Annotated in this window: 55 protein-coding genes and 2 pseudogenes (2 of these 57 only partly in view); 26 read left to right on the forward strand and 31 right to left on the reverse strand. The window is 61.1% G+C overall.

All coding sequences use genetic code 11. The annotated features are described in order from the left end of the window. Positions 1-485, forward strand: partial view of a TfuA-like protein gene (locus GHK62_RS17220; protein WP_234886929.1) — the final stretch only. 490 nt of this gene lie to the left of the window's left edge; the window shows 485 of its 975 coding nt (coding positions 491-975); its start codon lies off the left edge, out of view; it ends in the stop codon at positions 483-485. 161 nt (positions 486-646) lie between these two features. Here the strand turns inward: GHK62_RS17220 and GHK62_RS17225 are convergent, their stop codons facing one another. After that, on the reverse strand, positions 647-1,402 hold the full coding sequence (locus GHK62_RS17225; RefSeq protein ID WP_153440369.1) for an IclR family transcriptional regulator: 756 nt from the start codon (positions 1,400-1,402) through the stop codon (positions 647-649). Positions 1,403-1,586: 184 nt separating this feature from the next. Here GHK62_RS17225 and GHK62_RS17230 point away from each other — a divergent pair, with 184 nt between their 5' ends. The 3 genes from GHK62_RS17230 to pcaF are packed head-to-tail and all read left to right on the forward strand — an operon-like array spanning position 1,587 to position 4,448. Then, positions 1,587-2,444: a CoA transferase subunit A gene (locus GHK62_RS17230; protein ID WP_153440370.1), complete on the forward strand. Its 858-nt coding sequence runs from the start codon at positions 1,587-1,589 to the stop codon at positions 2,442-2,444. Between the two features lie 10 nt (positions 2,445-2,454). Further along, positions 2,455-3,246: a CoA-transferase subunit beta gene (locus GHK62_RS17235; protein WP_153440371.1), complete on the forward strand. Its 792-nt coding sequence runs from the start codon at positions 2,455-2,457 to the stop codon at positions 3,244-3,246. Continuing rightward, the gene (pcaF, locus tag GHK62_RS17240) at positions 3,246-4,448 is read left to right on the forward strand and encodes a 3-oxoadipyl-CoA thiolase (RefSeq protein WP_153440372.1); all 1,203 of its coding nucleotides are present in this window, start codon (positions 3,246-3,248) and stop codon (positions 4,446-4,448) included. Before GHK62_RS17235 ends, pcaF begins: the two co-directional genes overlap by 1 nt. 139 nt (positions 4,449-4,587) lie before the next feature. Here pcaF and GHK62_RS17245 read toward each other — a convergent pair whose 3' ends face one another. After that, on the reverse strand, positions 4,588-4,872 hold the full coding sequence (locus GHK62_RS17245) for an acylphosphatase (protein ID WP_153440373.1): 285 nt from the start codon (positions 4,870-4,872) through the stop codon (positions 4,588-4,590). 448 nt (positions 4,873-5,320) lie between these two features. Between GHK62_RS17245 and GHK62_RS17250 the strand changes: the two genes are divergently transcribed. The 3 genes from GHK62_RS17250 to GHK62_RS17260 all read left to right on the forward strand — a co-directional run bounded on the left by GHK62_RS17250 (position 5,321) and on the right by GHK62_RS17260 (position 6,936). Beyond that, positions 5,321-6,004 (forward strand): RNA polymerase sigma factor, encoded by a 684-nt coding sequence (locus GHK62_RS17250; protein WP_153440374.1) that lies wholly within the window; start codon positions 5,321-5,323, stop codon positions 6,002-6,004. Between the two features lie 81 nt (positions 6,005-6,085). Further along, positions 6,086-6,610: a DUF4142 domain-containing protein gene (locus GHK62_RS17255; protein ID WP_153440375.1), complete on the forward strand. Its 525-nt coding sequence runs from the start codon at positions 6,086-6,088 to the stop codon at positions 6,608-6,610. Beyond that, positions 6,607-6,936 carry a cupredoxin domain-containing protein gene (locus tag GHK62_RS17260; protein ID WP_153440376.1) on the forward strand — a complete coding sequence of 110 codons (330 nt, stop codon included), beginning with the start codon at positions 6,607-6,609 and terminating at the stop codon, positions 6,934-6,936. Before GHK62_RS17255 ends, GHK62_RS17260 begins: the two co-directional genes overlap by 4 nt. 39 nt (positions 6,937-6,975) lie before the next feature. On the opposite strand, the gene GHK62_RS17265 is transcribed toward GHK62_RS17260, so the two are convergent. The 7 genes from GHK62_RS17265 to GHK62_RS17295 all read right to left on the reverse strand — a co-directional run bounded on the left by GHK62_RS17265 (position 6,976) and on the right by GHK62_RS17295 (position 16,158). After that, positions 6,976-8,988 (reverse strand): beta-galactosidase, encoded by a 2,013-nt coding sequence (locus GHK62_RS17265; RefSeq protein ID WP_167528279.1) that lies wholly within the window; start codon positions 8,986-8,988, stop codon positions 6,976-6,978. Between the two features lie 234 nt (positions 8,989-9,222). Beyond that, positions 9,223-10,257: a LacI family DNA-binding transcriptional regulator gene (locus GHK62_RS17270; protein WP_153440377.1), complete on the reverse strand. Its 1,035-nt coding sequence runs from the start codon at positions 10,255-10,257 to the stop codon at positions 9,223-9,225. A 4-nt stretch (positions 10,258-10,261) separates the two neighbouring features. After that, positions 10,262-11,974, reverse strand: coding sequence for an amylo-alpha-1,6-glucosidase (locus GHK62_RS17275; protein WP_153440378.1), 1,713 nt, complete (start codon positions 11,972-11,974; stop codon positions 10,262-10,264). Positions 11,975-11,977: 3 nt separating this feature from the next. Next, positions 11,978-12,790: a carbohydrate ABC transporter permease gene (locus GHK62_RS17280; RefSeq protein WP_153440379.1), complete on the reverse strand. Its 813-nt coding sequence runs from the start codon at positions 12,788-12,790 to the stop codon at positions 11,978-11,980. Next, positions 12,783-13,739 carry a carbohydrate ABC transporter permease gene (locus GHK62_RS17285; protein WP_153440380.1) on the reverse strand — a complete coding sequence of 319 codons (957 nt, stop codon included), beginning with the start codon at positions 13,737-13,739 and terminating at the stop codon, positions 12,783-12,785. The genes GHK62_RS17280 and GHK62_RS17285 overlap by 8 nt, the downstream gene beginning before the upstream one ends. Before the next feature lie 18 nt (positions 13,740-13,757). Continuing rightward, on the reverse strand, positions 13,758-14,990 hold the full coding sequence (locus tag GHK62_RS17290) for an ABC transporter substrate-binding protein (protein ID WP_153440381.1): 1,233 nt from the start codon (positions 14,988-14,990) through the stop codon (positions 13,758-13,760). Then, positions 14,983-16,158 (reverse strand): ABC transporter ATP-binding protein, encoded by a 1,176-nt coding sequence (locus tag GHK62_RS17295; protein ID WP_153440382.1) that lies wholly within the window; start codon positions 16,156-16,158, stop codon positions 14,983-14,985. Before GHK62_RS17295 ends, GHK62_RS17290 begins: the two co-directional genes overlap by 8 nt. A 174-nt stretch (positions 16,159-16,332) precedes the next feature. Here GHK62_RS17295 and GHK62_RS17300 point away from each other — a divergent pair. The 3 genes and pseudogenes from GHK62_RS17300 to GHK62_RS17310 form a co-directional block, all read left to right on the forward strand. Next, positions 16,333-16,660: pseudogene (locus tag GHK62_RS17300) on the forward strand (sugar phosphate isomerase/epimerase family protein); the annotation flags it as partial. 318 nt (positions 16,661-16,978) lie between these two features. Then, positions 16,979-17,470, forward strand: a complete 492-nt coding sequence (locus GHK62_RS17305) for a YciE/YciF ferroxidase family protein (RefSeq protein ID WP_153440383.1) — start codon at positions 16,979-16,981, stop codon at positions 17,468-17,470. 562 nt (positions 17,471-18,032) lie between these two features. Beyond that, the gene (locus GHK62_RS17310) at positions 18,033-18,236 is read left to right on the forward strand and encodes a CsbD family protein (protein ID WP_153440384.1); all 204 of its coding nucleotides are present in this window, start codon (positions 18,033-18,035) and stop codon (positions 18,234-18,236) included. 158 nt (positions 18,237-18,394) lie between these two features. On the opposite strand, the gene GHK62_RS17315 is transcribed toward GHK62_RS17310, so the two are convergent. Next, positions 18,395-18,754, reverse strand: coding sequence for a low affinity iron permease family protein (locus tag GHK62_RS17315; RefSeq protein WP_184108474.1), 360 nt, complete (start codon positions 18,752-18,754; stop codon positions 18,395-18,397). A 300-nt stretch (positions 18,755-19,054) separates the two neighbouring features. Here GHK62_RS17315 and GHK62_RS17320 point away from each other — a divergent pair. Beyond that, positions 19,055-20,648, forward strand: a pseudogene (locus tag GHK62_RS17320) (phospholipase D-like domain-containing protein). On the opposite strand, the gene GHK62_RS17325 reads toward GHK62_RS17320, so the two are convergent. Further along, on the reverse strand, positions 20,543-21,484 hold the full coding sequence (locus GHK62_RS17325; RefSeq protein WP_153440387.1) for a lysylphosphatidylglycerol synthase domain-containing protein: 942 nt from the start codon (positions 21,482-21,484) through the stop codon (positions 20,543-20,545). The pseudogene GHK62_RS17320 and the gene GHK62_RS17325 sit on opposite strands and share 106 nt — an antisense overlap. A gap of 79 nt (positions 21,485-21,563) precedes the next feature. Between GHK62_RS17325 and GHK62_RS17330 the strand changes: the two genes are divergently transcribed. Next, positions 21,564-22,307: an endonuclease/exonuclease/phosphatase family protein gene (locus tag GHK62_RS17330; protein WP_153440388.1), complete on the forward strand. Its 744-nt coding sequence runs from the start codon at positions 21,564-21,566 to the stop codon at positions 22,305-22,307. A 124-nt stretch (positions 22,308-22,431) separates the two neighbouring features. Further along, positions 22,432-23,511, forward strand: a complete 1,080-nt coding sequence (locus tag GHK62_RS17335) for an AI-2E family transporter (RefSeq protein ID WP_327791001.1) — start codon at positions 22,432-22,434, stop codon at positions 23,509-23,511. 298 nt (positions 23,512-23,809) lie between these two features. Here GHK62_RS17335 and GHK62_RS17340 read toward each other — a convergent pair whose 3' ends face one another. Continuing rightward, the gene (locus GHK62_RS17340) at positions 23,810-24,412 is read right to left on the reverse strand and encodes a cysteine hydrolase family protein (protein WP_153440390.1); all 603 of its coding nucleotides are present in this window, start codon (positions 24,410-24,412) and stop codon (positions 23,810-23,812) included. A 13-nt stretch (positions 24,413-24,425) separates the two neighbouring features. Then, positions 24,426-24,686 carry a hypothetical protein gene (locus tag GHK62_RS17345; protein ID WP_153440391.1) on the reverse strand — a complete coding sequence of 87 codons (261 nt, stop codon included), beginning with the start codon at positions 24,684-24,686 and terminating at the stop codon, positions 24,426-24,428. Between the two features lie 200 nt (positions 24,687-24,886). Between GHK62_RS17345 and GHK62_RS17350 the strand changes: the two genes are divergently transcribed. Continuing rightward, the gene (locus GHK62_RS17350; RefSeq protein ID WP_153440392.1) at positions 24,887-25,093 is read left to right on the forward strand and encodes a CsbD family protein; all 207 of its coding nucleotides are present in this window, start codon (positions 24,887-24,889) and stop codon (positions 25,091-25,093) included. A gap of 356 nt (positions 25,094-25,449) precedes the next feature. Here the strand turns inward: GHK62_RS17350 and GHK62_RS17355 are convergent, their stop codons facing one another. Then, a complete protein-coding gene (locus GHK62_RS17355) occupies positions 25,450-25,977 on the reverse strand; it encodes a DUF4142 domain-containing protein (protein WP_153440393.1) in 528 nt (175 codons plus the stop codon). A gap of 186 nt (positions 25,978-26,163) precedes the next feature. Then, positions 26,164-26,487 (reverse strand): hypothetical protein, encoded by a 324-nt coding sequence (locus tag GHK62_RS17360; protein WP_153440394.1) that lies wholly within the window; start codon positions 26,485-26,487, stop codon positions 26,164-26,166. A 633-nt stretch (positions 26,488-27,120) separates the two neighbouring features. Between GHK62_RS17360 and GHK62_RS17365 the strand changes: the two genes are divergently transcribed. Both GHK62_RS17365 and GHK62_RS17370 read left to right on the forward strand, forming a co-directional pair. Then, positions 27,121-27,456, forward strand: coding sequence for a hypothetical protein (locus tag GHK62_RS17365; protein ID WP_153440395.1), 336 nt, complete (start codon positions 27,121-27,123; stop codon positions 27,454-27,456). Positions 27,457-27,535: 79 nt separating this feature from the next. After that, positions 27,536-27,727 carry a hypothetical protein gene (locus tag GHK62_RS17370; protein ID WP_153440396.1) on the forward strand — a complete coding sequence of 64 codons (192 nt, stop codon included), beginning with the start codon at positions 27,536-27,538 and terminating at the stop codon, positions 27,725-27,727. A gap of 110 nt (positions 27,728-27,837) precedes the next feature. On the opposite strand, the gene GHK62_RS17375 is transcribed toward GHK62_RS17370, so the two are convergent. From GHK62_RS17375 to GHK62_RS17410, 8 genes are read right to left on the reverse strand one after another with little or no spacing between them, the layout of a single operon-like run. Next, entirely contained in the window at positions 27,838-28,596 is a 759-nt protein-coding gene (locus tag GHK62_RS17375; RefSeq protein WP_153440397.1) for a TIGR04290 family methyltransferase, read from the reverse strand. 2 nt (positions 28,597-28,598) lie between these two features. Next, the gene (locus tag GHK62_RS17380; RefSeq protein WP_153440398.1) at positions 28,599-29,639 is read right to left on the reverse strand and encodes a UDP-glucuronic acid decarboxylase family protein; all 1,041 of its coding nucleotides are present in this window, start codon (positions 29,637-29,639) and stop codon (positions 28,599-28,601) included. A 20-nt stretch (positions 29,640-29,659) separates the two neighbouring features. Next, positions 29,660-30,778, reverse strand: coding sequence for a CgeB family protein (locus GHK62_RS17385; RefSeq protein WP_153440399.1), 1,119 nt, complete (start codon positions 30,776-30,778; stop codon positions 29,660-29,662). Beyond that, positions 30,775-31,863, reverse strand: a complete 1,089-nt coding sequence (locus GHK62_RS17390; protein WP_153440400.1) for a CgeB family protein — start codon at positions 31,861-31,863, stop codon at positions 30,775-30,777. The genes GHK62_RS17385 and GHK62_RS17390 overlap by 4 nt, the downstream gene beginning before the upstream one ends. Beyond that, complete coding sequence (locus GHK62_RS17395; protein ID WP_153440401.1) at positions 31,860-32,993, reverse strand: CgeB family protein; 1,134 nt, start codon at positions 32,991-32,993, stop codon at positions 31,860-31,862. Before GHK62_RS17395 ends, GHK62_RS17390 begins: the two co-directional genes overlap by 4 nt. A 3-nt stretch (positions 32,994-32,996) precedes the next feature. Continuing rightward, positions 32,997-34,148: a glycosyltransferase family 4 protein gene (locus tag GHK62_RS17400; protein WP_234886930.1), complete on the reverse strand. Its 1,152-nt coding sequence runs from the start codon at positions 34,146-34,148 to the stop codon at positions 32,997-32,999. After that, positions 34,145-35,266 (reverse strand): NAD-dependent epimerase/dehydratase family protein, encoded by a 1,122-nt coding sequence (locus GHK62_RS17405; protein ID WP_327791002.1) that lies wholly within the window; start codon positions 35,264-35,266, stop codon positions 34,145-34,147. The genes GHK62_RS17400 and GHK62_RS17405 overlap by 4 nt, the downstream gene beginning before the upstream one ends. After that, complete coding sequence (locus GHK62_RS17410) at positions 35,263-36,369, reverse strand: NAD-dependent epimerase/dehydratase family protein (protein ID WP_153440403.1); 1,107 nt, start codon at positions 36,367-36,369, stop codon at positions 35,263-35,265. The genes GHK62_RS17405 and GHK62_RS17410 overlap by 4 nt, the downstream gene beginning before the upstream one ends. 333 nt (positions 36,370-36,702) lie before the next feature. Here GHK62_RS17410 and GHK62_RS17415 point away from each other — a divergent pair, with 333 nt between their 5' ends. Beyond that, the gene (locus GHK62_RS17415) at positions 36,703-37,695 is read left to right on the forward strand and encodes an MDR/zinc-dependent alcohol dehydrogenase-like family protein (RefSeq protein WP_153440404.1); all 993 of its coding nucleotides are present in this window, start codon (positions 36,703-36,705) and stop codon (positions 37,693-37,695) included. Then, complete coding sequence (locus tag GHK62_RS17420) at positions 37,688-38,713, forward strand: Gfo/Idh/MocA family protein (RefSeq protein WP_153440405.1); 1,026 nt, start codon at positions 37,688-37,690, stop codon at positions 38,711-38,713. Before GHK62_RS17415 ends, GHK62_RS17420 begins: the two co-directional genes overlap by 8 nt. 36 nt (positions 38,714-38,749) lie before the next feature. Here GHK62_RS17420 and GHK62_RS17425 read toward each other — a convergent pair whose 3' ends face one another. Continuing rightward, positions 38,750-40,501, reverse strand: coding sequence for a hypothetical protein (locus tag GHK62_RS17425; protein ID WP_153440406.1), 1,752 nt, complete (start codon positions 40,499-40,501; stop codon positions 38,750-38,752). A 141-nt stretch (positions 40,502-40,642) separates the two neighbouring features. Between GHK62_RS17425 and GHK62_RS17430 the strand changes: the two genes are divergently transcribed. From GHK62_RS17430 to GHK62_RS17440, 3 genes are read left to right on the forward strand one after another with little or no spacing between them, the layout of a single operon-like run. After that, positions 40,643-41,746, forward strand: coding sequence for an inositol-3-phosphate synthase (locus tag GHK62_RS17430; protein WP_153440407.1), 1,104 nt, complete (start codon positions 40,643-40,645; stop codon positions 41,744-41,746). After that, the gene (locus GHK62_RS17435) at positions 41,743-42,351 is read left to right on the forward strand and encodes a histidine phosphatase family protein (protein ID WP_184108475.1); all 609 of its coding nucleotides are present in this window, start codon (positions 41,743-41,745) and stop codon (positions 42,349-42,351) included. Before GHK62_RS17430 ends, GHK62_RS17435 begins: the two co-directional genes overlap by 4 nt. A gap of 28 nt (positions 42,352-42,379) precedes the next feature. After that, a complete protein-coding gene (locus GHK62_RS17440) occupies positions 42,380-43,351 on the forward strand; it encodes a glycoside hydrolase 5 family protein (protein WP_153440408.1) in 972 nt (323 codons plus the stop codon). Here GHK62_RS17440 and GHK62_RS17445 read toward each other — a convergent pair. The 4 genes from GHK62_RS17445 to katE all read right to left on the reverse strand — a co-directional run bounded on the left by GHK62_RS17445 (position 43,255) and on the right by katE (position 48,293). After that, positions 43,255-44,688, reverse strand: a complete 1,434-nt coding sequence (locus tag GHK62_RS17445) for a Coenzyme F420 hydrogenase/dehydrogenase, beta subunit C-terminal domain (protein WP_167528278.1) — start codon at positions 44,686-44,688, stop codon at positions 43,255-43,257. The genes GHK62_RS17440 and GHK62_RS17445 overlap by 97 nt on opposite strands. Further along, positions 44,675-45,739 carry a polysaccharide pyruvyl transferase family protein gene (locus GHK62_RS17450; RefSeq protein WP_153440409.1) on the reverse strand — a complete coding sequence of 355 codons (1,065 nt, stop codon included), beginning with the start codon at positions 45,737-45,739 and terminating at the stop codon, positions 44,675-44,677. Before GHK62_RS17450 ends, GHK62_RS17445 begins: the two co-directional genes overlap by 14 nt. 80 nt (positions 45,740-45,819) lie before the next feature. Further along, the gene (locus GHK62_RS17455; protein ID WP_153440410.1) at positions 45,820-46,095 is read right to left on the reverse strand and encodes a hypothetical protein; all 276 of its coding nucleotides are present in this window, start codon (positions 46,093-46,095) and stop codon (positions 45,820-45,822) included. Between the two features lie 80 nt (positions 46,096-46,175). Beyond that, positions 46,176-48,293 (reverse strand): catalase, encoded by a 2,118-nt coding sequence (katE, locus tag GHK62_RS17460; RefSeq protein ID WP_153440411.1) that lies wholly within the window; start codon positions 48,291-48,293, stop codon positions 46,176-46,178. Positions 48,294-48,539: 246 nt separating this feature from the next. On the opposite strand from katE, the gene coxB reads away from it, so the two are divergent. From coxB to GHK62_RS17480, 4 genes are all read left to right on the forward strand, one after another. Further along, positions 48,540-49,538 (forward strand): cytochrome c oxidase subunit II, encoded by a 999-nt coding sequence (gene coxB / locus GHK62_RS35010; RefSeq protein WP_184108476.1) that lies wholly within the window; start codon positions 48,540-48,542, stop codon positions 49,536-49,538. Next, entirely contained in the window at positions 49,535-52,057 is a 2,523-nt protein-coding gene (gene ctaD, locus GHK62_RS17470) for a cytochrome c oxidase subunit I (RefSeq protein ID WP_153440412.1), read from the forward strand. The genes coxB and ctaD overlap by 4 nt, the downstream gene beginning before the upstream one ends. A 2-nt stretch (positions 52,058-52,059) precedes the next feature. Next, entirely contained in the window at positions 52,060-52,449 is a 390-nt protein-coding gene (locus GHK62_RS17475; protein WP_184108477.1) for a hypothetical protein, read from the forward strand. 112 nt (positions 52,450-52,561) lie between these two features. Beyond that, complete coding sequence (locus tag GHK62_RS17480) at positions 52,562-53,656, forward strand: c-type cytochrome (RefSeq protein ID WP_234886931.1); 1,095 nt, start codon at positions 52,562-52,564, stop codon at positions 53,654-53,656. 213 nt (positions 53,657-53,869) lie between these two features. Here GHK62_RS17480 and GHK62_RS17485 read toward each other — a convergent pair whose 3' ends face one another. Continuing rightward, positions 53,870-54,310 (reverse strand): DUF2267 domain-containing protein, encoded by a 441-nt coding sequence (locus GHK62_RS17485; protein WP_153440414.1) that lies wholly within the window; start codon positions 54,308-54,310, stop codon positions 53,870-53,872. A 147-nt stretch (positions 54,311-54,457) separates the two neighbouring features. Here GHK62_RS17485 and GHK62_RS17490 point away from each other — a divergent pair, with 147 nt between their 5' ends. Beyond that, the gene (locus GHK62_RS17490) at positions 54,458-54,733 is read left to right on the forward strand and encodes a hypothetical protein (RefSeq protein WP_153440415.1); all 276 of its coding nucleotides are present in this window, start codon (positions 54,458-54,460) and stop codon (positions 54,731-54,733) included. A gap of 48 nt (positions 54,734-54,781) precedes the next feature. On the opposite strand, the gene GHK62_RS17495 is transcribed toward GHK62_RS17490, so the two are convergent. Both GHK62_RS17495 and GHK62_RS17500 read right to left on the reverse strand, forming a co-directional pair. Beyond that, positions 54,782-55,951, reverse strand: a complete 1,170-nt coding sequence (locus GHK62_RS17495) for a zinc-dependent alcohol dehydrogenase (RefSeq protein ID WP_153440416.1) — start codon at positions 55,949-55,951, stop codon at positions 54,782-54,784. Continuing rightward, positions 55,948-56,054, reverse strand: partial view of an SDR family oxidoreductase gene (locus GHK62_RS17500; RefSeq protein WP_153440417.1) — the end only. Its footprint extends 883 nt past the window's final position; only the last 107 of its 990 coding nucleotides appear in the window; its start codon lies off the right edge, out of view — the gene reads right to left on this strand; the stop codon is at positions 55,948-55,950. Before GHK62_RS17500 ends, GHK62_RS17495 begins: the two co-directional genes overlap by 4 nt.

Genomic DNA, 56,054 nt, shown 5'->3' on the forward strand with positions numbered 1-56,054 from the left:
ACCAGAAGCGCATGGATGCAGTGGCTTGCCTTGCCCGAGCGACCGCCGATATCCTGCAGCCGCCCGGTGAACATGGGCACTCGAGCATCGGATTCGTCTTCACCGACGCATTCGCTCAGCTGGTACGATGCACCGCGGCAGGATTGCCGCTGGGAAGCCAGGTTGCCCACAGGCTGATTCGATTGGGCTCCGATACGAAAGCGGGTTTATCGTCCGTATACGCATCCGGAGCCACGAGCGCGGCCGCCTTGGCAATAGACCGGGCCACTCAAGGCCCAGTTCCGGTTCGTTCGCTCGGTGAGACCGTCCAATTCTTCCTGGAACAGGTGCCGGGAGGAGACGTCGGTACCTGGATGAAGACGAGGAATCTGGATCTTGATACGCTGTCCCGAATATTGGAGGAGTTGGCCCGAATGGATCGGTCCTTCGAAGCGGCAGACGAGTTGGTTCAAAGAGTAGTTCATTCCAAGCTGAAAATAAGCTGATGACAATTCGACATGGTCAACTTTCCTTGCTTGCTCGCTTCACCTGGAACTACGCAGTGAAGCAACCCGCAACTTGTGCGTCCATCAAGACGGGTCACCAGCACGGTGGCGCCCGGCTTCCTAACGGACAGGCCTGAAAGCGCCAGATTTTTCACCCGCGCCTACTGCACAAGCGGCCGCAATGCACCTTGCGTCTCCTTGAGCATGGAGAGGTAGCGCTCTGCGAGTTCCGAGGCCGCGACGTGTGCGGCCGGCGCGCCGATATTGAGCGCCGCGACCACCTGCCCGCGCGCGTTCATCACGGGCACCGCGATCGAGCAAAGTCCGAGCTCGAGCTCCTGGTCGATGACCGCATAGCCCTGCTCGCGAACCCGGCGCAGTTCCTCGATCAACTCTTGCGGATCGGTCTTCGTGCGCGGCGTGTTGGCCTTGAGCTCCGTGCGGTTCAGGATCTCGCGCGCTTCCGCTTCAGGAAGTGCTGCCAGCAGCACGCGGCCCATCGAGGCGCAATAGGCGGGAAGGCGGGACCCGGGCATGAGGTTGATCGACATCACCCGCCGCTGCGAGGCGCGCGCCACATAGACGACCTCGGTGCCGTCGAGCACTGAGGCCGACGCGCTCTGGCCGGCCTTTTCCGAAAGCTGGTCGAGATATGGCTGGACAAGCGCCGGCAAGGGTGTCGCCGACAGATAGGCGTGGCCGAGCCGCAGGATTTTCGGCGTCAGCGTAAAGAATTTGCCGTCGTAGTCGGCATAGCCGAGCTCGGAAAGCGTGAGCAGCGAGCGCCGCACCGTCGCACGGTCAAGATCGGTGATTTTCGCAGCCTCCGCAATCGTCAGCCGCGGCTGCGCCTCCCCGAATGCCTCGATGACCTTCAGCCCCCGCGCGAAACCGCTGACGAAATCCGTTTCCCGCATGATTCGCTCCTCATCTATTTTGGCCATTTTGTGCGATATGCGAACAAAAGTCAAATATCGCACAAAAATGTTTGACGAGCGGCTCAAACGAGCGCTTATTCCCGCCATCGCCGATAACGAAAGCCAGGCGGGACCGCGTGTCCCCTGATCGACAGTTCGGCAACATCAACGGAGGAGGGCCAGGATGGCTCGCATATTGTCGCTCGCCGAGGCGGTCGCCGAAAACGTGAAGGATGGCGACACCGTCGCCATGGAAGGATTCACCCATCTCATTCCCTATGCCGCTGGCCATGAGGTGATCCGCCAGGGCAGGAAGGATCTCTTCCTCGTCCGCATGACGCCGGACATCCTCTATGACCAGTTGATCGGCGTCGGCGCCGCACGAGGCATGAAATTCTCCTGGGGCGGCAATCCCGGCGTCGGCTCGCTGCACCGCTTCCGCGATGCGGTGGAAAATCAATGGCCGCGGCCGCTGGAAATCGAGGAACACTCCCACGCGGCGATGGCGAACGCCTATGAGGCGGGCGCCGCAAACCTGCCCTTCGCAACGCTCAGGGGCTATATCGGCGCCGACCTGCCCAAGGTGAACGCCAACATCAGGCAAGTTACCTGCCCCTTCACCGGTGAGGTGCTTGCCGCCGTGCCGGCGATCCGTCCGGACGTGACGATCATCCACGCGCAGCGCGCCGACCGGAAGGGCAATGTACTCCTCGAAGGCATCGTCGGCGTGCAGAAGGAAGCGGTGCTTGCCGCCAAGCGCTCGATCGTGACCGTCGAGGAGATCGTCGACGAGCTTAACCCTCCCTCTCCGAATTCGGTCGTGCTGCCGACCTGGGCGGTGACGGCAGTCGTCCACGTGCCGGGCGGCGCCTTCCCCTCTTATGCGCATGGCTATTATCCGCGCTCAAACGCCTTCTATATCGCCTGGGACGAGATCGCCCGCGACAGGGAAACGTTCACCGCCTGGATCAAGGAAAACGTGCTCGACGCGAAGCCCGAGGACTTCGCCAGACATGCCGCAAAGTCGGCAAAGGCCGCGTAAGGAGGCGACGATGACGGATTTCACCCCCACGGAAATGATGACGATCGCGGCAGCGCGCGCGCTTTCCAACGACGACGTCTGCTTCGTCGGCATCGGCGCGCCCTCGGCCGCCTGCAACGTCGCGCGGCTGACGCATGCGCCGGACATAACGCTGATCTACGAGAGCGGCACCGTCGGCACCAAGCCGGACGTGCTGCCGCTGTCGATCGGCGACGGCGAGCTTTGCGACACCGCGCTCTTCACCGTCTCCGTCCCGGAAATGTTCCGCTACTGGCTGCAGGGCGGGCGCATCACGACCGGCTTTCTCGGCGGCGCGCAGATTGACCGCTTCGCCAACCTCAACACGACCGTCGTCGGCCCCTATGACCACCCGAAGGTCCGCCTGCCGGGCGGCGGCGGCGCGCCGGAGATCGCCTCGAATTGCGGCCGCATCTTCATCACCATGGCGCTCTCGAAACGCGGCTTCGTCGAGAAGCTGCCTTTCATCACCTCCATGGGCCACGGCGAAGGCGGCAACCACCGCGAACGCCTCGGCATGAAGACGAAGGGTCCGACCCGTGTCATCACCGATCTCTGCATCCTCGAGCCCGATCCCGAGACGAAGGAGTTGACCGTCGTCTCCATCCACCACGGTGTCACGCGCGAACAAATCGTCGAAAACTGCGGCTGGGCGATCAAGTTCGCCGATACGGTCATCGAGACTCCGGTGCCGACGGAAACGGAACTTGCGGTGCTGCGCGACATCAACGCCCGCACCAAGAAGGCCCATCAGGGCACCGAAAAGGGTAAGGAGGCGGCCTGATGCGCGACGTTTTCATCTGCGATTATATCCGCACGCCGATCGGCCGCTTCGGCGGCTCGCTGTCCTCGGTGCGCGCAGACGATCTTGGTGCGATCCCGCTTAAGAGTCTCCTGGAGCGCAACGCCTCGGTCGACTGGGAAGCGATCGACGACGTGATCTTCGGCTGCGCCAATCAGGCGGGTGAAGACAACCGCAACGTCGCTCGCATGTCGCTGCTGCTCGCCGGATTTCCGCTTTCCGTTCCCGGCACGACGATCAACCGCCTTTGCGGCTCGGGCATGGACGCGGTCATCACGGCGGCCCGTGCCGTCAAGTCGGGCGAAGCCGAACTGATGATCGCCGGCGGCGTCGAGTCGATGTCGCGCGCGCCCTTCGTGCTGCCGAAGGCCGAAAGTGCCTTCTCGCGTCATGCCGAGATCCACGACACCACGATCGGCTGGCGCTTCGTCAATCCCCTGATGAAGAAGCAATACGGCGTCGATTCCATGCCGGAGACCGGAGAGAACGTCGCCGAGGACTACAAGATTTCCCGCGAGGACCAGGATGCCTTTGCCGTGCGCAGCCAGGCGAAGGCCGCAGCAGCACAGGCGAACGGCCGCCTTGCCAAGGAGATCGTCTCGGTCACCATTCCGCAGAGGAAGGGCGAGGCCATTATTGTCGACAGGGACGAGCATCCCCGGGCAACAACGATGGAAGCCCTTGCCAAGCTGAAGGCGCCGTTCCGCGAAGGCGGCACGGTCACCGCCGGCAACGCCTCGGGCGTCAACGACGGTGCAGCGGCGCTCATCATCGCCTCGGAGGAAGCCGCGAGAAAGCACGGATTGACTCCGATCGCCCGTATCCTCGGCGGCGCCAGTGCGGCCGTGCCGCCGCGGGTCATGGGCATCGGCCCGATCCCCACTTCCCGCAAGCTCATGGCGCGGCTCGGCATGAGGCAGGAGCAGTTCGACGTGATCGAACTCAACGAGGCTTTCGCGAGCCAGGGATTGGCCGTACTCCGCGAACTCGGCATCGCCGACGACGACGCCCGGGTCAACCGCAATGGCGGCGCGATCGCGCTCGGTCATCCGCTCGGCATGTCGGGTGCGCGCATCACCGGTACAGCAGCGCTGGAACTTGCCGAAACCGGCGGGCGCTATTCGCTCTCGACCATGTGCATCGGCGTCGGCCAAGGCATCGCCGTCGCGCTGGAGCGGGTATGACCCGCGCCGGCGCCTACGGCTGCGTGCGTCTTTTCAGACGAACGGAGTGCGCTGTAGCACTTTGATTTGCTGCATGTTTTCCATAAATCGAGCTCCGACCTAGGGAAACATGCAGTGGGCCGATATTAAGGCCGCTGCGTCAATCGGTGATGTGAAACCCCACCGGCTCATGCACGGACGAGGCATCTTCGCTCTCGACGTTTGAAACCCGTGCCGCGGGCGGACCTTTCCAGAACCGGCTCAGCATCGCCGAAATCGCCGCCGCGGGTCCTGCAATGAGGGCGGTGACGGAGCCGTCGCGCTCGTTGCGGACCCAGCCCGCCAAGCCGAGCCGTACCGCTTCGTCGCGGGTCCAGACGCGGAAGGCGACGCCCTGCACCCTTCCAGTGATCCGGACCAGAGCCGCTTTGCGATCCTCCGCCATGGTCGCCTCCTTCCTTGTTCGGTCCTCTGAATCTGGCGCAGACGGCGGCGAATGCAAGCGGATCGCTTGGGGTGAACGGTGGCCATGCGCGTGCGCGCCGTCATGCCCGACACCGTTGCCGTTCAGAAAATCTGCCCCCTCGGACTTGAAGGCGCTGCATCGCAATACCATTGTATGAATCATCGACAGGGCCTCCTCCTCCCGGCCCTGTCGTGGGATCGGCAACCATCCTCCTCCCAGTTGCCGATCAGATTCGGAAGCCCGGCGCCCCTCCCCCCGCGCCGGGCTTTCTTTTTGCTGGCTCCTGGATGCGTGCTTTGCGCGTCTGAGACGGCGCCCGGCGCTGTGGGGTCGAAGCGCGCGGGCGATCGCGATAAGATGGCTCTGCTGCACATCTGGGAACGTTTCAGCGGGTCCGGCATCCAATGTGCGACAAGGAGGCCTGACCATGCCCATCACTAAGAAGATCCCATCCCGAAAACGCGAGGCATCGCCGCAAGACATTGACGCCTTCCGCGCCATTATGCGGACGCACAATCGCAAGCTCTACCGCATTGCCCGCAGCATTGTGCAGAACAACAGTGATGCCGAGGACGTTCTCCAGGAGGCCTATGTCCGCGCTTTCACGCATTTTTCCGACTTCCGCGGCGACTCGGCGATCACCACATGGCTCTCGCGCATCGTGATCAACGAGGCCTTGGGGCGGCTGCGCCAGGGGCGGCGACGGAGGCGGCTTGCCGAAGACATGTTGCAGACCCATCAGGCGGAGATCATCGCCTTCCCGCGCAACGCAGACACGGACGATCCGGAAAAGACAATGGCACAGCGACAGATTCTCGACCTTGTCGAAAAGGCGACCGATCAGCTTCCGGACATCTACCGCACCGTCTTCGTCATGCGGGTGATCGAGGGTCTCAGCAACGAAGACACCGCCGAGTTGCTGGCGCTTCGCCCCGAAACCGTCCGAACACGGCTCTTTCGCGCGCGACACCTCATCAAAGAGCAACTGGAGAAACAGATCGGTCCGCTTCTGCTCGACGCCTTCCCCTTCGCGGGTAAACGTTGTGAACGTCTGACGGAGGCCGTGCTCGTTCGCATCTCGCAACAGGAACCGAAGGGCGGCGGCAAGTAATCGGGAACGTTTCGATCCGCGAAGCATCCAAAGCACGTCAATTGCACATCACGCTTTGATCTTCGAGGAAAGGAACATCCGATGACCATCCGCCTAACCACCGCAGCCGCTGCGATCGCCCTGTTGATCGGGGGCAATTGGGCGCTCGCCGCCGACAAGCCGACGGATCCACAGATCGCGCATATCGCCTACACCGCAGGTGTGATCGATATCGAAGCGGCAAAACAGGCCATTGCGACGTCGAAAAACAAGGCCGTCGTAGAATTCGCCGAGAGCATGGTGCGCGACCACGAGTCGGTGAACAAGCAGGCACTCGATCTCGTCAAGAAGCTCAATGTTACGCCCGAGGACAACGACACCAGCAAGGCCCTGTCGCAGGCGGCCGAAACCAAGCGTTCGGAGCTGGCGAAGCTGACGGGCGCTGACTTCGACAAGGCCTATGTCGAGAACGAAGTCGCCTATCACAAGCAGGTCAATGGCGCGCTGGAAACCCTGCTGATCCCGTCTGCGCAAAATGCCGAGCTCAAGTCTCTGCTCGAGACCGGGCTGAAGCTGTTCCAGGGCCATCAGCAGCATGCCGAGCATATCGCGACGGAGCTGAAATGAACGCGGCAACGAACGCGGTGAGACCGGCTTTTCTCGCCCTGTTGTTGGGAACTGCGGCCATCGCCGTTCCCGCGCAGGCAGAAACCATCGAGGTGACGATCGACCGCCTCGCCTACGCGCCTGCGGCGATCGAGGCCAAGGTGGGAGATGAAGTCGAGTGGATCAACAAGGATGCGCTCGTTCACACCGCCACGGTGACGGGAGGCGCGGAAGTGCTCGTCCCCGCGAAGAAATCAGGTCGCCTCCGGCTGCAGGAGCCGGGCAGCTTCGACTATATCTGCCGCTACCACCCCAACATGAAGGGGCACATCACCGTACGCCCTTGAAAACCACACGCCAGGAGTGCCGGGCCGCCCGGCCTCCTCTCACTCCGTCCAAATGGCCACGCCGACCGGCGCAAGCCTTCGTCCGCCGACATGGAACGTGGCCGCCTCTGGCGCCGGAACCTCTGCCGTCGTCTTGCCGAAATTGAAGGCAAAGCGGAGCCGTCCGCGGCGTGTCACCCGCAGATCGCCGAGGTCGCTCAGGCTTTCCACCCCGGCCCAGCCGAGCGCGTCGTCGATTACCTTCTGGAGCAGGGCACCACGCGCGGCGGTCGCGAGATAGCGCGCCTTGTCGTTGCCGACAAGCGCCGGCGCGCCGTTGCGGTATTCGCCGTCGAACGTGGCAAGCACCATCTCGCTGGTTCGGATGGTCTCGCGCCAGACGCCGGCCTCGAAGGTCTCGTTGCCATAGAGCACGGTTTCCTTGTGGAAATCCGGCAGGGATTCGACGCGGGCGATGCTGACATCGATCAGTGCTGAAAGCGGCCCCGGCGGCAGCCCCTCGGGAATGTGCATATCCTCGGTCTTGCTGCCGCTGCGCGCGCCGAAGAGAACTTTTGCACCCGATTTCGCCAGCCGCTCGACAAAGGCCGCATCCGCAATGACCAGATCGGGCGCCAGCACCAGTTGGTAGCCGTCGAGGTCGGAATGCTGGCCGATGAAATCGACATCGACGCCCAGCCTCGAGACGGTTGAATACCAGTCGAGCGCCGTGGCGGCTGCGGAATAGCTGCGGCCCTGCGGCAGTGCCCGCGTCGCCCAGCGGGAATTGTAGTCGAGCAGGATCGCGACCTGTGCCTTGTCGCGCCTCTCGCCCTTCGGCAGCCCCTTCATCTCTTCGGCGACTTGCGCCACTTCGAGATAACCCTGGTCCGCTTCGCTGTTCGGCAACAAAAGCCCCGCGTGGAACTGCTCCTGCGCGAAGGGCACCTGCCGCCAGCGGAAATAGGACACCATGTCGACGCCGTGGGCATAGGCGAGCCAGGTCCAGAGCCGCACCATGCCGTCGGCCGGCGACTGGTTGTGCGCGGCCCAGTTCACCGGCCCCGGCTGCTGCTCCATCACCCAGACGCGGCCGCGGCCGACGGAGCGGTAGAGGTCGTGGTTGAACGCCGGCTGGTCGGGATCGCCGACGCGCATGTAGTGCGCCTTGTCTTCCACCGCGAGCCGGCCGTTCAACAGCCCGCCCATCGGATAAACATCCCAGGAGGCGATGTCGATGTCCTCGCCGACCTTGTGGTGGTCGAAATCTGTGTTCTGCGACATGAAGTTGTGCGTCACCGGGCGACCCGGCGAATGCGCCCGGATGATATCGACCTGCGCCCTGTTGAAGCTCTTCACCTGGTCGGAGGAAAAGCGAATGAAATCGACGATGTGCGTCGGGCTCGGCTCCTCGACGAGATTGTTCGGCAGTTCCACCTCGTCGAAGCTGTTGTAATGCATGGCCCAGAACGAGGTACCCCAGGCGCGATTCAGCTCGTCGACGGTTTCATAGCGTTCGGCGAGCCACAGGCGGAAGGCACGCAGCGCCTCATCGGAATAGCTGTAGATCGTGTCGTGATCGCCGTATTCGTTGTCCGTCTGCCAGGCATGCACGTAGGCGTTTTCACCGTAGCGCGCAGCCATCGCTTCGGTGATGCGGGTCGCCTCCTCGCGGTAGCGCCGGCTCGAAAAGCAATAGTGCCGGCGCGCGCCGAACTTGCGCACGACGCCGCGGGCATCGACCGGCAGAATATCCGGGTGACGGTCGACCAGCCATTTCGGCGGCGCCGCGGTCGGCGTACCGAGAATAACCTTGAGCCCCGCGCCGCCAAGCACGTCGATCGCCTCGTCCAGCCATTCCCAGTGGAATTCGCCCGGGCTCGGCTCGATTCGCGCCCAGGCAAATTCGCCGATGCGAACCCAGGCGAGCCCCAGTTCCACCATGCGGTTCGCATCTTGCTCCCATTTCTCGCGCGGCCATTGCTCCGGATAGTAGCAGACGCCGAGTTCGAGCATGTCGGAAGTCTGATGGTCCGGATTGAAGCGGTTGGGTTTGGACAGCGGCAGATGCAAGGTGAGTTCCTTTGTCACTTCTCTGAATAGGGCGACATCAGGCAGGACCCTCGCCGCAGTACGGACCGGCCGAAGCCGGAATAAAAACGTTTACATTTCTGGTCGGGAAAACGGCTGCTCGCTTCTCTCCCTAAAGCGCGTCGCGTTCAATCGGACTCATGCGACGCGCTTCAGGTCATTGCTTTTATGCATGTCGTTCTCCCAAAACCGCTGCACACTTTTCGGCGACCTGAATCAGCGCTCCGGCCTCAGGCGATCGTCGCAGCGCTCGATGAGATCGGGCATCAGCAAGGTTTGCAGCGCCTCCGGCGGCTCCCCCTCCATGCGGCGCAGGATGAATTTGCCAAGCAGCGCACTCGGCTCGCCGATCGGCAGGTAAAAGGTGGTGATCGGCGGCGCGAAATACTGACTGACGTTCAAGTCGTCGGTGGCGTTGATCACGGCGTCGCGCCCATGGACGAGGCCGCGCGCGTGAAAGCCCGAAAAAGCGCCAAGCGCCGTTGCTTCGTTGGCGCAGATATAGGCGGTAGGCGGGTCGGCCAGACCGGACATCGCGATCACGTTCTCCCGACCGAAAGCGGGCGTCAGCCGACCATGCGCGACAAGGACCGGATCGAAGGGCAGGCCGGCGGTCTCGAGCGCCTCCCGGTAACTCTTCAGCCGGACGATGCCGTAAGTCAGTTGCTCCATCGGATTGAGCAGAGCGATCCGCCGGTGGCCGCGCGCGATCAGCCGTGCCATCGACACCCGGATCATCTGCTCGTTGTCGGCATCGACATAGGCGTGCGGCTCGTTGTCGATGCTCATGCCATAGGTGACGAAGGGAAAGTCCGCCTCCTGCATCACACGAATGCGCGGATCGTCGGCGCGCGTGCCGGAAATGATGATGCCGTCCGCCTTTTTCAGCGAAACGATCTGTTTCAGCGTCGCAAGACTTTCCTCGAAGTCGCGCACCGCGTAGAGCGAGACGCGATAGGGGCTTTCCTCCAGCGCCCAGGAGATGCCGCTCAAAAGCTGGGCGTATTCGACACCCTCCCATTCGTCCTGCTTCGGCCCCGGTGCCGTCATGATCGCCGCGACCTGAAAGGTCTTGCCGGTACGCAACTGCACGCCGTGAAGGTTGAGCTCGTAGCCGATCCGTTCGGCGGCATCGAAGACGATCGCGCGCGTTTCCGGGCGAACCTGCGGCGAATGTTTCAGCGCCTTGGATACGGTGGCGATCGACAGTCCCGTTTCCTGCGCAATGGTCTTGATCGTCGGTCGCGACATGCGTTCAGCTCTTGATCCGATTTTCGTCGTGGAGGGATTGCGCCAGCAGCAAATAGACCGCCGACGTCCAGGCAAACGCCCGGTCGCGCAAGCCCCTCCCCGACCGTGCGTCGAAGTTTTCGGCCATACCGCTTTTGTTGGCAAGTGCACAGAACTTTTGCGCGATTTCCCGCGCCAATGCACCCTCGCCCTGCCGGCGCAAACCGTCCCACAGGAGATAAGTCGTCGGCGCCCAGATCGGCCCGCGCCAATAGCCATCATCCTCGTAGAAGCGACTTTGCGGGCTCTCCGTCGCCGGCCCCCATTCCGTAATGAACCCGCCCTTCCTGAGCCTCGCGACAAGCTTGTCGCGTATCGCAGCCGGAAGACGCTTGCCGAGTAGCAGCGGCATGAACTGGATCAGGCTTTCCCCGCCAAGAACGCGTCCCGGCTCGCGGGCAAGCCGCGCGCCGAATGTCTCACCGGTCCAAAGCTTCTCGATCAGCAATGCCTGCAGCCTGTCCGCCGTCTCGGACCAAATGGCGGCTCGGCTGGGATTGCCCTCGAGCAGCGTGGCGAGAGCCTCGCAGGCAAGGATCAGGAATACCGGCAGGTCGGGAGAAAGAACCGGACCGCCTTCGGCGAAGAAACTCGCATTGTCCCAGCCGCTGTCGTTGCCATGGAAATAGCCCGGCAGTTCGTGCTGTGCGGCTCGAGCATAGGTGAGCCAATAGGCGACCTGCCGGCCGATCGCATTTGAGAGATAGGCTTTGCGCTCGGGCGTCAGGAAATTCGGCTGCGTCGCGGCAATACAGGACACGGCCCAACCGTGCACCGGCGGTTTGGTAAAGGCGAAGAGCACGTCGCGGTCGTTCACATAGTCGGGTAGCAGGCCGGAGGGATGCTGGTGATCGAAGATCGCGGCGAACTGGTCGAAAGCAAGATTTTCGTCGAAGGCTGCAACGCCCAACGCCGAGAAGGCGTTGTCCCAGCTCCAGATGTTGATCATGTGGTTCTTCGACATGTAAATCGCCGGGCACGTCAGCGCACCGCCGACGGGCACGCCGTTCGTCCAGAGCAGATAGGCGGCAAGCCGATGCGCCTCCTCCCCGCCCGGCACACCGGCGGGAACGGACCGATGCCAGGCGACAAACTCCGCCGTCGCACCCGCATGCGCCTCGTCGAAGCTGCCTGGCGTTTCCGCCGGCGGCAAGGCGCGGAAGAAATCCACATTACCCTCGAACCCGCCATCACCAGAGAAAGTGAAGGAGACTTCGCTCGAATGATCGCGTTGCCATTCACCGCAGATCGCGAGGCCTCCCGAGACTGCCCGGGGGATGAATTTTACGTTCTCAGCGGCCGCCACGAGGCAATCCTCGCCGGCGGGCGTGCGATAGACGTAGTCGTAGCGCGAACCTTCGAGATGGAAGCGAACGCCTGCGCGCGCGCCCTTGAGATGCAGCCGCTCCCCCTCGCCAATGACGAAGCGAACGCAACCTTCGCCGATCCGCGCGACGAGCTGGTCCGGCGAGAGATCGAAGCGCGCTTCGGCGATCTCGCCCGCTAAATCCAGGAATTCGACGCGGCAGAGCCGGCCGAGCGAGGCACGCTCGTCGCCGCCGCTGACATGCCTCAGATAGAGCGCCCGGTTACCCTCGCGGCCCGGCACCCGCATCATCGAAAGCGTCAGGAAGCGTCCCCTCCGGCTGAAGGGAATATGCTCGATGTCGAAAAGCATGGCTTATCCCTTCACCGACGAACCGACTGCGCCATCCATGATATAGCGCTGCGCCAGGAAGAAGAGGACGAGCGGCGGCAGGCAGAGGATCACCGTGATCGCCGCGATCGAGGTCACGTCCACCTCATGCAGGCCCTTGAACATCGAAAGCCCGAGCGTCAGCGTGTATTTCGATTGGTCGTTGAGGTAGATCAGCGGGCCGAGATAGTCGTTCCAGGCATTCATGAAGTGGAAGGTCCCGACCAGTACCAGTGCCGGCATCATGAGCGGCAGATGGATGCGCCCGTAGATGTCAAAACTGTTCGCTCCGTCCATGCGTGCCGCCTCGTCGATCTCCATCGGCACCGTCATGATGTACTGCCGGAGCAGGAAGACGAAGAAGGCGTCGGCAAAATAGGCGGGCACGATCAAGGGTTTGAGTGTGTTGATCCAGCCCAGCATGTTGAACTCCATGTAGAGCGGGATCATCTTCACGTCCCACGGGATCATCATCGTCGCGAGCAGCAGGATGAAGAGCGCATCGCGCGCCGGGAAACGGAAGCGGGCAAAGCCGAAGGCGACGAGCGAACTCGAGAAGAGTTGCCCGACCGTCGAGAAGACGACAACGATTACCGAATTCGAGAGATAGGTACCGAAAGGCTGCTTATTCCAGGCGGCGGCAAAATTCTCGAAGTGCCACTCGGACGGCCAGAAGACCGGCGGAAACTGGTAGAGTTCAGCCGAACTTTTGATCGCCGTCATGAAGGTCCAGTAGAACGGCGCGATGAAGAGCGCCGAGGCAAGGATCAGCGCCGAATAGAGGAAGGTCTTACGCATTGCGCTCTCCGTCGGTCTGGCGGATCTCGCCTTCGTAGTAGACCCAGGCGGCCGACCAGCGCATGACCAGGAGGCTCAAGGCAAGCACGATGACGAACATCACCCAGGAGCCGGCCGCGGCATAACCCATGTCGAAATACTTGAAGGCGTTGTCGTAGATGTACATGGCGAAGAAATAAGTGGAGCCGAGCGGGCCGCCCTTCGTCAGAAGCAGCGCGATCGTCAGTTGCTGGAATGCGGAGATGATCGACGTGATGAAGGTGAAGATGAGCATCGGCCCGAGCATCGGCAGGGTGATGAACAGCATCTGCGCCCAGCCGGGAACACCCGAAACGGTCGCCGCCTCATAAAGCTCCTTCGGGATCGCCTTGAGGCCGGTCAGGAGGATAAGCATCGTGCCGCCGAGGCCCCAGAGGCTGGCGATGATGATCGCGACGATCGCGAGGTTTGGGTCGCCGAGCCAGTTCGGGCCGTTGATGCCGACGAGCGACAGCATGAAGTTCAAGAGACCGTATTCCTTGCTGTAGATCCAGCTCCAGATCGTCACCAGTGCGACGCCGGATATGACGCTCGGCAGGTAGAAGGCGGTGCGGAAGAAGCCGCTGGCAAAGGTCACGTGGTGCAACATCAACGCCAGCAGGAACGACATCACGATATTGAAGGGCACGTAGATCGCCGCGAACTTCACCGTGATCCAGAGGCTTTCCCAGAACTGCGGATCCTCCGTAAACATCGAACGGTAGTTGTCGAGGCCGACAAAAGTGCGCTCGCCGACCACCGGCCAGTCGTAGAAGCTCATCGTCAGCGAAAACAGGAGCGGCCCGAGCGTGAAGAACAGAAAGCCGAGGATCCACGGGGAAATGAAGAGATAAGGCGCCATATGACGCCCGACGGTCGCTCGCTTACGGCGCGCCACTCCTGCCTTCGTTCCGGCATAGGCCATGTCCATTTCCCCGAGCTCCTCAGCTTATTTCAACAGACGCTTCGAGCGAGCCACGGCATCGTCCAGATGCGCCTTGGCGTTGCCCTGGTCGATCATCGTCGCCTCGATGGCGCGCGCCAAATTGTCCTGGATCTTGCCCCAATTGGCGTTCTTCAAATAGGCATGGGTCTCCGTGTTCGACGTCGCGAGGATGTCGAAGAACGGCTTGTAGATCGGATCCTTGGTCATGCCCTTCTCTTCGGCAACGCTGGTGCGAACCGGCAGGTCGTTGGTGCGCATGGCGACCGCTTCCGGAGACGAGAAGAACTTTACGAATTCCCAGGCGAGATCCGGATGGGCGGCGTCCTTGGCGATCGAGATCGCCGATACCCCGAGCGCCGAATGAGCGACACGATCGCCGAACTTCGGCAGCGGCGCCACGCCATAGCTGAAGCCGGCCGCATCGATGCCCGCCTTCGACCACATGGCGCTCTGGAACATGGCGATCTTGCCGCCCTTGAAGAGCGTCGCGCCCGAAGTATCGTCGCCGAGATTGAGAGTCACCGCCTCCTGCGTCCTGGCCATATCGGCAAACATGTCGAGCACTTGCGCGGCCGCGTCGCTGTTCATGTAGCCGTCGATTTCCTTGCCGTCGTCGGAGATGTATTTGGTACCGTTCGACCACAGGAACTGCTCGAAGTCGTAGGGATCGGGCTTGGCGTCGACGGCAAAGCCGTAAACCTTGTTCGCCTCATCGCGGAATTCTGCCGCCTTGGCGCGCAGATCGTCCCAGGTCCAGCCGTCCTTCGGCTCCTCGACGCCTGCCTTCGCGAACATCTCCTTGTTGTAGAAAACGACCTGCGTGGTGAAGCCCGAGGGCATGCCATAGGTCTTGCCCTCGACGCGCGTCGTGTTCATCAATCCTTGGGGAAAATCGTCCGGCTTGATCTCGGCGGCGTCGCGCGCGATCAGGTCGTCGAGCGGCATCAACGACGTGTAATATTGCGGGAAATTCCACATGTACATGACGTCCGGCGGGTTGCCGGCACCGAAGGCGGCGACGAGTTTCTGGTCGTAGCCGTCAGCATAGGGCTCGACCTGGACCTTCACGCCCGGATGCTTCTCCTCGAACTTCTTGGCGATCGCCTGCTGGATGGCAAGGCTCTCGTCCGTGTCCCAGGTCGCAAACCGCAGGGTCTCCTCCGCCTGCGCGGCCGCAGCACCGGTCAGCGACAGCGCCAAAAGCGAGCCGATCATCGACTTCGTCACGTTATGCATGTCTCTCCTCCAAAACCGGGCCACGCGGGCCCCTTCCCTTTTCTTGATTGATGAGCGCCTCAGTCTCGGCATCGAGCCGCCGCGCGACCGCATTCCCGTCGGCATCGAACAGATGGCAATGCTCGGAAGGAATGCGGATATGGACCCGCTCGCGGGCCGAAACCGGATGCGTGCCGCGCACGACCGCGGTGAGCTCGCCGCCGCCGTCGAGGCTGATGTGCACGTGGCTTTCGGTGCCGAGCCGCTCCACGAGGCGGACGTTGCCGGCAAGGTGCGCCTCCTCGCGTGAAGTCAGCTCCAGCTTGTCCGGACGGATTCCGAGCGTCACCGGGCGATCGCGGCCGATCGACCGGGGTGAAAGCGCATCGAGCGAAAGCTCGCGCGCGAGCCCGCCACCGGCAAGCCCGATGCCCGCCGCGCTTTCGCCCACGACATTGGCGGCAATGAAATTCATCCGGGGGGAGCCGATGAAGCCGGCGACGAAAAGATTTGCCGGCTGGTAGAACAGTTCCAGCGGCGTGCCGAACTGGCTGACCTTGCCCTTGTCGAGCACGACGACGCGGTCGGAGAGCGTCATAGCCTCGACCTGGTCATGCGTCACATAGATCATTGTCACGCCGAGGCGCTCGTGCAGCGCTGAGAGCTCGACGCGCATCGTCACACGCAGCCCCGCATCGAGATTGGAGAGCGGTTCATCGAGCAGAAAAAGCTTCGGCTCGCGTACGATGGCGCGCCCGATCGCGACCCGCTGGCGCTGACCGCCGGAGAGCTGACGGGGCTTGCGGTTGAGGAGCTCAGCGATCCGGAGAATCTCGGCCGCGTTATTGACGCGCCGATCGATCTCCTCGCGCCTCATGCCGTTCAGCGCCAGGCCGAAGGAGAGGTTCTTTCGGACGTTCATGTGCGGGTAGAGCGCGTAGTTCTGAAACACCATCGCGATGTCGCGCTTGGCCGACGGCAGGTCGGTGATGTCGCGTTCGCCGAGACGGATCGAGCCGTCATCGAGATTTTCGAGCCCGGCGATCGAGCGCAACAGCGTGCTCTTGCCGCAGCCCGACGGCCCGAGGAAGCAGACAAACTCGCCATCGGCAATCTCGAGGTCGATGCCTTTCAACACTTCCAGCGAGCCGAAGCCCTTGCGAAGATTTTCGATGCGGATTGCTGCCAAATAAGTCTCTCCCCGAACGCATGAGGCAGATCGACGCCCCAAATGCTTTGTTAAACGTTTTTATTCACGATAAAAACGTTTAATTTCCTTGTAAAGCGAAAACTAAGTTATCTTAGAAATTGCTGTGAACGGCCGGTGAAGTCGCAGCCAAGGCCCGACACCCCCCACTGCCCTGCCTTCCCGCTTTGGCACCACCTGGTGGGAGTCGAGACATAGGCGCTCGAAAACTTCTCGGCGATGCTTGTGTGGAATCCCGAGACTCTTTTCCGCCTGCGCAATGAGGTCGGCCCGACGGTCGGGATGAACCTCGACCCCTCGCATCTGATGTGGATGGGGCGGATCCGATCGCCTCCGCCCGCGCGCTGGTTCGGCAATACACCATTGCCACGGCAAGGACACCCGCATCGAACGCGGCCTCGCGGATGTGAACGGCCTGCTCGAGCTGAAGGAGGTCACCGACGTCGCCAACTGTAGCTGGAACTATATTGCCGTCGGCGCCGGCCGCGCAGCGTAGTTATCGGTAAGCCTATCGAATTTTACCGGCGTCGCCCGGCTATGACACACGGCTGACTACGTGATCGGTAAGATCGCGGTTCGTTCAAGTCTTGGCATCACGGATTCCTTTCTCGATCGCGACAAAGGAATCCCAGATCCGGCGCCACGCGGCCACCCGATTTCCGAGGCTTGGACAGGGCCGGTCCCTCCGGATATTCGAGGTGAGGAGTGCAGCTACGCGACAAACTGCCCGCCCGGAACAAACACCGTTCGACGGTGTTTCCTTGGCGCTACCGCAAATCACGACCCGAAAGGACGCCGAAAAATGGCCAAGGAAAAAACCCTGAACGACCTCTTCCACGATACCCTGAAAGACATCTATTACGCCGAACGAAAGATCCTAAGGGCCTTGCCGAAGATGGCACGCGGCGCACAGACACCGGAACTCAAGGCCGCTTTCGAGAAGCACAGGGAACAGACGGAAACCCATGTCGAGCGGCTGCAGCAGGTCTTCGACATGATCGGCAAACGCGCACAGGGTAAAACCTGCGAGGCGATCGAAGGCATTATTGCCGAAGGTGAGGAGATCATGGAGGAGTTCAAGGGCACTCCCGCACTCGACGCCGGCCTGATCTCCGCCGCGCAATCCGTCGAGCATTACGAAATCGCTCGCTACGGCACCTTGAAGACCTGGGCACAAACGATCGGTCTGAAGGACGCCGTATCGCTTCTCGACAAGACGCTGAAGGAAGAATTCGCGACCGACGAGAACCTGACGAAACTCGCCATGGCGCAAGCGAACAAGAAGGCCGCATGATCGTTCGCGGCGGCCGGCGCTATTGCATGTTTCCGTAAATCGTAGCCGATTTAAGGATAAAAACATGCAGCGGCTCGAAGTGCTACAGCGTCATTTGTGCGTCTGACAAGACGCGCGGCGCTGCAGACGCCGGTCGCCGTCACTCCCCTGCCGGAAGAAATCGATGAAGGCCTGGCGCGCGGCGCGCGTCTGGCGACGGCGCGGATAATGGAGGTAGGGGCGCACCATTCTCGAGCGCACGCTCCTGTCTGCCCGCGGCGACGTACTCGCCCCCCACCCCGTCCGCCGCTTCCCTGATCCGCTTGAACGATGGATGCCGTAGCTCCCCGGCGTGTCGGTTCTGATCTCGTCGTTCCCTTCTGCACGTTCATGTCGAACGCTCGCGTTCTTTGAACGGTCAACCGGCGTTGGCCCGAGAGCCGGTCTCCGAGCGAAAAAAGTTTCCAAAGGCATGCCGGGTGGCCGGATTGAGCACTCTGGGCGCCGGCTTAAGAGCTATGGAGAACAAAATCGTCTGTTGCTGGTTGGGCTCTACGGTTTAGTGAGTTCAGGAGGATCCACGATGGATTGGAACCGAGTAGAAGGCAACTGGAAGCAGGCCAAAGGCAAGCTCAAGGAGCAGTGGGGCAAGCTCACTGATGACGATCTGGATCAAATCGCTGGCAACCGCGATCAGCTCGAAGGCAAGATCCAGGAACGCTACGGCATCGAACGCGACCGGGTGCGCCAGGACGTCAATGATTGGTGCAACCGCCAGTCCTGGTAAATGCCGTTCGCTTGCAAGAGTATCCTCGCTTCGTAGTGCTGGTGAGAGTCACAAGACCCTCCACTGACATTAGCGCAGCGATCAAAGCAGTTGTCGTCGCCACGAGCTGTGGCGCGATTACGGTGAACGTCGCCAGCCGTGGGCACACACAAACTCCCCTATGGAGTTGTTGTCTCTCGATCGGCCTCTGCACGGTTTTCAGCTTCCCCTTCGAGCCGCGCGATTGTCGCCTCGATGTACTCTGGATGTTCGTGCTCGAGGCCGACCGCCTCGTTCCGGGTCTCACGCATCGATACGATGATTTCGTCAAGCTTGGCGTGGATTGCCGCCGTGTCACGGTAGTCTTGGATTAAAACGACGCTGGTGATCACTATTGCTGCGACTGACAATGCATAGGTGACGACGTTAGTGAAGCCGAAGGGCACCAAAGCGGTGCTGACAACCATTGCGGCAATTACGAAATAGAAGCCGGGGGGGCGAGAAAGAAAATCGGCCGTTCGGAAAAGGAAGCGATCCACTATCAATTCTCCCATACATAGGTGCTCTCATTAACGCGCGAAGGCAGATCTAGTCCGGACTAGGTATTCTTCTGACGCATGCTCGCACCATCAGCCGCCTCCCCTATCCCCTCGAACGAGGGGTGACGCAGTTTTCCGTCATTCGTCCAGGACTCGACTTCCCAGTTGTTTCTGAAGCCCCGCCACATCGCTCCGATAACATCTTGCGACGTTTGGCTTTGCTATTGAGCGCCCCTTGTTCCGCCGCCGCAGGAACAAATCGCGGTTGAAATCAATTCCTTTGCAGGCGCAACCGACGGGATGCAAAATCTTGGTTTGGAAAAGCGTATTTAGCGGAAGGAAAACTGACCGAGAGGGTCGGGCGGGCGAACCAATTGTCAAGGAGGCGGAAAATGCCTGGCGCAGCGTGCCGGCAAGACGCATATCCTTTCTCATCGATGCCGCTGCCTACTACGCTTGTCTCGAACGCACATTCGAGGACGCGGAAGAGCAAATCTGGATAACCGGGTGGGATTTTGATCCACGCATCAAGTTGCGCCCAGACGATCCGCATGCGGAATCGCTCGGCAATCTGCTGGAGCGCTTGGCCGCTCAAAAGCCGAACCTCAAGATTCGCATTCTCGTCTGGGCGATGGGGCCGATCTATTCTGGAAAGTCGCTGCGGCTGTTTCGCAAGCAGAAATGGGCCGACCATTCCCAGATCGAACTTCGCTTCGCGAGCCATCGTGCGCTCCGCGGTTCGCATCACCAGAAGCTCATCTCCATCGACGACGGCATCGCCTTCGTCGGGGGCATCGACCTGACTGCGCGGCGCTGGGATACACCAGCTCACCTGGCGGATAATGAGATCCGCCGCGATCCCGACGGTCAATCCTACGATCCCGTACATGACATCGAAGTGGTGCTGGATGGAGACGCCAGCCGCGCGATTGGAGACCTCTGCCGCTCCCGCTGGAAGGCGTCAACCGGCGCTGAAATTGAAGCGCCACGCGCAGCGAGAGGTGCGTGGCCCGCCGGCGAAATCCCGATGCTGAAGAACTGTCCGGTTGCGATTGCACGCACCGAGCCTGCGATCAGAAAGGGAAAAGGTCGGCGAGAAGCGCTGCGCCTCACACTCGACGCTCTACGCAGCGCGCGACGCCACATCTACATCGAGAACCAATATTTTGCCTCGCGGAAGATCGGCGCATTGCTGTGCCGACGACTGAAGGAGCCGGATGGTCCTGAAATCGTCATTGTCACCACCCGCAATTCGCATGGCTTCCTCGAGAAGATTTTCATGGGGGGAAATCGCGACCGCCTCATTCGACGGCTGAAGCAGGCTGACCGTTATGGCAGGCTGCGGGTCGGCTACCCGGTCGTGCCTGCGGGCGATGGTTCGGAACAGGAGGTCTTGATCCATTCCAAGGTGGTCGCGATCGACGACCGGTTTCTCCGCGTCGGTTCATCGAATTTCAATCATCGCTCCGAAAGCCTCGACACGGAATGCGACGTCGCGGTGGAAGCCACGAACGAAGAGCACAGTGCCGCAATCGTCAGTGTTCGCAACGGGCTTTTGGCGGAACATCTCGGCGTTGACACGAGCGACATCGAGAGCACGTTAAGGGACACTGGCTCTCTGGTCGCGGCTGTCGACAGATTAAACACGCGCCGTCGTGGCATACGGGCGTTCGATGGCGTCGACAACGGTGGAGCGACCAACCTTGTCTGGGGTACAGACCTTGTCGATCCGCGCAGGCCGATACGACCGTTTTACCGCATGCATAAATTGATAAGACGCTGGGGAGGTCAGGTCTTCGCCTTGCTCGCCAGGTTTCTCCCGTCGTCCCGACGAACGACGAGCTCGGCAATCGAAAGCGAAAGCAACCCGAGCGGCAGCGGCAGGAAGAAATAGATTGCCCGAAAGGCGATCAAAGCACCGATGCTCGCCGAACCGCCGAGCAGGAATGCCACCGTTGCCTCGATCACACCAATGCCTCCCGGAACATGGCTGACGAGTGCAGCCGCATTGGCGCTTACATACGCTGTCGCCGTATCGAAGAAGCTTGGATCTCCGAAAGCGAGCAACAACTGATGCAGGCACGCACTGACAAAAAGGAAATTGACTGTGCCAACGATTAGCTGGCAGACCGCGATCGGCACCGACGGCATTTCGAAGCTCCAGCGAAATACCCGAACCGACCCTTTGAGAAAGCATGCAAGAAGCAAGTAACCGCTCGAGGCGGCAATGCAGGTCGCGCCGAGGATGAGGACGCCGGTTTGGGACAATCCGATGATCCGCGCGGGACCCGCCGGCATGACCAGACAACAAAGACCAGCCAATGTGATAAGACCCAGACCCACGGTGACTCCGCAGAAGAGAATGATTTTTGCGACTTCTTCGGCATTCAGCCCCCAGCGCGAATAGAAGCGATATCGGACCGCTCCACTGCTTAAAGCCGCGCCTCCGACATTGTGGCCGATCGCAAGGCTGGTGAACGAGGCGACGGCGACTTGTGTGTAGGCAAGCTCTCGCCCGACATAACGCACGGCAAGCGCATCGAAAAACGTCAGACAAAAATAAGACAGAAAGACAAAGCCGACAGCGGTGAGCAGATGTCCCGAAGGAATTTGCATGATCGAGGTCGTGATCTCGTCAACGCTATACCTGCTGAGGGTGCGATAGATCAACCAGCCCGCAAGCATGATGGCGGCAACGACAATCAATCTTGCAAAAAGCTTCATGGTCATCCGTGCTGTTCCTACACCTCCACCGGAACGAAAAGCAGCTCCCGCGTGTTCCAAAACGCGAGACCACCGAAGTGAGATCATGCGACGGCGGATACGTTTCCTCACCTATAACGTGCACAGTTGCTTCGGCACCGACCGCAAGCTCGACCCCGCCCGTATCGCTGCAGTCATCAACGAATGCCGGCCGGATATTATCGCCCTGCAGGAAGTGGATGTCGGCCGTGCACGCAGCGGCGGAATTGACCAGGCACACATGATTTCCGCGCATCTGCAGATGCAGGCGGAATTTCATCCGGCTCTCCACCTGAAGGACGAAAAGTACGGAGATGCGGTGTTGACTGCCTTGCCCATGCGCCTGGTCAAAGCCGCCGCCCTGCCGTCCGTCGGCGAGCCACGAGGGGCGCTCTGGGTGGAAGTCGATCTGGCTGACGTCAAGCTTCAAGTCTTCGTCACGCACCTCGGACTGCGTGGTTCCGAGCGCGTGCGCCAGGCAACGACGCTTTTGGGACCAGGTTGGCTCGGCGGAATAAATCAGCGGGAGGCGCCCGTGGTCCTGGCCGGCGATCTCAACGCCACGGCGAGGTCGGCGTCCTACAGGCTCGTGGCTCGACAGCTTAGGGACGTGCAACTCCAGGTCAATGCAAGGCCGCGACCGACCTTTCCCTCGAGATTGCCGCTCTTGCGGATAGACCACGTCTTCGTCGGTGAAGAAATAGACGTGACGCATTGCAAGGTGCACAATACCGCCTTGGCGCGCGTCGCCTCCGATCATCTACCTCTCGTCGCAGAACTGGAGATCGATCTCTCCAAGACACACGACTGATGCACAAAGGTATAAAGAATGGGCTTCGGGTCATCAAAGCGGGCCAGCGGCTATAACAAGTGCAAAGTCCCGACCGTCCCGAAGGCGCGGTCATGAGGCGGCCAAGAGCGTCGGAACGCTGATCGTGCGGCAAGTCGAATACAAGACCTTTATCTTGCTGACCGCCGCGGTATCGTTGGCCTTCGCGTCGGTGCTGTGGACATTTTCGGGCGCCATCCTCTGGGCGATCGTACTCGCCGTGCTGTTCGCGCCCCTGAACCGCGGCATCCTTCGGCAAATTCCTGGCCGGCGCAACATCGCTGCGCTCATCACTTTGGTGATCATTCTGGTGATGGTGATCCTGCCCTTTCTGCTCATCGCGAACCTCATCTTCCGCGAGGCGGTCTCCGTTTATCAAGCCGTCGCAGCGGGTCAGATCGTTATCGACATCGACGTCCAAGCGCTACGCGACATGTTGCCAGACTGGCTGGACGGCCTCCTCAACCGCATAGAGCTGCCTGACGCTGCCGCGCTGCGCGCGCGGCTGCTGAATGCGCTTGTGGAGAGCGGTCAATTCGTGGCGGGTAAGGCGATCAACATTGGACAGTCAACGTTCCACCTCATCGCGAGTTTCTTCGTGATGCTCTACCTGCTCTTTTTCCTGCTGCGTGATGGGCGCGAACTGCTGCGGCTGGTCGGCGAAGCGATGCCGCTCAGTGGCGGAGTCCGCCAAGCGCTGTTCAGCCGCTTCGCGTTGACAATCAACGCCATCGTCAAAGGCAGCATCGTGGTGGCGCTCGTGCAGGGGACGCTCGGCGCACTGATCCTTTGGATGCTCGATATCAGAGCCCCCGTTCTTTGGGGCACGGTGATGGTCATTTTCGCACTTCTGCCGGTGGTGGGGACCAGTCTTGTATGGGGACCCATTGCTATCTACCTGCTGGCCGCGGGGGCGATATGGCAGGGCGTTGTTCTGCTCGTCTACGGAATGCTGGTTATTGGGCTTGTGGACAACCTGTTACGGCCGACGCTCATCGGCAAGGAGACCAGGATCCCCGACTACCTGGTGCTGATCTCGACGCTCGGAGGCATCGCCACGTTTGGTCCCAACGGCTTTGTCGTCGGTCCGGTGATCGCCGCGCTGTTCCTGGCGGCGTGGTCGGTGTTTCCCACGCTTGCGGGCGAACAAGCGGCCGAGGACAACGGCGACAGACATCAAGAGTGACAACCCGCGCTTTAGCAAGCGGGCGGCTCCGTTATGAGCGCCGCTCCCCAGCAGGCCGACAACTCGACCTCAACAGTAGGACCATCCGGCATGATTGGAAAAGGTTGCTTGTGAGATGCCGGTTCACACGCTACCTCTCTTGACAGGGCAGTTTACGGCAATGCTGGCGAGCATTGCTCACTTTCGGGGATAGTGACCGCTTCGTGCGACGTCAGGAGGCAAGATCGTGGCCGCATCCATCGCTAACGGATCTCAGCCGATCGTCGGCATACAGTGGCGGCGGCAATCAAGCCGCGCATTAGCTCGCCTCGGCGAGAAACGTCTCGGTTGTCATGAGTTGCAGTTGCACCGAAAAGCGCTCGCCCAATAGCTCCAACGAGGCGTCATGTGTGTCATCCGCGCTGCTGCAAACGGCGTCCTTTAGGAGAATTACCTGGTAGCCGAGGTCGATTGCGCCGAGGGTAGCGGCGAGAACGCAGACGTCGGTTTCACCGCCACTGATAACGAGCGTCGAGACCCGATTGCGTTGAAGCCTCAAGTGGAGAGTGCCGTCAACCCACGGTGAATAGGTGCGCTTGTCGTGTATTTCGGCTGGCGGAACAAGCGCCGCGAGCGGTTCAATCAACTCGACCATGCCGGCGGGCAGATGCTCGCCGGTCATCATCCACCATTTCGTGTAATATGCCCCCCACGTTCCAGGCATTCCAGCGGCGTTCACGGGGGGAATAAAACGGGTGAAGATTGTTTGCTGGGAATGACGCCCGGCCACCTCAACAACCTCCGGAGATACCCTTTCCATCCACGGAACGTGCCAGGGCGTGTCTTCAGCGAACATCTTCTGCATATCAACACAGAGATGTCGCCAGTTGCCAAGAGAACCCGTTTGGAACCGCTTTTCCATGTGTTGTGCGCGCTCAGGATGGATCGAATGATTGCGCGCCGATAGCTGACGAGCCGTCGTCTCTCCGGAGCCTGCGAAGCTGGTCGATAAGCTGAAAGTGGTTAGACGCGCGAGCGGCCGAGGCGTCGCAGCTCTTCGCTATCACCTTCAGCATCCCTTCAGCCTCGTCTGCGCTGACCACGCCGCGCAAAGCCAACCGTTCGATGAGAATTAGCAATGCTTCCTCAATCCCAGGCGAACGCCGGGCCACTTCTGTCTCGGATGCATTTTCCATCAGTTGCCTCCAGCTTTTTCTGGCTAACCACCGACCAAAATGATTGTTCCGGGATCAGGTGCAGGCAGGATCGCAACACGCGGCCTGTCGCAGGCGACCGTCCCCTCTCCAGCAGGAAGGCAGCTCTCACTGGCCGCAGGAACCCAAATGCGCCGTAGCGAGTTCCAGCATTGGGCAAACAAAACGACTAGGAGATAGTCATGGATTGGAATCGTGTTGAAGGTAACTGGAAGCAAGTCAAGGGGAAAATCAAGGAACAATGGGGACGGCTTAGTGATGACGATCTCGATGAGATCGCGGGCAAGCGCGAGCAACTGGAGGGCAAGATCCAGGAACGTTACGGCATCGAAAAGGACCTTGTAAGACGAGATATTGACGATTGGTATCGCCGCCAGACATGGAATTGACGATGCCCTCAATGGAGATCGTCGGAAACCCCGCCTCGGCGGGGTTTCCTTTTTATGGTTGGCGTTTGGCCGGTCGCAGCGGCGCATTCAGTTGCGACGATTGCCGCCGAATGCCGCAAATCACATCGTGCGATTCCGTCGGCGCAAGTTCGATCTGTCCACTGTGTATGCTCCGCGGCGTCGCCAAAGTACATCCACGCCTCCTTGTGGAGGCGCGGCGCAGCATAGCGGGACCGATCCAATCTGATTTCGGCAGGATTACAAGAAGCCCAGGCTCCAGCAATGGCCCCGGCCGCGGCCCATGCCGGAAGGCAGGCTGCCGTTTGTCGGACAGCGAAGGACGACGCGGTCCGAACTTACTTGGCCAAGTCACGCGCCATCTGAAGATGATGCTCGAGGGCCGGAAGCGTCTTCCCCGCCCACGCCTTTAGGTCGGGGTTATCCCCTTCCTCGGCGTAGCGTTTGAAGACATCCACAGCATCCTCATGCGCTTCAACCTGGTCATCACGGTATTGCTCGTTGAACTCGTCCCCTTGCAGGCCTTTAAGCTCATTGAGCGTCTCCTGCTGATCTTCAGACATAGCTGTGGCCGGCGCAGCTTTGATCTTTCCGCCATCGATGAGCTGCTTAAGCTCCGTCGTCGTTTTCTGGTGATCCTGCACCATCTGCTCAGCGAATGTCTTTGTCGGACCGGCGGCTCGCTCAGCGGCGATCTTGCTGGACTCGACTTCGAACATGTCACTCATGGAGACTTCCTTTACGAAGTCCTCCGTTTTGGGGGGCACTCCAACCAAGGTGTTTACGCCCGACTTCTCGGCCGCAGACTGCGCCAGGGCAGATGTCGCCACCATCATAACGGCGGCCATTAGAGCAATCTCTCGCATTGGTTTTTCTCCTTTATGCGACCATTCGAACAAAGGAGAATCGAAGTTGTTCCCTGATGCCAATCCGGCTCTGCGCGGCCGCAGCAGCAGCCGAGGCTTTGTAACGGCGTGGTAGGACGGTACGGTCTGACGCCGGTAAGCCGCTGCCGAAAATACTATGCCCGCAACGCCACCGATGGCTGATGCTCAGAGCTGCGTCGAAATGATGTTGTCAACTCGTACCTTACCGCCGATCACTCCGCGCTTCGTCCCCGCAGGTGCCGGCCCCTCCTCGACAACCGTATAGAGCTTTTCGTTTCGGAAGGCGCTTGCCATGTCGGTCGTAACACCTTCTGCGGGCTTCGCGTCGATTTCGCGGAAATCGAGTTCTGCCTCAGCGGCAACAATTCGGGCATCCCCACTCGACCTTGCAACTACGATTAATTCGCCTTGATACGTGGCGTTCTGCCAGTTCGGATCGTCGGGTTTCGCCAGGGGCGACAGGCGATATGTTTTCAGTTCTTCCTTCATGAGCTGCCTCCGCACCACGCGGTGCCAATTCAGATAACCTGCAAAGCCGCGGTTTGGCTAATCGCCAAGCGTCGGAATTGTTCCGGTTTCAGGCGATCGGTATTCACGATCCACCACGCGCGAACACAGCGCAGATGAAATGCGGTCTGCGCTGGAACCTTCGGTGGTCACATCGGTTCGCCTATTGAGGAGGCGTAGCAATGGTGATGGACTATCTTTGGCTAGTGGTAACAGCGGGCGGGGCTTTTGCTCTTGGGGCCGCTCTCGTCTACGTGGTCATGCGGCAGAGGCCGCTTCCACCGGCTGTTAAGGAAGCACAGGATCGGAAGGTCCGTAAGCTCTACGAGGAATCGCAGGAAGATCGGTCCCAATGAGCCCTCTCTCGATTGGCTGTCTCGTCGCAGCGGTTCGAGATGAACGCGTAACCTTCGCGAAGCAGCGCCAGCGTGCTGTCGAGCGATGATGTCTGCGGGATGGGCTTCACTTTCTGCCAGCCGCCTTCTGTGGCCGAACTTTTCGGCGTTGCCGATGTTCCCTGCCTGAGATTGGCTACTGTTGCAGAGTGCGCCGCCGACACTGTCGGAACAAACGAAGTGCAAGCCGGTTGTTCTGCTGCGGTAGAAAGGAGCGATCATGTCCAAACTGCCTGAGAGCAATCCTGCGCAGGTGCGCGGCGATATCCAGCACGGGCGGACAGGAGACAAGAAGCGCGGCTTCGATCCTTCGGCGGCACCGTTGGAAACGGACGACGAGGCAGCCGGCATGCCCCTGACGCCGGACGCGGCGGGAACAGCGAGAACCGGACAGCGGCCGAACGGGCGGCCTGACACTTCCACGGAGTACGGAGACGCCATGCGTCCCCTGCCCGCTGCCGAGCGAGGCCAATTGCCGAACTATCGTCTGGTCCTCCTGATAGCAGGCATTGTCGTCATAGCCGGTGTGCTTGCTCTCGCGATCGGCGCCGGGTGACGGCAAGGTCGAACGGCCGCGCGGAGAAAATGCTCCCGTTGCCGCACAACCAACTCAAGGCAAGCGGAGGAGTTTTCGAATGCCTGATCGCCACAACGACAGAAGCAATCCGCTATCGAGGCTGGCAGCCCAGGAAGAAGCCCTCTATCTGCGCCGTTCGTCGACCCGTTTTCTCGAGTGCGCCATTCACCTCTGCGTGACCCACATGACGCTCAGCGAAGTGGCCGAACTGCTTGAGCAGGAGGCCAAACAGCTTCGGCAGCACGGGTGAGTTCGCTTCGAAGAATCCGCCAGCCGGGAGTAATTCAGCATAAGTATGCAGGTTTCCCGTCCGCCTTGCGCTATGTCCCGGATCTTCGCTGTTCCAGCGTGTGAAACAATCTAAAGAGCGCCGACGCGTGGAACGGTTTCGTTCATGTACGGACGCTGCCCTCGCCGCACGAGATAGACCTCCCGTTCGGGATTGGCTTCGATGAGGAAGCCGGAACTGCGAAGCATCGCTTCCACACCAGCCCTGTTCGGAATGAACCAATTTGTAGGATCGTTCGAGAAACGGTGTTCGACAAAGAACAGCTTGGGATAGTCGGGGCGATTGAAGACCTGCCACTCCTGAAAATTGTAGTCTTCCTCCACCGGCCCCACAGCATCCGCGCCGCGCTGCATGCACTGGAAGAGCATCTCCTCGCCGACGACGTGCTCGTAGAGAAGGTCGAGAGCCAGCAGCGGATAGCGGAGATGGTAGAGAACACCCATAAAGAGAACCAGATCGAATTTCTCGCGCAATTGAGCGACGTCGTAGACCGACATCAGCCTGTATTCGATGTCGATCCCGTTCTGTGTGGCCGCGAATTTCGCTTGCCGCAAATAGTGAGGATCCGAATCGATGCCGACCACGCGGCCGGCATTGCGGCGCTTCATTTCCTGCGCGTAGAACCCCGCATTGCAACCGATGTCGAGGACACTCCTGCCTTCGAGATCATCCGGAACGATATGTTTGAAAGCCTTCCATTTGATCGCGGGATAATCTCCGAGAAAGTGGTCGGGCGATGTCTCGACGCCCCTGATCCGCATGTTGTGAAACCAGGGCCCCAACGCTGCGATCTGATCCTCGATGGTCATGCAGTCTTGCATCTGGGCCATGATCAAAGATCCTGTGAGAGGACAGGTTGTTGCGGACGGCGGCGAGTGCGACCTGGACGGCGCGCGGCGCGCTGCTTCGCGAGCGTCGTCTGGAACCAGGCAATCGTATGTGACAGCCCGTCGTGCAGCGCCACTTTCGGTTGCCAGCCAAGCAGCGTTCTGGCCCTCGCGATATCCGGTCGGCGGCGCTGCGGGTCGTCCGGAGGCAAGGGCGCATGGACGATTGTCGAGGCGCTCGCGACCTTAGACAACACCAGTTCGGCCAGCTCGCTGACCGTAAACTCCCCTGGATTTCCAAGGTTTATCGGAACACCCGGATTAGGCTGGCAATTCATCAGCTTGATCAATCCTTCGACGAGGTCGGATACATAGCAGAACGAGCGCGTCTGCTCACCGCTGCCATATACCGTGAGCGGCTCGTTTTTCAGCGCCTGGACTATGAAGTTCGAGACGATCCGGCCGTCATTGGGCTGCATATACGGACCGTAGGTATTGAAGATCCGAGCAACACGCACGTCCACGCTTCCGACCCTCAGATTGTCGAAGCACAAAGCCTCCGCCGCGCGCTTGCCTTCGTCATAGCATGCCCGCGGCCCGGTGCAGTTGACGTGCCCCCAGTAGTCCTCCTGCTGCGGGTGCTCCTCGGGATCGCCGTAGATCTCGCTCGTGGACGCCTGAAGGAAGACGGCTGCATGCCGCTCGGCGAGCCGTAGGAGGTTGCCCGTTCCCGTCACGCTGGTCATCATCGTGTGGATCGGATCAGCCTGATATGACGGCGGCGAGGCGGGGCATGCCAGGTTATAGATTTGGTCGAGCGGCTCATCGACCGCGATATCGTCGCAGATATCCTGCTCGATTACCGTGAAATAGGGATTTCCGTTGAGACTGCGCACATTGGCAGGGGAACCAGTGAGATAGTTGTCGAGGCAGATCACCCGATTGCCGGCGTCCAGAAGCGCTGAACAGAGATGGGATCCGACAAAACCGGCCCCGCCGGCGACGAGGATGACCTTTCCTCGACGTGCTCGGTTTCTTCTTGCCATGGGCCGTTCTCCTTTCGGTGTTAGACAGGAAATCTCCGTTCGGAGTGTCTCGTGGCGAGATTGGTTTTGGGTGCGACGGTTTCTATTGCTTCCACAAAGGTCGTGGCGCGAGCCGCTGCGCTGTGCGCCTGCACGACGCGCTGATGAGCACAATCGGCATACGCCTGGCGCTGTTGTTCTGTGAGGTGCGTCAGTGCCACGACGACATCGCGGCTGTCCTGTGCGATGACGACAGCCTCTCCTGGCGGATAGAAGCTGTCGATGCCTTCCCACCAATCGCTGATCAAGGGCGTCCGGCACGCGGCCGCCTCGAAGAGCCGGACGCTCGGGGACCAACCGGCCACCACCATGTCGGCACGTGTTATGTTCAGGGTGAACCGCTGGCGGCTGTAGAATTCAGCGTGCTCGGAAGGCGCCAGGTGCTCGATACGCACCACATTCTCCGGCCAGCGGGTGTCAGCGGGATAGCTTGGTCCTGCAACGACAAAGCGCATCTCCGGCAATTGCCGCGCGGGTTCGAACAACAGACGTTCGAGAGTCGGCTGCCTATCACGGCTGAACGTGCCGAGGTAGCCAAGGTCCCATTCCCTTGGCGCGCCGGTGTTGCGATAGAGGTCGAGATCGACGGCGCAGTAGAGTGCCACCGGGCGTCTCGCGGCAAACTCGCCTCGCAGCCGATCGAGCGTCCTGCCACCGGAAAAGGAAAAGTAGAGATCGAAGCGCGGAACCTGCCGACGGGCGAGATATTCCTCGTCGCCGCCGGCGAGCTTGGAGAGCGTCACGGGCGTGTCGATGTCGTAGAAACACAATCGCTTGGGGGCGAGATCGACAACGGCGTCGATGAGTTCCACCCCTTCCGGCACATAAGACCCGATGACGACGGCATCAGCCCCGGCCAGCGTGCCAGCATGCCGCGCGAGCAGTTCGTCGATGCTCCTATAGAGGACGAGGTCGCAAAAGTCCGGCGCAACCAGGTCGCGATGGCGGGCGTACCACGGTACGTCCCGTTCCAGGAAGGTCACTTTGTGCCCGGCTGCGTGGACACCGCGAAGCAATGCCCGATAGGTGGTCGCATGACCGTTGCCCCAGGACGAGGACAGCGAGAGGCCGAGGACGACGATATCGAGCGGACGGTTCATTCGGCTGCCTCCATCTGGCGTGCCCGATTCCGCAAAACACGGTCCACTTCCTCGGCGCGATGCGCATAGGTGTGCTCGGCGAGCACGCGACCAAGCGCCCGCTTGCCGATCTCTTTGGCGCCGGCGGGCGTAAGCATGCGCATCAGTTCGGCGACGTCCTGTCCGTCTCTGGCGACCAGCACTTCCTCTCCGGGTGTAAGGAAGAGTTCGATGCCTTCCCATGCGTCGGTGATCAGGCAGGCGCCCGCCCCTGCCGCCTCGAAGACGCGGGTCGCCGGCGAGAAGCCATTCTCTGCCATGCTTGCGCGCGAAATGTTCAGGACGGCAGTCGGCGTCGCGTTGAACGCGTTGTGATCGGCGGTAGGAACGTGGCCTATGTAACTGACATTCTGAGGCAAGGGCTTGTCGTCCCAGCCGGCTCCGCCTAGCAGGAACCGCCGATCTCCGACCTTGCCAGCGGGATCGAGGAAGAAGGCTTCCACCCGCGTCTCCCGATCCGGCAAGCGGTTGCCGAGGAAGGCAAGATCAGCAGCAAAACGCGGATCCGCGGGTACGGGGTGATGAGTCTCGGGATCGACGGCATTGTAGATGGGGACGCAGTCCCTGGCACCGATGGCACGATAGGACTCGACCACAGGATCGCCGCCGCCATAGGTCAGCACGAGATCCAGCGACGAAAGCGCGCGCCGGAGAGGATGATCGGGCGCGACCCTCAACTCCGCAAGTGTGGCGGGTGCATCGACGTCCCAGAAAATCTTCAGCGCAGCCGAATTTGCCGACCCCATAATCTCCGCGAGCAGCAGGTCGTCCTCGAAGCCGACACCGCTTGCCTTGACAACGACATCGGCATCGACGGCTTCCGCCGCGACACGCTTCAATGCCGCGACGGTTCCCTGATAAACCACAACCCTGCACCAGTCCGGCACCTCGATATCGCGGTATTTCTGCCTGTCGTAGACGTCCGGCTCATAAAAAGTGATTTCATACCCGCGCGCCGCAAGCGCACGAAGCAACCCGCGATAGTAAGTTGCCGCACCGTTCCAATAGGCCGAAAGGAGGCTCGATCCATAAAAAGCGACCCTCATATCGCGACCTCCCTTGATGTGATGCGATCGTCCTCGGCCTTTTTCGGCCGGTACAAAGCAACGATGTCGAGAAGTTCGTCGACGCGATGGCCGCAGGTATGGCGTGCCCGGATCGTTGCCAAGCCGGAGGCGGCCAGTTCCTGTGCGAAGGCTGGCTCTGAGAGCACCTGGCGCAGCAGGCGGGTCATTTCCTTGCCGTTGCCGGCAAAAAGGAAATCGGTGCCGGGGCGGAAGAGACCTTCGACATCGTTCCATGGCGCCGAGATCAGCGGAATGCCGCAGGCAAGCGCTTCGAAGACCCGGATGGTCGGTATGCCCGGCAAGGCTTCGACATAGGGCCGCCGGGGAATATGCACTGTCGCCCGATGCTGTGCGAAAGCCCAGGGAACGGCAGCGTTCGCGAGCCAGCCGCCATAGTCTATTCGGGCCGCACGTAACGCCTTGCGCGCGGCGTCGGGATATCTCACGCCCCGCACGGTTGCCGTAAGCTTCAGTTGTCGCGCAGGCTCGATGAGGAAGGACGAGAGCTCGGCGCTGCGCTCATCATCGCCCCAATTACCGATCCAGACGAGATCGCCTTTCTTGTCGGCGTGCGGAATTGGATGGAACAGTGACGTGTCGGCGGCTTCATGCCAGGTGAAGACGTGTCTTCCCCAGCCCGCGCTGAGATACCGTTCGCGGAGCGCCTCGCCGAAGGCCAGGACAAAGTCGTATCCGGAAAGGTCGAGCCGGGCGACAGCGTGCTTGGCGGTGACCGCGCGATGATGTGTATCGTGAAAGGCGAGCGTGAAGCTGCCGCCCGCGTGACGGATGCGGCCGAGCCCGGCGATCAGCTCGGGATCTGACCATTCATGCACGACGACCAGATCGGCCTCGCTGACAACAGACTCGTGGTCGAAATCGGCGCCATAGATCTCGACGCGCAGATCGGGAAAGTGCTTGCGGAACGCTACAATCGGCCCGACACCCTGATCCGCGATCAGGTTGAGGCGGCTCCAGGAATCGCGCGGTTCGAGCGCCAGCGCCTCGTGACCCCGTTGCAGCAGTTCCCGCATGACACCACGCAGGAAGTGGGCGTTGCCGTGGTTCCAATCGGAAACAAGTGAATGGGTGTAGAAGACAAATCGCATCGGTCACTCCGCAGCCGTCAATCGAGGAGATCCGCGCATGGCTTGCCGGTAGGCGGCAAGCACCGCGTCGCGATGGGCTTCGATGGAGAAGTCGCTCGACCGCAGTCGTGCCCGCTGCCCGAGCTCGGCCCTCAGTACCGCATCCTCCGCCAAAGCGTTTACCGTATTCGCGATGGCAACCGGATCACCAGGATCGGCAAACATGGCAGCGCCGTCCCAAAGCTCGCGATAGGTGTCGATGTCTGCAAGCACCAAGGCTGCGCCGGCGCACGCCGCCTCCAGCGCAACAAGTCCGAACGGTTCGTAAATCGACGGTGAGACGACGATCGCGGCTTTCGACATCAATGCCAAGGTCTGATCGTGACTGAGTTCTCCGCGATAATCGGCGTGTTGAATCGCCAAACGCTCGCGGTTTGGGCCATCGCATGCCCCGGCCATCAGTACCGGCCAGCGGATATACGCAGCCGCCTGGTCCAGCACCGCGCCATTTTTGCCCTCGTCCCACCACCGGCCTGCGGCAAAAACAAAATTCTGCTTGGGCATGACAGGATACGAGTTTCGGCTGCCATTATGGACGACCTTGAGATTGTCGATCTGGCCATAGCAGCGCACGAGGCCCGCAGCATGGCTGGAACTCGGGGCCAGAACCACGTCGGCGCGGTCGAAGCCCACCCGGTTCAGCCGTTTTTGCCAAAACCACTCCCGCGGCAAACCGGAAGCACGCACGGTATCGAACCAGGTGGCGACGCATGAATGCGAGACCACAACGACAGGCGTTTGCGCCGGAAGACCGGCCGCCTGCGAAGGCAGATTCAGATGCAGCAGATCGACCGAATGCCGGAGCGAAAGTTCGGTCAGTAGGTCCGCCACCACATCGAGCTCACTTTCTTCGCCGGCCATCCAATCGAGCGGCGCAGCAAACCATTCGAGCGTGCCGATGCGCGTAGCCTCGCGCCGCTGATGCGTGGAAGGCTCTGGGCCGAAGCCTATGAAAAGCGTTTCCACCCCAGCAGCTCGAATGGCATCGGAGAGGTCCATGGCGTAGCGCCACACGCCGCCCACCGCATCGACGCTCATGATGATCCGCCGCGGCAGCCGACCGCCGGTGCCGTCATGACCGAGAGTGCGGAGGGCGGAACCGGCGCGATCGCTCATGCGGTGATCCTCTTTGTTTGATCGCGGGCGCTGCGAACCCCGCCCCAATCTTCCAGAAGCCAGTCATGCAGATCGCGCAGTCCCGCGCGCCACGGCGTGCGAGCCTTCCAGCCGACCGCATCGGCAAGCGCGCGCGTATCGGCGACAAAAAACAGTTGGTCGCCAGCCCGCCAGTCGTGCTTCTCTGTCGAGAGCGGGCGGCCCACCAGGAGTTCGATCTCGCTGAGGACCTGGGAGATGCTGACGGCATTCTCCGGCCCGCCGCCGAGATTGAAGGGCCGCCCACTGAGACGATCGATCGAGTTGAGAAGTGCTCGGTAGGCGGCGACCGCATCTCTGACATGGAGGATGTCACGGACCTGCTTTCCGTCGCCATAGATCGATATCGACTCACCCGCGAGCGCGCGAATGAGGAAATGCGCGACCCATCCCTGATCCTCGGTGCCGAACTGCCTTGGACCGTAGATGCAACTCATCCGTAGCACGGCCGTCGGAAGCCCGAACGACCTCGCGTAGTCCAGCACGTATTGGTCCGCCACACCTTTCGAGCAGCCATAGGGAGTGCAGAAATCGAGCGGCTGCGCCTCGCTGACGCCTTGGTTGCGCAACGCCCGGTCAGTGGGCAGATGTCGTGCCCCGATCTCGTTCAACTGCAGGTGCGCCAGCGCGCCGTATACCTTGTTGCTGCTGGCGAAAATGACAGGCGCCCGGCACCCGGCCATACGCGCGGCTTCGAGCACATTGAGCGTGCCGCGCGCATTCGTCTCGAAATCGTCGATCGGCTGCTGCAGGCTGGTCGTCACGGCTGTCTGTGCCGCGAGATGAAAGACCGCCTTGGCATCCTTGAAGACCGGCTCTATTGCGGTGAACTCGCGCACATCGGCGAGTACGGGGTGAACGGCGCCGCGGTAAGTGTCCACCAACCATTCAAGGTTTCGCTCGACGCCGGCGCGACTGAGGTTGTCGAGAACGATCACTTCCTCGCCGTCCCGGAGGAAACTATCGGCGAGATTGCAGCCGACAAAGCCGCTGCCGCCCACCACGACGATTACTGTCGTCTTTCTGGAAAGGCTGGGTGTGGCCAGGCGAGCACGCCTGCCCTGAGAACCGGCGCTCACAGTACCAACCCCCGGGCTTCCAGGTGCCGCTTCATCTCGGGTCCGCGGTCGATCGCGCCGACGCTGGCGACCCATTGCGCGAAATCGGTGAGCGAATTTTGGAGTTGATGCGCGGGTTCGAAGCCGAGCAGATCCCGTGCCGCGGTAATGTCGGCGAAACAATTGCGGATATCGCCAGAGCGAGCCTTATTCATGATCTCCGGCATAAGCTCGGGTACTCCCATTGCATCGGCGAGCAGCAAAGCAACATCGGCGATAGCATAGGCCTGACCGCTGCCGACATTGATGACGTGGCCGGCGGCTGCCGGCTGTTCGAGCGCCAGACGGAAGGCTCGCGCCACATCGCGGACGTGAACGAAATCCCGTCTTTGTCTGCCATCTTCGAACACCATCGGCGATTGTCCGTTGGCAAGCCGCGAGGCAAAGTTGGCAAGCACGCCGGTATAGGGATTGGAAAGCGCCTGACCGGCGCCGTACACGTTGAACAGGCGCAGGGCCACTGCCTCCACGCCATAGGCTTCCCCGAAAATCAGCACCTGGCGTTCCTGCGCAAACTTCGTGAGCGCGTAGATGGACGCGAGATCGACCGACTTCTGCTCATCCGTCGGAACCGGCCTGAGACGCTCCCCGTCGGGTCCGGTTGGGTCCCATGAACCTGCCCTGATAGCGGCCGGGAAACGGCGGACGTGGGCACAGTGCTCGCCCGTTATCGTTGCGTAGAGCCCTTCGCCATAGACGCTCATCGACGATGCGACGACGATGCGCCGGATCGGCATTCCGATGATCGCCTCAAGCAGGACGGCGGTCCCGAAGTCGTTGACGCCCACGTAGCGGGCGATTTCATACATCGACTGACCGACCCCGACCTCAGCTGCAAGATGGACGACGCAGTCGACGTCCATAAGCGCGCTTTTTACCGCAACCGCATCGCGAACGTCTGCCCGTCGTACGTCCACGTCCGATGGCAACGTGACCTGTGCATCCGCGTGAACCTGCTCACTGAGAACGTCCAACACGCGCACGCTGTAGTTCGCTGAGAGGAGTTCCTCGACCACATGCTGGCCTATGAAGCCGCATCCGCCGGTAACAAGAATCTTTGTCATGACGTACCTGACGACGTTCCATGGGAGACAGTGACAAAGCTCCAACAAGCCTCGGTAGCAAATGTTCCTTCATCCATGACTTCTTCTTCTTTGTTGTTCTTCATTGATCCCTTGCAGCGGGACGTTGTCCGTCCGAAGGTACAAACCTCTCACTTGCGTGAGTGTTCCACGCGAACCGAGAGCAGCAGGAACAAAAGCTGCAACATCAAGTTAAGGGCGCGATGGCTGCTGAGCGTGGATCAAGGCTGCTTTGCCGGGGCTTTCGCGGGGTCCGCGGTATCTGAAACGCGATGCTCGGCGGCCGGATAGGTCTTCACCACGGGAGGGAACAGAATGAACATCAGCGTATCTGGGGAGACGGACACGATGTCCGCCGCGATAATCACGGCACCCGGCGAGGTGCGCATCGAAACTCTTCCGCTGCCACGACCGGGCCGCGGCGAGGTTCGCATCCGCCTTGAAGGCTGCGGTGTTTGCGCCTCCAACCTCGTTCCCTGGGCGGGGCCGGAATGGATGCGCTTTCCGACAGAACCCGGTGGACTGGGCCATGAAGGGTGGGGAATTATCGATGCGATCGGTGAGGACGTGCAGGGTTTCGCGCCGGGCGACCGTGTCGCCGCACTTTCCTACCATGCATATGCCACCCACGACATCGCTGACCAGACGGCGATCGCACCCTTACCTCCGGCACTTGCGCATCAGCCGTTTCCCGGCGAACCGCTCGGCTGCGCCTTCAACATCTTCCGGCGCAGCGCGATCAAGCCGGGGGAGACAGTGGCGATCGTCGGCATCGGCTTTCTCGGAATCCTTCTGACCGAGCTTGCGAGCGCTGCGGGCGCGCAAGTCATCGCCATCTCGCGCAGACCTTCATCGCTTGCTTCGGCAGAGCGCGCCGGCGCGAGCCATGTGGTTGCCATGGACGATCATTGGCGAATTATCGAAGAAGTGAAGGACCTGACCTCTGGCAGTTTCTGCGACTGCGTTATCGAAGCCGTCGGCAAGCAATGGCCACTCGACCTTGCAGGCGAACTGGCAAAGGAGCGGGGGCGGCTTATCATTGCAGGCTATCACCAGGACGGCCCGCGGCAGGTGAACATGCAGCTGTGGAACTGGCGCGGCCTCGATGTGATCAATGCACACGAGCGTGATCCCGCCGTATACATACGCGGCATCCATGAGGCGATCGCGGCGACCGCCGCGGGGCGGATGTCGCCCTCACCGCTCTACACGCACAGATTTCCGCTCGAGCAGCTCGGCGCGGCGCTGAACATGACCCGCGACCGGCCGGAAGGTTTCATCAAAGCGCTGGTGATCTACGATGAGTGACGCGACGCCGCTTGCAACGACCCGAAATGCCGTCAGCCGGCCCCGCGTCGGCTTCCTCGGAGTCGGAAGGATCGGCCTCCATCGCATGAGAGCGATCGTCGACACCGGAGCCGTCGAAACCGCCGCGATCTTCGATCCCTCACCGGAAATGGCCGCTGCGGCCCGTGAATTGACGCCCGAAGCCTCGGTCGTAAGTTCCTTCGAGACCTTGCTCGACCAGCAGCTGGAAGGCATCGTGATCGCTTCGCCAAGCGCACTCCACGCTGCCCAATCGATCGTGGCTCTCGAGCAAGGCGTGGCAGTTTTTTGCCAGAAGCCGCTCGGCCGCACGCGAGATGAGGCCGCAGCCGTGGTCGACGCGGCCCGGCGCGTTGACCGGCTATTGGATGTGGACCTCTCCTACCGTCACACCGATGGGATGCAACAGATCCGCGATCTGATCGCTTCCGGTGAACTCGGCACCGTTTTCGCGGCGGACCTCACCTTTCACAACGCCTATGGCCCGAGCAAGCCGTGGTTCTATGACAAGGCGCTTTCAGGTGGCGGCTGCGTGATCGACCTGGGCGTGCACCTTGTTGACCTCCTCCTTTGGGCCCTGGAATTTCCGGAGATCGTTCGAGTCGAGAGCAGGTTGTTTGCCAAGGGCAGCCGCATCCGCCGCGACGGCGATGACGTGGAGGACTATGCCGTTGCGACGCTCGAGCTGGCGAATGGTATCGTCGCCCGACTGGCATGCTCGTGGCATTTGCAGGCTGGATGCGATGCGGTGATTACCGCTGACTTTCACGGCACCGGAGGCGGCGCCAGCTTCAGGAACGTGAACGGGTCCTTTCTCGATTTTTCGGCCGAACGGTATCGCGGGACACAACGGGAGGTGCTGACGCTTCCTCCTGATGCCTGGGGCGGACGCGCGGCAGCCGCCTGGGCGAAGCGCCTTGCCGCAGGCGAGCGTTTCGATCCGGACAACGACCGCCTGGTCGCGGTGGCAGATGTCCTCGACCGAATTTATGGGCGATAGACGCACGCGTCCCAGCAAGGCCTGTGTCTGGGCTAATCACGCTCCCTCGTCTTCTATGCGGCGCAGCAGAAGTTTCGCGTATCGTGAAGCGGTCGCCTCTAGCCGAGGAACTTCCTCTGCGGCCGCTGCCGGCTTTGCCGAAATCCAAAGGCCAAGCTGAAAAGCCAGATAGCAGAGCTCGAGGACTGCCTGGAGGTCCGGGTTCAAGGCGCGGGAACATCCTTCGGATACGACCGCGCGCAAATGGGCCGATTGCTGCATCGAAAGCCCGAACTCGACGCCCGCCCCTGCAAGGTCCCAAGCGATGTCCTGGCGGCCGATCAGGTCATGGGCGGCGCTGTGATCAAGCGCATCGGTCTTGAGGAAGCCCTGTTCGCCTCCGGCAAACCATTCCCAGCGATGCAGCCGATTGTCGGTATCAACTGGCTGCATGAAGCCCTCGTAGCGCTCAGCGTTGCCGATCAGACCCTTCAGCCGCAACGCCGCCGCCATGCCTAGAGCCTCCTTGGTATTCACCGTCGCCATCTCGCACAGCTTCGATAGCGACGCTCCAGATGTCGCCGGCGGCGGCAGGCAGCGTGCCCGAAAGGCGAGGTACCGGCCGAGATGCTCTACGAATTTCGTCTGACGAAACTCGCTCGGCGCGACCGGCCGCCCCCCTATCCATTTCTCGACGAGGAAGCCGTGACACATTCCTGCGACGGGAGGCGTGAACCCTGCCTCCGCCAGGAGGCGCGCCTTGAGCAGCTTGCGCTGGCCCACGTCGCCAAGCCCGGCAAATTTGACGAGCCATGTATTATCGATCGTATGGGCAAGGAATTTTCTGCGCTCGAATCTGCGATCGACCGCAGGCCAGGCATGGTGACCGTAAAGAAGCGCCTTCCGCCAGGCGCCCGCGGAAATGTCTTCGAGCGGCCTTTCGAGCGGGCCGATGAGCTCACTGACCCAGGAGGCAAGACCGTGGCAGCGTTCGAAGAGGAGATGGTCTACGTCGAGCACATGGCGAGGACTTGCGGCCCAACGTTTTCGGTGGCAGCTGCTGGATTCCGGCCCAAGCCCTCCCTTGTGTCCGGGGAAAAAATGAATGCGCCTATCGCCGACGCCATGGTCTTCAAGCCAGTCCGCTACGCTTCCGAACGAACTGCCGGAAAGGCCTGGCCCCTCGTCGACGATCGCAAAACACGCCGCCGGATCGCGCAGCAGCCGGTGCGAGAGCCGTGGCGCGACAGCAATGCGCCTCTGGAAAGGAGGGCCCGCCGGCCGAAGCGTGACCGGCCCGGGGGCTCCGATGGCGGTGGCGACCATTGCGGAGAGGCTCGTTCCGATGCTTCGTATGCCGATCACCGTCGTGTTTGCCGCAAGCCCGGAGCGCATCGCAGCTTCGGCGTAGCTTTCCGGATAGAGACCGTAGAAGCTGTAGCCTTCCGCCTCCTTGACGCAAAGCGAACACGGTGCCCGCAGGTCCGGTAGCAGTGCCGTGACACGCGGGGGCACGGCCAAGGGACCCGCCAGCCCCTGACGCCACGACCGGAGGACGAGCCGTGCCAGGTCGAGGAGAAGGAGGCTGCCGATGTCGCGCCGCGCGGAGAGGTCATCGGCCGTCATTTTTTCGAACTCGATGTCCGACAGTCCCTGTACGAGCTCGCCGGCCTTGAGCAGGATCCCGACGAGGGCGGCGTGGCGTTCGACCCCCGGCGGCTGATGTTCGAGCCCTCGCAACTGTGCAGCGATAGCCGCGCACAAAGCGTCGGCGCGTTCCATACGCGTGACGTCACCGTATACAAGCATGACTCCGCCCATTGCTTCACATTCCCCCTTCAACGCGCCGCAGACCGAATTCGATCCACGGCGCGGGAAACAGAGAAGGAACCATTCCGTCGCGCGCTGGTTTGGCCAGCATTGTAGATACTGACCAGGAGTAGCGGACAGATGCGATCGAAATCAATTCGGGTCGGGCTGGTGGGGATCGGGAACTGCGCGTCCTCCCTCGTTCAAGGGGTGACGTTTTATCGTGGAGCGAGGGAAGATGAGCCGGTTCCAGGACTGATGCATGTCAGTCTTGGCGGCTACCACGTCCATGACATCGAAGTTTCCGCTGCTTTCGATGTTGCCGCCGCAAAGGTCGGACGTGACGTGGCAGAAGCCATCTACGCTCCTCCAAACAACACTTTTCGCTTCGCCGATGTCGCCGCCACCGGCATCGTTGTCCAACGCGGCAGAACACTCGACGGCATCGGGAGGTATCTGCGCGAAGAAATCGCGGAATCCGACGCGCCGGAGGCTGATGTCGCGGAGATTTTGCGGCAGACGGAAACGGACGTCCTGGTCTCCTATCTCCCGGTCGGCTCCGAAGTTGCGACCCGCTGGTACGCGGAGCAGGCGCTCGCAGCCGGCTGCGGTTTTATCAACTGCATTCCCGTCTTCATCGCCTCAGACAAGTCGTGGCAGCGCAAATTCGCCGAGCGCGGCCTGCCGCTCATTGGCGACGACATAAAGAGCCAGGTCGGGGCAACCATCGTGCACCGGCTGCTCGCTAATCTCTTTCGCGACCGGGGAGTGCGCATCGACCGGACCTATCAGCTGAATTTTGGCGGCAATACCGACTTTCTCAACATGCTGGAGCGCGAACGATTGGAATCGAAGAAGATTTCGAAGACGCAATCGGTCGTCAGCCAGATGGACGTTCAATTGGCCGCCAGCGACATTCATGTAGGTCCCAGCGATCACGTGCCTTGGCTTGCCGACCGCAAGTTCGCCTACATCCGCGTCGAAGGCACGACATTCGGCAACGTCCCCCTTAACGTCGAACTGAAGCTCGAAGTGTGGGACTCACCCAATTCGGCTGGCGTGGTCATCGATGCTATCCGCTGCGCGAAACTGGCCATCGACCGCGACATCAGAGGTCCGTTGATTGCGCCGTCGAGCTACTTCATGAAGTCTCCGCCACAGCAATTCACCGATGCCGAGGCGCGCAGGCGGCTGGAGGAGTTCATCGACGGAGATAGCGACGCACTCCTGGGGGCGGCAGAGTGACGACCACGTTTCTGCTGGTGCGGCACGCCGCGCACGATAGTGTTGGCAGCTTTCTCGCCGGACGATCCGCGGACGTTCCGCTCGGCAGCGCCGGCCGCGAACAGGCCACGCGCCTGGCAGCGCGTCTCGCGCGCGAGGACATCACCGCGATCTATGCCAGCCCCCGCAAACGCACGCAGGAAACGGCAGCGGCTATCGCTGCCGTTTCGGGACTCGGCGAGATTAACACAGTCGATGCGCTGGACGAGGTGGACTTCGGCACTTGGTCAGGCAAGACCTTCGAAGTCCTCAACACAGACCCGCTCTGGCGCCAATGGAATCACACAAGGAGCCTGGTGCGCGCCCCTGACGGCGAGACGATGCTGGACGTCCAGCAACGGATCATGGCGCTTGTCGAAACGCTGTGTCCGCAGAGTGGCGGCGGGAAGGTTGTATTCGTGAGCCACGCCGACGTCATCAAGGCCCTGATCTGCCAAGTGCTCGGCCTATCGACTGACGCCTGGGCGCGCTTCGATATCGCACCTGCCTCCATCTCCGCCGTGTCGGCAGGTGGCTGGGGCGCGAAGGTCCTGCAACTGAACGAAACCCAGGACACGGCACGATGATGCAACGGAAGAAGCACGGAGGGCACTGATGATAGAAGCGGCCATGATCTGGAACGAGCCGAACAACAAGTCGCATTGGGATCCGGAGATTGACCCGGACTGGAGTCGTTTTGCAAATATGGCGAAGCTGGCCGCGGATGCGATCCGAGATATCAATCCCGGCCTCAGGCGGGTGCTTGGCGGAATTTCGCCGATCGATCCAGATTTCATGGCTCTAATGAAATCCTATGGCGTCCTCGACCACGTCGATGCGGTGGCGGTGCATGGCTTTCCGCTTGACTGGAACCTTTGGCAAATCGAGGAATGGCCACGGAGGCTCGAGGAAATACGCGCCGTGACCGATCTGCCGATGTGGATCAGTGAGGTTGGTGTTTCGACCTTCGGCGCCGAGGAAGTGCAGCTTTGGGGACTACGGAAAACGGCTGAGTTGCTCAAAGGCAAAGTCGAGCGGATCCAGTGGTACAGCCTCTACGACCTGCCGCGCGCTTGGGGCGCGACCACGCGACATAAGGAAGCCGAGGGCTCGTCCTATTACCGGCATTTCTATATGGGTCTCCTGCGTGAGGATGGCGCACCAAAACTGGCAGTTGACGAGTTTGCCCGCCACACGCCTGAGATCGGACTCGTGCAATGGTTCCATTTCGAGGATCCCCGGCTTGACGACGCCGTTTCATGGATGAAGCGCCTCGGCGTCACGCACCTGCGCACCGGCCTGTCCTGGGCCGACCGCTTCCAGCCTAGTGCGTTGGCCTGGTTCGATCGACAAATGGCGGCTCTTGAAGAGTTCGAGGTCACAGTCACGTTCTGCTTCACCCCCGAGCACCGGGGCATCGCGCCGCACCATACGAGCGCGCCGATCGTGCCGGAGGAATTTGCCGATTTCTGCGCGGAGATGACGGCGCGCTATGCGCCCGGTCCTTCATCGCTCGAAGGCTTGCCGGAGTCGGTCGTGTCCGGGCAGATGCGGGAGACAAGTTTTCCGATCCAGCCCCGCGAATAGGTCACGCCCTGATAGAAGGCGAGCATCGCCGAGGCCCAGCGGATATAGACCGCCGGCGAGTGCAATATCCTGGCAAGTCGAAACACGCGGTGGCTTTGCGCACTGACGAAGCTGCGCAACCAGTAAATCGCCACCCGCCGGGCATCAAGACCGGCTCGTTGCGGGGCTACACGCTTTTTCGGCGTGACGCCCTGGCGCGGCCGGCTCAGCCGGAAGGCGAGACCTTCGCGTCTCTGCCTGAAGCCCGCAGCCTGTGTTCTGACCACGAATGCGCTGTCGACCTCCTGCAACTCGAGCCTTCCTTCCTCACGGGCGCGGTCGACGAGACGTCGTAGCAGCGGAGAGCGAACGACGACGACATTCGTCCCGCGACCGTCGGACGCATAGGGTTCGACCCAGGCGTCACCAAAGGAGATGTCGGCGGTTTCGGCGACGACGTCGTCGCAGAAATTGCATGCGGCGTTCTGGAAGAAGCCGGCTCCCCAGTCTCCGTCAGCCAGATGCCACCAGTCCCTGCTCCGGGTGCTCCCGTCCTTAAGGACGAGGTGCGCCGTGTACCAGTTCGCGGGCCTCCGGGTGTCCTTCAGCCTGAAATCGATATCCGCGACAGCTTCGATTCTTTCTCCCAGCTGCCAGGCGATGCTCTCGACGAAGCGAGCGCTCTTCATGTGTCCGCAGAAGAGCCCGAGCGTGAAGGCAAGACGCTCGCGCAGCAGCGGATCCTGCAGGCACAGAAGATGCAGCGCTTTGATGAAGCAAGGGATCCCGACGACCGCGTAGCGACCGGGGCGGCGTCTCATTTCATCGATGACCTCGGACAGCTCCACCGGGTAGTAGCGCGATTTCGCGCCCGCGCATATCTCCTCTGCACTACGGGATATGCGATAGTGAAACAGGGGCTTGGCGTCCTCGCAACGAGGAACGACATGCGCGACACCGTCGACGAGGTTCTCCTTCAGAAGCGCCACCGCCGTCCAGCTTGCCATACCGCCGGAACTGCCGACGTTCCGAAAGCTCCGTTCACGGACATACCCCACATAGGCGGCTTCGAAGCGGCCAATGCGCGGATCGCAATATCTTGCCGATGCAAACCGCTCACGAGCAATATCGTCTTCGTTCCAGGCATCGGGCGAGAACGGGCATAGCTGCGCGAACCCGCGCGGGTGTCGGGATGCCTCTGGTCTGAACTGTCCATAACGGTCCAGCCGCATCGCGGCCGGGCCGGCGTCAGATTGCGCCATGCAGGCGCCACAGCCGATGCACAGCCCCGATGCGTGCATCTGTCCCGGTGCGAGCGCGGTGCCACTTGGTGGCGTTCGGTGTTCAGTCGAGGACATCGATAAGATAGTTCCACGAGTGGCTGCGAAGCTCGGCAAGTCGGTCAGCGATGGCTGGGTCCGGCACGTCGCCGAGAATGGCCTCGTAGCCCGCTGAGGGCGTCTTCCGCGACAACACGTGTCGTTGAGCACCGACTAGGCGCGCGAGGTCGCGAACCTTGTTCGAACGGTAATCGGACAGGACGCAGGCAAAGGGCTTGGCGTTGAGAAGCGCGAATACGCAGCCGTGGAAGAAGTTGGTTGCGACCGCGTCAGCACCGGCGATAAAACCAGCGAACTCGTAGGGTCCGCCATCGAGCCACTGTTCGTCCGCCCATTCGTTCCGATAGCCTATGCTGACGAGACGAAGCGAGCGTGATGCTGTCCAGCGGCGAACCCCCTGTTGAAACCAGGACGGGAACGAGTGACCGTAAACGGCAACGTAAGGGCGGTCATGGGTAACGGCTGGCCAAGTCGCAAGCGTCTCTGGGAATTGCAGGCAAGGATCGAGGACAAGCGTCGCCTCGCGTCCAAGTGCCCTTTCGATGATCGTCTTTGAATTCTCGTCGCGCACCGAAATGGCATGAAACTTCCGCAGTTTATCTGCCCAGTAGCTCTCCAGCCCGTTCGCGGCGGGATGACTTCCGAACGTCGCTGCGTAGGAAACGATCTTCTTTGCGGATATCCCCTCCCCATAGAAGAGCGGGACCCCGCCGTACCAGGGATGGCGAAAGTTCCAGACTTCGTCGCTACCGACGACGACCAGGTCGCAATCGTCAAGCGCGACCGGCTCGTCAAGCGCAAACGCTGCACTGAGCGGAAAAGAGGCGAACGCGTTCACGAATTTCCTGATCTTGGAGGCGTAAAGCGACATGTCCGGTCGGGTAGTCCTCGCAGGCAGCAGCGGCTGCAGTGCGCAACGCCACTCGGCACGGCTGACGCGGTCGGAGCGATGATCGAGGACGACAGGTTTGGCGCCCAGCGAGCGAAGGCCCTGCACGAGGCAATGTGCCTGCCAAAAGGACCCGTAGTTGATGCAGCGGTGAAACGTCAGGACACCAAGCTTTGCCAACGGCCTCTACCTCTCGGTTCGTCTAACCAGCCGGGCCGAGGGAGGTTCCACCGCGCAACCGATCGGGGCCAAACCCCATCTCAGTCGAAGATCGTGCCCTTGGCACCCTCATATTCCCGAGCAAGCGTCTCAATCGCTGCCGATGCCTCATCGAATGTCCAGCCCGCCTCTTCCGCCCTATGGGCGAGCGCGACCAACTCGTCGGTCATCCCTCCGCCGAGTGCGGCAACAATGCTGTCTTGAGAGGTTGCGGCCAGATCGGATACGGCCGGCCTCAACGCCGCAATGCAGTCTGTCTGGCGGCCCGGATAGTCGGAAGTTTGCCGGGGACGGGAAATCGCTTGCGAGTCCTCCATCATTCTCTCCATGCTGTTGGCATCCGAGAGCAGTCACGAGCACCAACCGTCGCCCCTGCTCTCATTTCCGGTGGGCGCGGCTACTTGAGCTTGACCGATGGCTCTCTCGCCCAAACGCGCAAGCTGCCGAGAGTTTTGACAAAGGCCTCGGCGCTCTTGCCATCACCGAGGCTAACGGTTCCCTCGTCGAGAGCGTCGGTGATGCCGACTCTCGCGAGCAGAGGCACGGCTGCCTCGACATAACCGATGTACTTGCAATGCGCGAAGGCATCGGCAACGAAATCCCGCGCCGCTGCAACGTTAACCAGTTCCGAGACAACGTCAGGCGAAGGCAGTAGGGCCACCGCATCGTACAAGACCGATGGGCCCCCTTCGATCATTTGGTGCGCCTCGATCCATTTGCCATCCGAGGCAGTAATGCCTCCGACCTTCGGGGCGATGAGCTCGAACACGGCCCCTTCTTGCGTGATCGCCGTCGTCAGGGCCTTCAAGATCGATGCATCGGTCCCGTCGGTTACCAACACGCCAAGCTTGCGGCCTTCGAAGCGTTTTGGCCCGCGCTCGATAATGCTGAGCGCTGGCGAGGGAGCGAGATCCTGGCGCGTCGGAATGGCGGCATCCGCCGGCTTCGGAACCGATTTGAGGCCCAGCGCATGCGCAACTTTTTTCCCGAGGGTTTCGTCGATGTTGAGGAGATGCGACACCATACGTTCTCGTATCGCCGGGGTCTGGACCTTGCTCAGTTCAAATGTGAGTGCGTCGGCAATGTGACGTTGCTCAGGCGGCGTCTGGCTGACGAAGAACAGGCGGGCCTGGCTGTAGTGATCGGCAAAGCTCTCGGCGCGAAGCCGAACCTTGGCGCCCTGTTCGTCGGAAGCGTAATGCCGGAATCCATCCTCGGGCGACTCGCGTGGCCCCTCGCCCCAGGAGTTCGGCTGATAGTTCACGCGCCCGACCGGGTTGCGCATCGCCATGTGCCCGTCCTGCTGGAAGTGGTGGAAAGGACATTTCGGCGCATTGATCGGAATGTGCGTGAAGTTGGGACTGCCAAGCCGTTTGAGCTGCGTATCGAGATAGGAGAAGTTTCGCCCCTGCAACAGCGGATCATTGCTGAAATCGATGCCCGGCGGCACATTCTGGGTCATGAAGGCGACCTGCTCGGTCTCGGCGAAGAAATTGTCCGGCATCCGGTCCAGAACCAGTCTTCCCACCGCCTTCGGCGGCAGGACCTCTTCCGGAATGATCTTGGTGGGGTCCAGGACGTCGAAGTCGAAGGCGTCGGCAAAATCCTGATCGAAAAGCTGGACCTGCAGTTCCCATTCGGGGAAATTGCCGCCCTGTATCGCCTCCCAAAGATCGTGCCGGTGAAAATCGGGATCGGCGCCATTGATCTTCACGGCTTCGTTCCAGGCGACGGACTGAAGTCCGAGCTTCGGTTTCCAGTGGAACTTGACGAAGGTCGATTCGTCCTTGGCATTGACGAAACGAAAGGTGTGAACACCAAAGCCTTCCATGAACCGGAACGACCGTGGGATTGCGCGATCTGACATGACCCACATGATCATGTGCATGCTTTCCGGCGTGAGGCTGATAAAGTCCCAAAAATTATCATGCGCCGACTGCGCCTGCGGAAAACCTCTGTCCGGCTCCGGCTTTACGGAATGGATGACGTCGGGGAACTTGATAGCGTCTTGGATGAAGAAGACCGGTATATTGTTGCCGACGATGTCCCAGTTCCCCTCCTTTGTGTAGATCTTGACCGCGAACCCCCGAACGTCGCGCGCGAGATCGAAAGATCCCTTGCTGCCAGCGACGGTCGAAAATCGCACGAAGGCGGGTGTTTGCTCTCCGGCGCGTTGGAAGACATCCGCACGTGTAATTGCAGATAGCGATTCATAGGTTTCAAAATAGCCATGCGCGCCATAGCCTCTCGCATGCACGACGCGCTCGGGAATGCGTTCGTGATCGAAATGGAAGAGCTTTTCGCGGAAATGAAAATCTTCGATGAGCGTCGGACCCCGCTCGCCCACGCGCAGGCTGTTTTGGTCGTCCGCAACCGGGCCTCCCTGCGCTGTCGTCAGTATCGCAGTGCCATCCCCCGCAATTTGGTGAAGCTCTCCTCCGTTGCCACGCGTCAGCTTCTGCTCGTGGATTATGGCCGACTTGGAGTTTGCCGGGCGCGCATTTCTCTTGGCCATGGGAATTCTCCGTCGATCGGAATGGGGACGAACGACCAAACCTATGCGACGATGCTTGGTTCCCAAGAAAGATCGCGGAGAGCCAAAAACTGCCGCCCGACGCCGGTAACCCCGCTGATGCCGGACCATGCAAGCACCGGCGTGCCGGAGACATTCCCCTTCGGCTCCGAGGCTAGGAGCGGAACTTTGAACGCAATCAGCGGTTCCTTCGCGGATTGGTTCACGCGTTGAAAGACGGACATCGTCGTGGTTTTTGGTTGCCATCTCCAGCAGCGCCCCTCGGCGTTCGCGCGCTTTGCGACGGGCTCGCCGCTTCTTTGCTGCGGATGCGCAGGGCACCAATCTGCGCTCGATGCCGCCGGATCGGAAGCCGACGCCACTTCGTTCCTGTTCTGGATCCTTGTGGGCGCCGGTGCGCTCATATGGCTCGCTGTGGTCGGTCTGCTTGTTTACGCCATAGGCGATCGACGTCGCATGTGGAGCGAAGATGCGGCTGGAAAGCTCATCCTGTGGGGAGGACCGGTGTTTTCCTCGACGGTGCTGTTCGGGCTGCTGACTTACACGTTTTGGTTGATGCCAGGCTTACGCCCTTCAATTGACAGCGCCTTACGCATCGAAATAACCGGTACCCAGTTCTGGTGGCGTGTCGTTTATCACAAGTCGCCGGGGCCGCCGGCCATCTCGGCCAACGAGGTCAGGCTGCCGGTGGGCGAGCGTGTCGAATTCGTCCTGCGCAGCGACGACGTCATCCACTCGTTCTGGATACCGTCCCTCGGCGGCAAGATGGACATGATACCAGGGCGCACGAATACACTCCCCCTCCTCGCGAACAGGGCAGGTACCTATGGGGGCGCGTGTACGGAGTTTTGCGGCACGTCGCATGCGCTGATGGCCTTTTCAGCCGTGGCGATGATGCCGGACGACTTCGAACGTTGGCTGGCCACCCAGTCAAGCCCCGCCGCGACTGCGCCGGCCCCCGGTCAGGATCTTTTCATGAGACATGGTTGCGGAAGCTGCCATCGCATCGACGGAACGGAAGCGCGCGGACTGGTGGGCCCGGATCTGTCTCATCTTGGCGGAAGGGAGACCGTTGGCGCCGGAATCCTCCCCAATACCGAGGAGACGATTGCTCGCTTCATCACCGAGCCGGAGGTCCTCAAGCCGGGAACCCGAATGCCGTCTTTTGCGATGTTGCCACCAGAAGAGATCCGAGCCATCGCCCGGTATCTGAAGGGGCTCAGATGAGCGCTCGGCCCGACACACACTCGCGTCAGACCCTCAAGGCACAAGAGGAACGATTGCGTGCCGTCTGGGCCAATCCGAGCGGCTGGCGTTACTGGACTTCGGTCAACAACTTTCAGGTCGGCTTATGGTACACCTCTGCGGCGTTCGCGTTCATGCTCTTCGGCGGCGTTCTGGCACTGTTGGTACGTTTGCAGCTGGCGACGCCGGAGAACGGCCTGCTTTCGGCGGACTTCTATAACCAGGCCTTCACGCTGCATGGAACCGTGATGATGTTCCTCTTCGCCGTGCCGATCTTCGAGGCTGCGGCGATCTTCCTGCTGCCGCCGATGCTGGGCGCCAGAGAACTGCCGTTTCCGCGGCTCGGTGCGTTTGGTTTCTGGAGCTTCCTGATCGGCGGCGTCTTTGTGTGTGGCTCCATTTTTTTTAACGCGGCGCCGTCGTCCGGGTGGTTCATGTATCCGCCGCTCGCCACCGATCCGGAATTATCGGGCATCGGCGCGGATATCTGGTTGCTTGGCCTCTCGTTCATCGAGATCGCATCGATAGCAGCCGCGGTAGAGCTGATCGTCGGCATCATGAAATGCCGCGCGCCAGGCATGCGCATCAATTTAATGCCGCTGTTTGCCTGGTACCTGCTGATCGTCGCGGGAATGATCCTGTTCGCCTTTCCGCCGCTGATTGCCGGAGACATCCTGTTCGAGATGCAGCGAATGTTCGACTGGCCGTTCTTCGATGCAGAGCGCGGAGGCGATCCGCTTCTATGGCAACACCTGTTCTGGATATTCGGTCACCCGGAGGTCTACATCATCTTCCTGCCGGCGATTGCGTTGATGGCCATGATCGTACCTACGTTTTCGCAGCGCCCGATCGTCGGATACTCCTGGATCGTTCTCGCCGCGGTCGGGACCGGCTTTCTGTCCTTCGGCTTGTGGGTCCACCACATGTTTACAACGGGGCTGCCGCAGATCTCGCTGGCCTTTTTCTCGGCGGCATCGGAGGCGGTGGCCATTCCGACGGGTGTGCAGATTTTCGTCTTCGTCGCGACCATGCTCGCCGGCCGAGTCATCTTCTCGGTCCCGATGTTATTCGGCGCCGGCGGGATCGCCATCTTCGTCATCGGCGGCTTCACAGGCGTCATGGTGGCGCTCGCACCATTCGACTGGCAGGCACACGACACATATTTTGTCGTCGCGCATCTCCATTATGTGCTGATCGGCGGCATGCTGTTTCCGGTCACAGCCGGGATCTACTATTACTATCCTCTCATCGACGCGAAGCACCTTTCCGAGATACTCGGACGCACAGCCTTCTGGTTGATGTTTTCCGGCTTCAACATCGCATTCTTTCCAATGCACCTGACAGGCCTGCGCGGCATGCCGCGCAGGGTGTTCACCTATCAAGCCGAACTCGGCTGGGATTGGCTCAATCTAACCTCCACCACAGGCGCCTTCGTCTTTGCCTCCGGCGTGCTGGTTGTCGTCTTCGACGTGCTGCGTCCCAAGCATCGCTATCGTCGCGGCGAGTTGAACCCGTGGAAGGCTGGCACGCTCGAATGGATTTCGGAACCCGAGGAGAACTGGGGCGTACGCTCCATTCCTACGATCACGAGCCGTTATCCGCTGTGGGACCAGAAAACATTGATGCGCGACATCAGCGAAGGCCGCGGCTATCTCCCCGACGCAGAGGAGGGCCGGCGAGAGGGACTGGTCACCTCCGTCCTCGATGCCAGGCCCCTGCAAGTCCTGCGCGTCGGCGGGACGTCCCACCTCGCGATCATCTCGGCTGCGTCGCTCGGTGCAACCTTCGTCGCCCTCACTTTTCATTGGTGGATCGCTTCCTTTGTGGCTGCGATGGCCGCCTTCACAGCCATCATCTGGTGGCTTTGGACCGGAACGGCCGAGATCCCGGAAAAACCGGCGAAGGACGTCGGCCTGGGGCTCACCTTGCCCATTTATGCCTCAGGCCCGGCCTCCGTCGGCTGGTGGGCAATGTTCATCACCATGGTCGGCGACAGCACAGCATTCGCAAGCCTCGTCTTCGGATATTTTTTCTATTGGACGATCCACCCGGATTTCACCGGCAGCACTGCTGGTCCCGGCGTATTCTGGCCGCTGCTTGCGCTGGCACTCTTCGCGCTTGCATGGGCGCTGATTGTTCTGGCGCGACGATATAACGCCAGGGGCTATGTGCTCATCATGCGGCTTTGCCTTACGGCCTCCTTCGCTCTGACCTGCATCGCAAGCGTCGCCGCCCTCGAGGGGCCGCGGACGCACGCGATGCAGCCGACGACGCATGTCTATCCTGCGATTGTCTGGATCCTGGTCATATGGGTCCTCGCTCATGCCGCGGTCGGTGCAGTCATGCAGGCGTATTGCCTGGCGCGCAGTTTGGCAGGCCGGCTGACGCATCGATACGATGCTGATCTCAGCAACGTCGTGCTCTTCTGGCATTTCCTCGTCATCACGGCCGCGGTCACTTTTCCGGTGATTGGCCTCTTTCCGCAAGCAGGGTGGAGATAGCGATGCGCACGATGCTCCCCCGACCGAGCGGTCCGGAATCGCTCTGGACACTCTTCACGGCTCCGGTCGTTTGGGCCGCCCATTTCCTGATCTGTTATTTAAGCGTGGCGATCTATTGCGCCAAGCAGGAGCGGTTCTCGATCGGCTTCGATGCCCTTCGCATTGCGATCGGAATTGTGACTGCATTCGCGCTTGTCGCTATCCTTGTATCCGCCTGGCTTGCCTGGCGTCAGTGGGGCTTCGGCGCCCACGACCCACCGCATGACGAGCCGACGCGCCATGACCGTACCCTCTTCCAAGGTTTTGCCACGCTGTTGCTCTCTGGCCTGAGTTTCATTGCGGTGGTCTTCGTCGCACTGCCTGTCCTCTTCATGACGGAGTGCTCGCGATGAGGCGAATTTCACTCCTGTCAGGCGTAACGCTTTTGGTGGTCTATCACGTCGGGGGATTGACGCTTCTCGCTCGCCATCTGGCGCCGGGCGATCAGAGGGAGGCCGAGGCCTGATGCACGTCGACTGGAAACATGTGGCCGTCACCCTCGCGATCCTTCCGTTCGCGGTGGTTTTCGCCGCATGGATCGGCTTTTTCAACGTCGGCGCGTCCAGCGGGCATTGGAAGATCACCGACTGGTTCTTGCATTTCGCAATGCAGTCCGCGATCAGAACCTACGCGCTTGCAGTCGACGTCCCGCGGGAACTTCCGCACCACGCCGTCCAGACAGCGGCGGGCCATTTCGCGCGCGGTTGTGCCATTTGCCACGGCGCGCCGGGAGAGCCGCGCTCGCCTGCCGTCTTGCGCATGCTGCCGCAACCACCGGATCTCGCCGAGCGCGTCAGCGGCTGGAGCGACGCCGAACTCTTTCGCATCGTCAAGCATGGAGTGCGGTTTACGGGAATGCCGGCCTGGCCCAGCCAAAAGCGCGACGATGAGGTCTGGGCGATGGTCGCCTTCCTGCGCCGGTTGCCGGCGCTCGGCCCTGAGGCCTATCGTGACCTGGCCTACGGCCCAGCGGGCTCGCTCGTTGACCGGCCCGCGACCTTTCAACAGGCTCTCGCGGAGTGCACGCGATGCCATGGGGTTGACGGCAGGGGCCGCAGTACGGCGACGCCGGTCATCGCCGGTCAAAGGGAGTCCTATCTTCTCCAGAGTTTCGCAGCTTACGCCGAGGACCGCCGACCGGGTGGCGTCATGGGTGTTGTCGCGAAGGCCATCGATCGTCGCCATTGGCGAGACCTTGCAGCCCACTTCGCATCATTGCCCGCATCACGAGGGAGAGCAGGCGCCGCGACGGCGCTTCTCGAACCAGGCAAGAAACTTGCGACCGAAGGGGACGCGTCGAGGCGCATTCCCGCTTGCCTTGTCTGCCATGCAAGCCGAGATCGCAACCCGGCATTCCCGTCGCTCGCCGGGCAGCCGGCTCCCTATATCGAGCAACAACTCCGCCTTTTCCGCGATGGGCAGCGTGGAGACAGCGGATATGGCCACGTGATGCGGGAGGTAGCGAGACCGCTTTCCGACAACGACATCGCAGCGCTTGCCACATACTTTGCGACCGCCGAGTCGCGGCCGGCGCATCCGATGGCATCCGCGAGAGACTAGATCACGATGATTTTAGATCCGATCGACCTCGTATCATAAACGCGACCGATTCCAATGAGTTAGAGCGGGGATGCGAGCGGAAACCGTACACACTTTTCCTCATCCCGCGCCGGGTGATCGGCCGCGGCTGCAGCGATCTTCGAATAGATGACCGCCCCTGAGTTCGCTTGCGAGCATTCCGCTTTCGCCAGCGGTCACACTCCGATCACTTGTTCAATGTCTGGAGCGGGGGTCCGGCCACAAAGCACGTATGTCTTCGGGCAAGCTTTCCCGCACCTTCGCGACCTGACCGGGATCGAGATAATGCGAGAGGACGGCGAAAACCGTCTGTACCGCATCTTTCGCATCCACTGGCCGCGTGAAGGCGAGTTCTTCCTTCACCTGAGTGAGAAACTCATCGAGGGAATGCAACCGCGCGGGCTGCTTGGACGGCTGGTACTGCTCGTAATAGGCACCGCGCACCAGCAGCGGCAATTGGGCGGCAAGATGGGCGGACAGGTCTGCCGGCAGGCGATCTCGGATCGTGTGCAAGACGGCGCCAAGGATATGCCACGCGGCTTGGCGATCTGGCCCTTGCTGTTTCATGATGTCATCCAACCATGTGTTGGTGACCTGAAGTGTCTTGTCAAAGGCGGCGATACCAGAAGCGCTCATGATTTTTTTCCTCCTATGTCTTCACGAGGTTCGAACCGCCGTTGCTTTTGATTGTTCCGCAGCGGACTGCGACGAATCGGGAACATTATCGGGACGGGAACGGTTCCGAGACTCCGCGAGCGAGGACCTCCCGAAATGGACGCCGGCATGGAATTCAGCAAAAAGACATTCTACGAGGAATGCGCCCGCATCCTTGACGCGGAACATTCCTATACACCATGGCCGTACGGTAGGATCACACGCTGGAACAACCGCGCGGCCGGCAACGGCCGTTTTCCCGGATATGGCCTGATCCGGATGTTCGGACCTCATCACATCCAGATAGCGTTGCGCCGGCCGACCGAACTCAACCTGCTGTGCCATTCCGCGGAGGAAGCCTTGGCAGCATTGCGAACCGCACGGCTGACGCAGCAACGGTCATGAGGTCTGCGGCCCGGACCGCGACAGCGTCAGCCTGCGTTGCAAATCCTCTCACGGCTTCAAAACTACCTTTACGCAACCATCCTTCCTCTCGCCGAAGGTACTGTAGAGCGCCGGCCCCTCGTCGAGGCCGCCCCTATGGGTGATGACGAAGGACGGGTCGATCTCCCCTTTTCGGATCCGATCGAGAAGCGACGGAAGATACCGTTGGACCGGCGTCTGGCCCATACGGAAGGTCAGTCCGCGGTTGATTGCCGATCCCATCGGTATTTTGTCGAGATATCCGCCATAGACACCCACAATGGAGACCGTTCCGAAATTTCGGCAGCAATGGATCGCTTGCCGCAACACGTGCGGGCGATCAGTACCCATGAATGTGGCCACCTTCACGCGGTCGACAAAGGAATCCAGGCTTGCCCGGCTATCGGCCTCGGTGCCGACCGCGTCGATGCAGGCGTCGGCTCCCCGACCATGGGTTATCTCCATGATCCGCTCATAGATATCCTCCTGCATGAAATCGAGGGTCATCGCGCCGGCTGCTTCGGCGAGCCTTAGCCGCTCCGGAACCGTATCCACGGCAATGACTCTTTCGGCGCCGAGCAGGAACGCCGAGCGGATCGCCATCTGGCCGACAGGGCCACATCCCCAGATTGCGATCGTGTCCGCAGGGTTGATGTCGCAGAACTCGGCGGCCATGTAGCCGGTTGGAAAGATGTCGGAAAGAAACAGCACCTGCTCGTCCGTGAGTTCATCCGGAACCTTGATCGGCCCCGCATCCGCATAGGGCACGCGAAGATATTCAGCCTGTCCACCACTGTAACCGCCGAGAAGGTGTGAATAGCCGAACAGTCCGGCAGGAGAATTCCCCCACAACTTCGTCGCCTTTTCCCAATCGGGATTGGTGCGTTCGCAGCCCGAATAGAAGCCGCGCTGACAGAAAAAACATTCGCCGCAGGCGATGGTGAAAGGGACGACGACACGGTCGCCGACGCTCAATCTGGTCGCCCTCCTACCCACCTCGACGACCTCCCCCATCGTTTCATGGCCAAGGACGTCGCCGTGCTCCATGGAGGGGATGAGACCGTTGAAAATATGGACGTCCGAGCCGCAGATCGCGCAGGCAGTCACCTTGATGATGACGTCGCGATCGTTCTCGATTTTCGGATCAGGCACGCTCTCGCATCGGATATCGCCCTTGCCGTGCCACGTCAAAGCCTTCATCTCAGGACTCCTCTGTATGAAACACGCGATCTCCCGGCGATCAGGGCAGCGATGGCGAACCCGACGACAACGACAGCCGCCATAGTTGCGACGGGAATCCTGT

The organism is Sinorhizobium terangae (assembly GCF_009601505.1).
GTDB lineage: Bacteria > Pseudomonadota > Alphaproteobacteria > Rhizobiales > Rhizobiaceae > Sinorhizobium > Sinorhizobium terangae.

Coding starts and splice junctions, on each gene's coding strand:
- GHK62_RS17230 (WP_153440370.1), top strand. CDS start 1,587: ATGGCTCGCATATTGTCGCTCGCCGAGGCGGTCGCCGAAAACGTGAAG.
- ctaD (WP_153440412.1), top strand. CDS start 49,535: ATGAGCGCTCGGCCCGACACACACTCGCGTCAGACCCTCAAGGCACAA.
- GHK62_RS17490 (WP_153440415.1), top strand. CDS start 54,458: ATGGAATTCAGCAAAAAGACATTCTACGAGGAATGCGCCCGCATCCTT.
- GHK62_RS17355 (WP_153440393.1), bottom strand. CDS start 25,977: ATGCGAGAGATTGCTCTAATGGCCGCCGTTATGATGGTGGCGACATCT.
- GHK62_RS17260 (WP_153440376.1), top strand. CDS start 6,607: ATGAACGCGGCAACGAACGCGGTGAGACCGGCTTTTCTCGCCCTGTTG.
- GHK62_RS17365 (WP_153440395.1), top strand. CDS start 27,121: ATGTCCAAACTGCCTGAGAGCAATCCTGCGCAGGTGCGCGGCGATATC.
- GHK62_RS17360 (WP_153440394.1), bottom strand. CDS start 26,487: ATGAAGGAAGAACTGAAAACATATCGCCTGTCGCCCCTGGCGAAACCC.
- GHK62_RS17245 (WP_153440373.1), bottom strand. CDS start 4,872: ATGGCGGAGGATCGCAAAGCGGCTCTGGTCCGGATCACTGGAAGGGTG.
- GHK62_RS17410 (WP_153440403.1), bottom strand. CDS start 36,369: ATGACAAAGATTCTTGTTACCGGCGGATGCGGCTTCATAGGCCAGCAT.
- GHK62_RS17440 (WP_153440408.1), top strand. CDS start 42,380: ATGATAGAAGCGGCCATGATCTGGAACGAGCCGAACAACAAGTCGCAT.
- GHK62_RS17310 (WP_153440384.1), top strand. CDS start 18,033: ATGGATTGGAACCGAGTAGAAGGCAACTGGAAGCAGGCCAAAGGCAAG.
- GHK62_RS17375 (WP_153440397.1), bottom strand. CDS start 28,596: ATGGCCCAGATGCAAGACTGCATGACCATCGAGGATCAGATCGCAGCG.
- GHK62_RS17225 (WP_153440369.1), bottom strand. CDS start 1,402: ATGCGGGAAACGGATTTCGTCAGCGGTTTCGCGCGGGGGCTGAAGGTC.
- GHK62_RS17285 (WP_153440380.1), bottom strand. CDS start 13,739: ATGGACATGGCCTATGCCGGAACGAAGGCAGGAGTGGCGCGCCGTAAG.
- GHK62_RS17495 (WP_153440416.1), bottom strand. CDS start 55,951: ATGAAGGCTTTGACGTGGCACGGCAAGGGCGATATCCGATGCGAGAGC.
- GHK62_RS17425 (WP_153440406.1), bottom strand. CDS start 40,501: ATGCTTGTATACGGTGACGTCACGCGTATGGAACGCGCCGACGCTTTG.
- GHK62_RS17235 (WP_153440371.1), top strand. CDS start 2,455: ATGACGGATTTCACCCCCACGGAAATGATGACGATCGCGGCAGCGCGC.
- GHK62_RS17370 (WP_153440396.1), top strand. CDS start 27,536: ATGCCTGATCGCCACAACGACAGAAGCAATCCGCTATCGAGGCTGGCA.
- GHK62_RS17475 (WP_184108477.1), top strand. CDS start 52,060: ATGCGCACGATGCTCCCCCGACCGAGCGGTCCGGAATCGCTCTGGACA.
- GHK62_RS17485 (WP_153440414.1), bottom strand. CDS start 54,310: ATGAGCGCTTCTGGTATCGCCGCCTTTGACAAGACACTTCAGGTCACC.
- GHK62_RS17270 (WP_153440377.1), bottom strand. CDS start 10,257: ATGTCGCGACCGACGATCAAGACCATTGCGCAGGAAACGGGACTGTCG.
- GHK62_RS17340 (WP_153440390.1), bottom strand. CDS start 24,412: ATGGAAAAGCGGTTCCAAACGGGTTCTCTTGGCAACTGGCGACATCTC.
- GHK62_RS17250 (WP_153440374.1), top strand. CDS start 5,321: ATGCCCATCACTAAGAAGATCCCATCCCGAAAACGCGAGGCATCGCCG.
- GHK62_RS17280 (WP_153440379.1), bottom strand. CDS start 12,790: ATGCGTAAGACCTTCCTCTATTCGGCGCTGATCCTTGCCTCGGCGCTC.
- GHK62_RS17305 (WP_153440383.1), top strand. CDS start 16,979: ATGGCCAAGGAAAAAACCCTGAACGACCTCTTCCACGATACCCTGAAA.
- GHK62_RS17420 (WP_153440405.1), top strand. CDS start 37,688: ATGAGTGACGCGACGCCGCTTGCAACGACCCGAAATGCCGTCAGCCGG.
- GHK62_RS17395 (WP_153440401.1), bottom strand. CDS start 32,993: ATGCGATTTGTCTTCTACACCCATTCACTTGTTTCCGATTGGAACCAC.
- GHK62_RS17275 (WP_153440378.1), bottom strand. CDS start 11,974: ATGCTTTTCGACATCGAGCATATTCCCTTCAGCCGGAGGGGACGCTTC.
- GHK62_RS17325 (WP_153440387.1), bottom strand. CDS start 21,484: ATGACCATGAAGCTTTTTGCAAGATTGATTGTCGTTGCCGCCATCATG.
- GHK62_RS17455 (WP_153440410.1), bottom strand. CDS start 46,095: ATGGAGGACTCGCAAGCGATTTCCCGTCCCCGGCAAACTTCCGACTAT.
- GHK62_RS17330 (WP_153440388.1), top strand. CDS start 21,564: ATGCGACGGCGGATACGTTTCCTCACCTATAACGTGCACAGTTGCTTC.
- GHK62_RS17255 (WP_153440375.1), top strand. CDS start 6,086: ATGACCATCCGCCTAACCACCGCAGCCGCTGCGATCGCCCTGTTGATC.
- GHK62_RS17345 (WP_153440391.1), bottom strand. CDS start 24,686: ATGGAAAATGCATCCGAGACAGAAGTGGCCCGGCGTTCGCCTGGGATT.
- GHK62_RS17415 (WP_153440404.1), top strand. CDS start 36,703: ATGAACATCAGCGTATCTGGGGAGACGGACACGATGTCCGCCGCGATA.
- GHK62_RS17350 (WP_153440392.1), top strand. CDS start 24,887: ATGGATTGGAATCGTGTTGAAGGTAACTGGAAGCAAGTCAAGGGGAAA.
- GHK62_RS17390 (WP_153440400.1), bottom strand. CDS start 31,863: ATGAGGGTCGCTTTTTATGGATCGAGCCTCCTTTCGGCCTATTGGAAC.
- katE (WP_153440411.1), bottom strand. CDS start 48,293: ATGGCCAAGAGAAATGCGCGCCCGGCAAACTCCAAGTCGGCCATAATC.
- GHK62_RS17290 (WP_153440381.1), bottom strand. CDS start 14,990: ATGCATAACGTGACGAAGTCGATGATCGGCTCGCTTTTGGCGCTGTCG.
- GHK62_RS17385 (WP_153440399.1), bottom strand. CDS start 30,778: ATGAACCGTCCGCTCGATATCGTCGTCCTCGGCCTCTCGCTGTCCTCG.
- GHK62_RS17430 (WP_153440407.1), top strand. CDS start 40,643: ATGCGATCGAAATCAATTCGGGTCGGGCTGGTGGGGATCGGGAACTGC.
- GHK62_RS17480 (WP_234886931.1), top strand. CDS start 52,562: ATGCACGTCGACTGGAAACATGTGGCCGTCACCCTCGCGATCCTTCCG.
- pcaF (WP_153440372.1), top strand. CDS start 3,246: ATGCGCGACGTTTTCATCTGCGATTATATCCGCACGCCGATCGGCCGC.
- GHK62_RS17445 (WP_167528278.1), bottom strand. CDS start 44,688: ATGTCCTCGACTGAACACCGAACGCCACCAAGTGGCACCGCGCTCGCA.
- GHK62_RS17380 (WP_153440398.1), bottom strand. CDS start 29,639: ATGGCAAGAAGAAACCGAGCACGTCGAGGAAAGGTCATCCTCGTCGCC.
- GHK62_RS17400 (WP_234886930.1), bottom strand. CDS start 34,148: ATGAGCGATCGCGCCGGTTCCGCCCTCCGCACTCTCGGTCATGACGGC.